The 57,671-nt window shown below is 37.5% G+C and carries 51 protein-coding genes (2 of these 51 running past the window's edge); 21 read left to right on the forward strand and 30 right to left on the reverse strand.

Going from position 1 to position 57,671, the window contains the following annotated elements:
• The 5 genes from FVB9532_RS02680 to FVB9532_RS02700 all read left to right on the forward strand — a co-directional run.
• A protein-coding gene (locus FVB9532_RS02680; RefSeq protein WP_228482238.1) for a RagB/SusD family nutrient uptake outer membrane protein crosses the window boundary here: on the forward strand, positions 1–921 show its 3' portion. It extends 561 nt beyond the left edge of the window; only the last 921 of its 1,482 coding nucleotides appear in the window; its start codon lies beyond the left edge, outside the window; it ends in the stop codon at positions 919–921.
• Between the two features lies 1 nt (position 922).
• Positions 923–2,371 carry a glycoside hydrolase family 30 protein gene (locus tag FVB9532_RS02685; protein WP_150543677.1) on the forward strand — a complete coding sequence of 483 codons (1,449 nt, stop codon included), beginning with the start codon at positions 923–925 and terminating at the stop codon, positions 2,369–2,371.
• Between the two features lie 18 nt (positions 2,372–2,389).
• Positions 2,390–4,129 carry a SusE domain-containing protein gene (locus FVB9532_RS02690; RefSeq protein WP_150543678.1) on the forward strand — a complete coding sequence of 580 codons (1,740 nt, stop codon included), beginning with the start codon at positions 2,390–2,392 and terminating at the stop codon, positions 4,127–4,129.
• Positions 4,130–4,200: 71 nt separating this feature from the next.
• On the forward strand, positions 4,201–5,640 hold the full coding sequence (locus tag FVB9532_RS02695) for a glycoside hydrolase family 30 protein (RefSeq protein ID WP_150543679.1): 1,440 nt from the start codon (positions 4,201–4,203) through the stop codon (positions 5,638–5,640).
• Between the two features lie 24 nt (positions 5,641–5,664).
• On the forward strand, positions 5,665–7,965 hold the full coding sequence (locus tag FVB9532_RS02700) for a glycoside hydrolase family 3 N-terminal domain-containing protein (protein WP_150543680.1): 2,301 nt from the start codon (positions 5,665–5,667) through the stop codon (positions 7,963–7,965).
• Between the two features lie 159 nt (positions 7,966–8,124).
• On the opposite strand, the gene FVB9532_RS02705 is transcribed toward FVB9532_RS02700, so the two are convergent.
• From FVB9532_RS02705 to FVB9532_RS02730, 6 genes are all read right to left on the reverse strand, one after another.
• Positions 8,125–8,697 carry a hypothetical protein gene (locus FVB9532_RS02705; RefSeq protein WP_150543681.1) on the reverse strand — a complete coding sequence of 191 codons (573 nt, stop codon included), beginning with the start codon at positions 8,695–8,697 and terminating at the stop codon, positions 8,125–8,127.
• Positions 8,698–8,821: 124 nt separating this feature from the next.
• Positions 8,822–9,076, reverse strand: a complete 255-nt coding sequence (locus FVB9532_RS02710) for a hypothetical protein (protein WP_194716468.1) — start codon at positions 9,074–9,076, stop codon at positions 8,822–8,824.
• Between the two features lie 146 nt (positions 9,077–9,222).
• A complete protein-coding gene (locus tag FVB9532_RS02715) occupies positions 9,223–9,522 on the reverse strand; it encodes a hypothetical protein (protein WP_150543683.1) in 300 nt (99 codons plus the stop codon).
• A 284-nt stretch (positions 9,523–9,806) separates the two neighbouring features.
• Complete coding sequence (locus tag FVB9532_RS02720) at positions 9,807–10,718, reverse strand: DUF6892 domain-containing protein (protein WP_150543684.1); 912 nt, start codon at positions 10,716–10,718, stop codon at positions 9,807–9,809.
• A 17-nt stretch (positions 10,719–10,735) separates the two neighbouring features.
• Positions 10,736–11,179 (reverse strand): SMI1/KNR4 family protein, encoded by a 444-nt coding sequence (locus tag FVB9532_RS02725; protein WP_150543685.1) that lies wholly within the window; start codon positions 11,177–11,179, stop codon positions 10,736–10,738.
• 864 nt (positions 11,180–12,043) lie between these two features.
• Positions 12,044–14,455 carry a phosphocholine-specific phospholipase C gene (locus FVB9532_RS02730; protein WP_150543686.1) on the reverse strand — a complete coding sequence of 804 codons (2,412 nt, stop codon included), beginning with the start codon at positions 14,453–14,455 and terminating at the stop codon, positions 12,044–12,046.
• A gap of 680 nt (positions 14,456–15,135) precedes the next feature.
• Between FVB9532_RS02730 and FVB9532_RS02735 the strand changes: the two genes are divergently transcribed.
• From FVB9532_RS02735 to FVB9532_RS02775, 9 genes are all read left to right on the forward strand, one after another.
• A complete protein-coding gene (locus FVB9532_RS02735) occupies positions 15,136–15,486 on the forward strand; it encodes a hypothetical protein (RefSeq protein WP_150543687.1) in 351 nt (116 codons plus the stop codon).
• A gap of 2 nt (positions 15,487–15,488) precedes the next feature.
• A complete protein-coding gene (locus FVB9532_RS02740; protein WP_150543688.1) occupies positions 15,489–16,355 on the forward strand; it encodes a hypothetical protein in 867 nt (288 codons plus the stop codon).
• Positions 16,356–17,483: an adenylosuccinate synthetase gene (locus FVB9532_RS02745; protein ID WP_150543689.1), complete on the forward strand. Its 1,128-nt coding sequence runs from the start codon at positions 16,356–16,358 to the stop codon at positions 17,481–17,483.
• Positions 17,484–17,592: 109 nt separating this feature from the next.
• A complete protein-coding gene (locus tag FVB9532_RS02750) occupies positions 17,593–18,633 on the forward strand; it encodes an SMI1/KNR4 family protein (RefSeq protein ID WP_150543690.1) in 1,041 nt (346 codons plus the stop codon).
• Between the two features lie 90 nt (positions 18,634–18,723).
• On the forward strand, positions 18,724–21,285 hold the full coding sequence (locus tag FVB9532_RS02755) for a hypothetical protein (protein WP_150543691.1): 2,562 nt from the start codon (positions 18,724–18,726) through the stop codon (positions 21,283–21,285).
• A gap of 3 nt (positions 21,286–21,288) precedes the next feature.
• Positions 21,289–21,945 (forward strand): DUF1266 domain-containing protein, encoded by a 657-nt coding sequence (locus FVB9532_RS02760; RefSeq protein WP_150543692.1) that lies wholly within the window; start codon positions 21,289–21,291, stop codon positions 21,943–21,945.
• A gap of 2 nt (positions 21,946–21,947) precedes the next feature.
• The gene (locus FVB9532_RS02765) at positions 21,948–24,191 is read left to right on the forward strand and encodes a hypothetical protein (protein WP_150543693.1); all 2,244 of its coding nucleotides are present in this window, start codon (positions 21,948–21,950) and stop codon (positions 24,189–24,191) included.
• A gap of 16 nt (positions 24,192–24,207) precedes the next feature.
• A complete protein-coding gene (locus FVB9532_RS02770) occupies positions 24,208–26,172 on the forward strand; it encodes an ATP-binding protein (protein ID WP_150543694.1) in 1,965 nt (654 codons plus the stop codon).
• Between the two features lie 5 nt (positions 26,173–26,177).
• A complete protein-coding gene (locus tag FVB9532_RS02775) occupies positions 26,178–26,816 on the forward strand; it encodes a response regulator transcription factor (RefSeq protein WP_150543695.1) in 639 nt (212 codons plus the stop codon).
• A gap of 117 nt (positions 26,817–26,933) precedes the next feature.
• Here FVB9532_RS02775 and FVB9532_RS02780 read toward each other — a convergent pair whose 3' ends face one another.
• Positions 26,934–27,869: a hypothetical protein gene (locus FVB9532_RS02780; RefSeq protein ID WP_013070923.1), complete on the reverse strand. Its 936-nt coding sequence runs from the start codon at positions 27,867–27,869 to the stop codon at positions 26,934–26,936.
• 98 nt (positions 27,870–27,967) lie between these two features.
• Here FVB9532_RS02780 and FVB9532_RS02785 point away from each other — a divergent pair, with 98 nt between their 5' ends.
• Positions 27,968–28,180 carry a response regulator transcription factor gene (locus FVB9532_RS02785; RefSeq protein ID WP_286951333.1) on the forward strand — a complete coding sequence of 71 codons (213 nt, stop codon included), beginning with the start codon at positions 27,968–27,970 and terminating at the stop codon, positions 28,178–28,180.
• Between the two features lie 109 nt (positions 28,181–28,289).
• Here the strand turns inward: FVB9532_RS02785 and FVB9532_RS02790 are convergent, their stop codons facing one another.
• Both FVB9532_RS02790 and FVB9532_RS02795 read right to left on the reverse strand, forming a co-directional pair.
• Positions 28,290–29,093: a type 1 glutamine amidotransferase domain-containing protein gene (locus FVB9532_RS02790; protein ID WP_228482239.1), complete on the reverse strand. Its 804-nt coding sequence runs from the start codon at positions 29,091–29,093 to the stop codon at positions 28,290–28,292.
• A 92-nt stretch (positions 29,094–29,185) separates the two neighbouring features.
• Positions 29,186–29,746, reverse strand: a complete 561-nt coding sequence (locus tag FVB9532_RS02795; protein ID WP_150543696.1) for a Crp/Fnr family transcriptional regulator — start codon at positions 29,744–29,746, stop codon at positions 29,186–29,188.
• A gap of 175 nt (positions 29,747–29,921) precedes the next feature.
• Between FVB9532_RS02795 and FVB9532_RS19960 the strand changes: the two genes are divergently transcribed.
• Entirely contained in the window at positions 29,922–30,053 is a 132-nt protein-coding gene (locus FVB9532_RS19960; protein WP_286951339.1) for a response regulator transcription factor, read from the forward strand.
• Between the two features lie 69 nt (positions 30,054–30,122).
• Here the strand turns inward: FVB9532_RS19960 and FVB9532_RS02805 are convergent, their stop codons facing one another.
• From FVB9532_RS02805 to FVB9532_RS02820, 4 genes are all read right to left on the reverse strand, one after another.
• Positions 30,123–30,749 carry a class IV adenylate cyclase gene (locus FVB9532_RS02805; RefSeq protein ID WP_150543697.1) on the reverse strand — a complete coding sequence of 209 codons (627 nt, stop codon included), beginning with the start codon at positions 30,747–30,749 and terminating at the stop codon, positions 30,123–30,125.
• Positions 30,750–31,268: 519 nt separating this feature from the next.
• Entirely contained in the window at positions 31,269–31,781 is a 513-nt protein-coding gene (locus tag FVB9532_RS02810; protein ID WP_150543698.1) for a DinB family protein, read from the reverse strand.
• Between the two features lie 171 nt (positions 31,782–31,952).
• Positions 31,953–32,681, reverse strand: a complete 729-nt coding sequence (locus FVB9532_RS02815; protein ID WP_150543699.1) for an SDR family NAD(P)-dependent oxidoreductase — start codon at positions 32,679–32,681, stop codon at positions 31,953–31,955.
• Positions 32,682–32,758: 77 nt separating this feature from the next.
• Complete coding sequence (locus FVB9532_RS02820; protein WP_150543700.1) at positions 32,759–33,325, reverse strand: Crp/Fnr family transcriptional regulator; 567 nt, start codon at positions 33,323–33,325, stop codon at positions 32,759–32,761.
• 139 nt (positions 33,326–33,464) lie between these two features.
• On the opposite strand from FVB9532_RS02820, the gene FVB9532_RS02825 reads away from it, so the two are divergent.
• Positions 33,465–33,680 carry a LuxR C-terminal-related transcriptional regulator gene (locus FVB9532_RS02825; protein ID WP_150543701.1) on the forward strand — a complete coding sequence of 72 codons (216 nt, stop codon included), beginning with the start codon at positions 33,465–33,467 and terminating at the stop codon, positions 33,678–33,680.
• A gap of 151 nt (positions 33,681–33,831) precedes the next feature.
• Here FVB9532_RS02825 and FVB9532_RS02830 read toward each other — a convergent pair whose 3' ends face one another.
• Positions 33,832–34,761: a magnesium transporter CorA family protein gene (locus tag FVB9532_RS02830; RefSeq protein WP_150543702.1), complete on the reverse strand. Its 930-nt coding sequence runs from the start codon at positions 34,759–34,761 to the stop codon at positions 33,832–33,834.
• 409 nt (positions 34,762–35,170) lie between these two features.
• Between FVB9532_RS02830 and FVB9532_RS02835 the strand changes: the two genes are divergently transcribed.
• Positions 35,171–35,308, forward strand: a complete 138-nt coding sequence (locus FVB9532_RS02835; RefSeq protein ID WP_317132284.1) for a LuxR C-terminal-related transcriptional regulator — start codon at positions 35,171–35,173, stop codon at positions 35,306–35,308.
• 243 nt (positions 35,309–35,551) lie between these two features.
• On the opposite strand, the gene FVB9532_RS02840 is transcribed toward FVB9532_RS02835, so the two are convergent.
• The 6 genes from FVB9532_RS02840 to FVB9532_RS02875 all read right to left on the reverse strand — a co-directional run bounded on the left by FVB9532_RS02840 (position 35,552) and on the right by FVB9532_RS02875 (position 41,725).
• A complete protein-coding gene (locus FVB9532_RS02840; protein ID WP_194716469.1) occupies positions 35,552–36,160 on the reverse strand; it encodes a DUF2711 family protein in 609 nt (202 codons plus the stop codon).
• Between the two features lie 598 nt (positions 36,161–36,758).
• The gene (locus FVB9532_RS02850; protein ID WP_150543704.1) at positions 36,759–37,490 is read right to left on the reverse strand and encodes a DUF6794 domain-containing protein; all 732 of its coding nucleotides are present in this window, start codon (positions 37,488–37,490) and stop codon (positions 36,759–36,761) included.
• A gap of 410 nt (positions 37,491–37,900) precedes the next feature.
• Positions 37,901–38,374 carry an HAD domain-containing protein gene (locus tag FVB9532_RS02855; protein ID WP_150543705.1) on the reverse strand — a complete coding sequence of 158 codons (474 nt, stop codon included), beginning with the start codon at positions 38,372–38,374 and terminating at the stop codon, positions 37,901–37,903.
• A gap of 719 nt (positions 38,375–39,093) precedes the next feature.
• On the reverse strand, positions 39,094–39,846 hold the full coding sequence (locus FVB9532_RS02865; protein ID WP_150543707.1) for a YoaK family protein: 753 nt from the start codon (positions 39,844–39,846) through the stop codon (positions 39,094–39,096).
• Positions 39,847–40,122: 276 nt separating this feature from the next.
• Positions 40,123–40,671: an HD domain-containing protein gene (locus FVB9532_RS02870; RefSeq protein WP_150543708.1), complete on the reverse strand. Its 549-nt coding sequence runs from the start codon at positions 40,669–40,671 to the stop codon at positions 40,123–40,125.
• A gap of 64 nt (positions 40,672–40,735) precedes the next feature.
• Positions 40,736–41,725, reverse strand: a complete 990-nt coding sequence (locus FVB9532_RS02875; protein WP_150543709.1) for a hypothetical protein — start codon at positions 41,723–41,725, stop codon at positions 40,736–40,738.
• 259 nt (positions 41,726–41,984) lie between these two features.
• Between FVB9532_RS02875 and FVB9532_RS02880 the strand changes: the two genes are divergently transcribed.
• On the forward strand, positions 41,985–42,380 hold the full coding sequence (locus FVB9532_RS02880; RefSeq protein WP_150543710.1) for a hypothetical protein: 396 nt from the start codon (positions 41,985–41,987) through the stop codon (positions 42,378–42,380).
• A gap of 344 nt (positions 42,381–42,724) precedes the next feature.
• On the opposite strand, the gene FVB9532_RS02885 is transcribed toward FVB9532_RS02880, so the two are convergent.
• The gene (locus FVB9532_RS02885) at positions 42,725–43,129 is read right to left on the reverse strand and encodes a hypothetical protein (RefSeq protein WP_148211672.1); all 405 of its coding nucleotides are present in this window, start codon (positions 43,127–43,129) and stop codon (positions 42,725–42,727) included.
• Between the two features lie 15 nt (positions 43,130–43,144).
• Positions 43,145–43,837, reverse strand: coding sequence for a hypothetical protein (locus FVB9532_RS02890; RefSeq protein WP_150543711.1), 693 nt, complete (start codon positions 43,835–43,837; stop codon positions 43,145–43,147).
• 331 nt (positions 43,838–44,168) lie between these two features.
• On the opposite strand from FVB9532_RS02890, the gene FVB9532_RS02895 reads away from it, so the two are divergent.
• Both FVB9532_RS02895 and FVB9532_RS02900 read left to right on the forward strand, forming a co-directional pair.
• On the forward strand, positions 44,169–46,559 hold the full coding sequence (locus FVB9532_RS02895; protein WP_150543712.1) for a WG repeat-containing protein: 2,391 nt from the start codon (positions 44,169–44,171) through the stop codon (positions 46,557–46,559).
• A 174-nt stretch (positions 46,560–46,733) separates the two neighbouring features.
• On the forward strand, positions 46,734–47,516 hold the full coding sequence (locus FVB9532_RS02900) for a hypothetical protein (protein ID WP_150543713.1): 783 nt from the start codon (positions 46,734–46,736) through the stop codon (positions 47,514–47,516).
• A 222-nt stretch (positions 47,517–47,738) separates the two neighbouring features.
• Here FVB9532_RS02900 and FVB9532_RS02905 read toward each other — a convergent pair whose 3' ends face one another.
• The 8 genes from FVB9532_RS02905 to FVB9532_RS02940 all read right to left on the reverse strand — a co-directional run.
• Complete coding sequence (locus tag FVB9532_RS02905; protein WP_194716470.1) at positions 47,739–48,104, reverse strand: hypothetical protein; 366 nt, start codon at positions 48,102–48,104, stop codon at positions 47,739–47,741.
• A gap of 48 nt (positions 48,105–48,152) precedes the next feature.
• The gene (locus FVB9532_RS02910; protein WP_150543715.1) at positions 48,153–48,566 is read right to left on the reverse strand and encodes a hypothetical protein; all 414 of its coding nucleotides are present in this window, start codon (positions 48,564–48,566) and stop codon (positions 48,153–48,155) included.
• A 114-nt stretch (positions 48,567–48,680) separates the two neighbouring features.
• On the reverse strand, positions 48,681–53,675 hold the full coding sequence (locus FVB9532_RS02915; RefSeq protein WP_150543716.1) for a DUF4132 domain-containing protein: 4,995 nt from the start codon (positions 53,673–53,675) through the stop codon (positions 48,681–48,683).
• A gap of 206 nt (positions 53,676–53,881) precedes the next feature.
• Positions 53,882–54,592, reverse strand: a complete 711-nt coding sequence (locus tag FVB9532_RS02920; protein WP_150543717.1) for a phage tail-like protein — start codon at positions 54,590–54,592, stop codon at positions 53,882–53,884.
• 770 nt (positions 54,593–55,362) lie between these two features.
• Positions 55,363–55,746 (reverse strand): DUF805 domain-containing protein, encoded by a 384-nt coding sequence (locus FVB9532_RS02925; protein ID WP_150543718.1) that lies wholly within the window; start codon positions 55,744–55,746, stop codon positions 55,363–55,365.
• 29 nt (positions 55,747–55,775) lie between these two features.
• A complete protein-coding gene (locus FVB9532_RS02930; protein ID WP_150543719.1) occupies positions 55,776–56,198 on the reverse strand; it encodes a hypothetical protein in 423 nt (140 codons plus the stop codon).
• A gap of 100 nt (positions 56,199–56,298) precedes the next feature.
• Positions 56,299–56,943: a response regulator transcription factor gene (locus tag FVB9532_RS02935; RefSeq protein WP_150543720.1), complete on the reverse strand. Its 645-nt coding sequence runs from the start codon at positions 56,941–56,943 to the stop codon at positions 56,299–56,301.
• On the reverse strand, positions 56,927–57,671 hold the 3' end of the coding sequence (locus FVB9532_RS02940; protein WP_150543721.1) for a tetratricopeptide repeat-containing sensor histidine kinase. It continues 1,190 nt past the right edge of the window; 745 of the gene's 1,935 nt are visible here — the last part of the coding sequence; its start codon lies beyond the right edge, outside the window; it ends in the stop codon at positions 56,927–56,929. The genes FVB9532_RS02935 and FVB9532_RS02940 overlap by 17 nt, the downstream gene beginning before the upstream one ends.

Genomic DNA, 57,671 nt, shown 5'->3' on the forward strand with positions numbered 1-57,671 from the left:
CTTTCAGACTTAGAAGAAGCTTTAACAAGATTACCTGATGATTATGGTACTGATGCTAGCGTTAATAAGGCGAGAGCAACAAAAGGAGCTGCCAATGCACTTTTTGCGAAAGTTTATGCACAGATGCCCAATCCAGATTATACGAAAGTAGTAGAACATGCCAATGCAGTCATCAACAGTCCTGCAGGTTATACTTTACTTTCTAATTATGAAGATTTATTTAACGGCAATAATTATAATAATGCGGAGTCAATACTAGAAATTCAATTTTTAGGAGGTGACGAAGGAAACTGGGCACCACAGATGCATTTGCCACCTTCAATTAGCGGCGATACTTGGAGAAAGTTTGTTACTCCATCGGTAGATTTAGTAGATGCTTTCGACACAGAAGGTGACAACATTCGAAAAAATGCTTCTATTCTTTTCGAAAATGTAACTTGGATAGATGAGTATTGGGGAAACACTCCTAATAGTAACATTCCTTTTGCTTATAAGTGGAAAAATGCAAGTGCTTGGAATAGCGCAGATAATGAATATTTACTTCGCTTAGCAGATATCATGTTATTAAAGGCAGAAGCGCTAAATGAGTTAGGACAAATTGCTCAGTCCGCAGAGATTGTAAATACCATTAGAGAGCGAGTAGAATTAGATCCTTTAACCGAAGAGCAAACTGCTTCTCAAAGTGCGATGAGAGACGCTATTTTAAAAGAACGTCGATTAGAACTAGCTCAAGAAGCTAAACGTTGGGACGATTTGATTAGATATGATAAAGTTATGCAAGTTATGAATAACGTAGATGATATCGATCTAAGGACGGGTCAGTCTGTAAATTACAATGTGACAGAAAAAGATTTATTACTACCTATCCCACAAGAGGAAATAGATAGAAACCCAACCCTTGAACAAAATCCTGGATATTAAAATGAAGAAGATATTAATAAATATAGTAATTGCCGCTACATTAATTGCCTGTTCAGACGACGATATTAAACGGTATCCTCCACCAACAACCGGTGGTGGCGGTAATGAAGTTGGAACGGCACAAATTTGGGTTACCAGTGGCGATGAGAGCAGGTTGCTTTCAGCACAAGATAATCTAAGTATTATCGATAATAAGGAGACATCATACCCTTCCATCACCATTAATGAAACTGAACAAATGCAGGAAATAGAAGGGTTCGGGGCAGCTTTAACCGGTTCTTCTGCTTATGTGATTAATAATTTAAGTACTGCACAAAAAAACAGTTTGCTTTCCGATTTGTTTGATGTAGAAAGTGGAGCGGGAATGAGTTATTTACGATTAACCATTGGAGCTTCAGATTTTTCCTTGGAAGATTTTACTTATGACGATATGCCGCAAGGGCAGGAGGATCCTAACCTAGATAATTTTTCTATTGCCCATGATGAAATGCATGTAATTCCCGTAGCAAATGATATTTTAAGTATTAACCCAGAAGTAAAATTTATGGGAAGTCCTTGGAGTGCTCCTGCTTGGATGAAAGATAATGAAAGTTTATACGGAGGAAAATTAGAAGAACAATGGTATGCAACCTACGCCAATTATTTTGTTGAATATATTCAAGCTTTTGAAAATCATGGAATTCCAATTGATGCGATTACTCCACAAAATGAACCTCTACATACTTCAGGTTATCCAACCATGCGTATGGAAGCTCAGGAGCAAGCTAACTTTATAAAAAATGCATTAGGACCTGCTTTTGAAGGAGCAAATATTTCAACAAAAATTATTGCTTACGATCATAATTTTGATGAAGCAGGTTACCCAATGACCGTCTTAGGCGATGGAGAAGCTAATCCTTACGTCTCAGGCAGTGCATTTCACGCTTATGCCGGAGATGTTAGTGCGATGTCACAAGTTCACAATGCTTACCCAGACAAAGGACTTTATTTTACGGAAATTTCCGGAGGAGAATGGAGTACCGATTTTTCCAGCAATCTAAGATGGTATGTTCAGAATATTTTAATGGGTTCTACCAAAAACTGGTCTAAAAACGCTTTGTTTTGGAATTTGGCCCTCAATGAAAATCATGGACCTACCAATAATGGTTGCCAAGATTGTAGAGGAGTGGTTACCATTAATTCTTCAGGAGAAATAGAAAAAAATGAAGAATACTATGCGATAGCTCATTTTTCAAAATTTGTAAGACCGGGTGCACATCGAATTGGCTCTTCAAATTTTGATGATAATTCAGGCTTAGACGGTATTGCTTTTCAGAATCCTGATGGGAGTAAAGCATTAATAGTACTTAATGAAACTCCAACCTCAAAGACATTTTCTGTGATTATGGGAGAGAATAGATTTGATTATACCCTTTCTTCAGAAAGTGTAGCCACCATCACGTGGGAATAAAACTAAAAATTTAGAAAGATGAAAAAATATTATAGCTATATACTTATTTGTTTATCGGTTTTCGGGCTATTGAGCTGTGAAAATGATGATAACTTAGACCCTATTGGGAATTGGGAATTGTCCCAACCCGAATTAATTTCACCAGAAGAAGGAGAAGAACTATTGCTTCAGGAAGATCGGGCTAATGAAAAATTTTATTTTGAATGGCAAGAAGCTGTTTCTACTGCAGGGTTTCAGGTTCGTTACGAACTTCAGATCGATACCTTAGGTAGCGAAGATCATGATTCACCGATCATCAGTGTGAAATCTGATAATAACGGAAAAGCAACTTCAGCAAGCATTCAGGCTTCAGATTTAGATTTAGCGTTATCCTACGCTGGTTATCCAGCTAATGAATCTTCAGAATTAGAATGGACGGTGGTAGCGATTTGTCAAGATACTAAAACGTATGCTACGAGAACCTTAAGTGTCACTCGATTTGAAAATGAATACGTTCCTAATCAATTGTTTATAGCTGGAAGTGCTACAGAAGTAGGGAATGATATTTCAGCAGCGATTCCTATGCGTCATTTACAAAATGCATCAGGAGCGTCCACTTCTATTTTTGAAGCTTATACTTCTTTAGAAGCAGGGCAAACTTTTAGTATATATAGTCGCCAAGAATTGCCAGCACATATCTATGGAGGTGAAGAAGGAGTTATCGAGAAGAACGGAACCCCGATTGCAGTAGAAGAAAGCGGAGAATATAGAATTACCGTAAACTTAAACGATAATACCTATTCGCTTTGGAAAATAGAGCATTGGAGTATCGTAGGAAGCGTTATTCCAAATGCTTGGGATGGTGACGAACCTTTGGAATATATGGGTAATGGTGTTTGGGAAACAACGATCTTTTTAACCGTACCAAATGGAGAATCAACCGGAGCTTTTGTTTTCAGGGCTAACCAAGATTGGGGATATTTATTGAAGCGAATTCAGGGAACTTCCAATGAACTTTATATGGAGTCTCAAGCCGGCGAGGCAGGAATAAACATCGAAGATATTCCGTTGAATAATTCTGGAGAATTTACCGTTACCTTAGATTTATCTGGCGATACCTACACTTATAATTTAGAAAGTAATTTAAGTGCTCCTTCAGAAACCCCTTCAAGTTTGTTTTTATTAGAAAATGGAACTTCGATTGCTCAATTCTCTTTAGAGGGTGATACGTTCACTTCAGCATACCTTCCATTACAAGCCGGAGTAAGTTATTCCCTAAATAGTGCGGAAGATGGTACGGGTACTTCTTATTTCACCTCGAATATCATTGGCGCTACCGATAGCCCTGATGGAGATAGTGTTGCTGCCGGAATGTCCTTTGTAGAAGGGCCAGGTGAGTTTAGCGTAGATCATGATCAGGCGTATAAACTGACTTTTAATTTTGCAACAGGAAGTGGAAGTTGGCAATATTACAACCTTAAACTTTTCCATTGGGATCCAAGTAATTGGGATGGACGTAATGAATTTGCAATGACTTATGTGCATCCTATGCAATTCACAACTACCCAAAATTTAGAAGCAGGATACAACCTAAAATTTAATTCGCCTTGGGACGTACAGTTTGGTACTCCTGAAGGTGGTGATAATTCGGTGATGAGTGGAGCGTTAGTAAATGGTGGTGGCGATTTAAACCCTATCACGCAATCAGGAAGCTATCAAGCTAATATCACTGTAGATTCTACCTACTCCAATGCAACTTTTGAAATTATAGCCGAATAAAAATTAATTCCTTAAACTTTCCTAAGCAGATGACTTTAGCCAATCATCTGCTTAGGTATTTTACATCAACAATGAAAAAAATACTTCAACAATATACAGGAGTAGCTTTAGGATTTTTACTAATGGCCAGTATGCATTCTTGTAAAGATTCTAAAACAATTTCCTCAAAAGAAAAAAACAGACCCGTAGGTAAGGTTTATGTTACAACGCTCGATCAATCCCAATTATTAGCCGAAAGTGAACTTTATCAAACCCAAAGTAAAAGTTCAGAACAATTACCGGTCATCCAAATTAATCCAGGGAAAACCTATCAGGAAATGGATGGCTTTGGGTATACCTTAACCGGCGGTAGCGCGATGCATATCCACAAAATGAAGGATGATGCACGTCACGCTTTATTAAAAGAATTATTTGGAAGAGATGCTAGTAGTATTGGAGTGAGCTATTTACGTATAAGTATCGGCGCTTCAGATTTAGACGCAGCACCATTTTCCTATGATGATTTAGCAGAAGGTGAAACCGATAAAAACCTCGAGCATTTTTCTTTAGCAAACGATACCCTTCATTTAATTCCGGTGCTAAAAGAAATTATTAAAATTCAGCCGAATATTAAAATTTTAGGTTCGCCTTGGTCGCCACCAACATGGATGAAAACCAATAACGATACCCGCGGTGGAAGCTTAAAAGAAGAATTTTACGATAGTTATGCCAGGTATTTTGTAAAATATATTGAAGCTATGAAGGCTGAAGGGATTACTATTGATGCAATTACGGTACAAAACGAACCTTTACATCCCGGTAACAATCCGAGTTTGTTAATGGAAGCCGAACAGCAAAAAGAATTTGTAAAAAATCATTTAGGACCAGTTTTCGAAGAAAATAATATCAACACCAAGATTATTGTTTATGACCATAATGCCGATCGTCCCGATTACCCTATCACGATTTTAAACGATTCTGTGGCTGCAAAATACATTGATGGTGCTGCTTTTCATTTATACGGTGGTGAAGTTGATGCCATTTCTAAAGTACACGAAGCACACCCCGATAAAAATTTGTATTTCACCGAACAATGGGTAGGAGCTCCCGGTGATTTTGCCAAAGAAATGAATTGGCATACCGAAAATTTAATTATTGGGGCTACCAGAAACTGGTGTAAAACAGTTTTGGAGTGGAACCTTGCTGCCGACGAAAATCAAGAGCCCCATACCGATCGGGGTGGTTGTGATCGTTGTTTAGGCGCTATCACTATTAAAGGTGATAACGTTATAAGAGAACCGGCATATTATATTATAGCTCAGGCTTCAAAATTTGTAACTCCGGGCTCTGTAAGAATAGAATCGAATCTACTCAAAGATTTACCAAATGTAGCTTTTAGTACTCCTAAAGGTAAGATTGTAGTGATTGTACAGAATAAAAATAAAAAAGAACAATCCTTTCTGCTTCAATTAGAAAAAGAAACGCTCGAAGTGAAATTACCGGCACAATCCGTTGGTACATATGTCATTTAAAAATCCCCAAAAACTATAAACTTTATGAAATTAAATTCATTATTGCTAGGAGTATTTTTATGCCTTGTAAATTTAGTCCAAGCACAACTAAACAGCACCGCTCACGATGAAGAAATTGAGTCGTTAATCGATAAGATGACCATCGAAGAAAAAGTAGGGCAGATGACCCAAATTACCTTAGATGTCATCACTAAAGGAGAAGATATTTATTCCAGTTACGAACCTTTTGAATTAGATCAAGATTCGTTAAATAAAGCTTTGGTCGATTATCATATTGGTTCAGTTTTAAATACTGCTAATAACCGTGCCCTCAAACCACAAAAATGGTATTCCTTAATTAGTCAGATTCAAGAAACAGCCTTAAAAGATCGGTTAGAAATTCCCGTGTTATACGGAGTAGATATGATTCACGGTGCCACCTATACCGTGGGCGCAACCATGTTTCCACAGCAAATAGGGCAGGCTGCTACCAGAAATCGGGATTTAGTAAGAAGAGGCGCAGAAGTTACTGCTTACGAAACTAGAGCCAGTAGTATTTCGTGGAATTTTTCTCCGGTATTAGATTTAGGAATGGATCCTCGATTTCCAAGAATTTGGGAATCGTTTGGAGAAGATCCTTATTTAATTTCAGAATTAGGTGTAGAAATGATCAATGGTTATGAGGGGGAAGATAATGACCTTTCAAATCCTGAACACGTAGCTAGTTCACTGAAGCATTTTCTAGGCTATCACGCAGCCACTTCAGGAAAAGATAGAACACCTTCTTACATTCCAACTTCAGCCTTACGCGAATATCATCTACCGGCATTTAAAGCAGCGGTTGAAGCAGGAGCACATACGGTGATGGTGAACAGTGGTATTATTAACGGAATTCCGGTACACGCTAATAAAAACTTATTGACTGGTTTGCTGAAAAATGAATTAAACTTTAAAGGAATAGTGGTAACCGATTGGGCAGATATTGAAAATTTAAATCGCCGAGATCGAATTGCTAAAGACGATAAAGAAGCAGTGATGATGGCGATAAATGCCGGAATCGATATGTCGATGGTTCCTTACAAATACGAAGTTTTTTACAATAATTTGGTAGAATTGGTGAACGAAGGAAAAGTAAAAGAAGAACGAATTAATGATGCGGTACGAAGAATTTTACGTGTAAAATTTGCATTGAATTTATTTGAGCATCCTACCACAAATCCTAAAGATTATCCTGAATTTGGTAGTGAAGCATTTGAAAAAGCAGCTTACCATACCGCAGCAGAATCGATTACCTTATTAAAAAACGAAGAAAATATTCTCCCTTTAAAAAAGAATACCAAGATTTTAGTCACTGGACCTAATGCTAATACTATGCGAACTTTAAATGGAGCGTGGACGTATTCTTGGCAAGGTGAAAAAACTCCTGAGTATGCGCAGGAATATAACACGATTTTCGAAGCGCTTCAGCAAAAAGGAAAGAAAAACAATATTACCTATGTTCCCGGAGTTAGTTATAAAATGGACGGAAAATACTATGAGCAAGCTCCAGATCAGTTAGAAAAAGCGGTTGCAGAAGCTAAAAAAGCAGATGTAGTTATTTTATGTTTAGGAGAAAATACCTATACCGAAAAACCCGGAGACCTCAATGATTTATACTTAAACGAACATCAGATAGCATTAGCCAAAAAAGTAGCTGCTACTGGAACTCCTGTAATTTTAGTGTTGAATGAAGGCCGACCACGAATTATTAGCCAGATTGAACCAGCTATGCAAGCGGTAGTGCAAACCTATTTGCCAGGAAATTTTGGGGGCGATGCGCTAGCCGATATTTTATATGGTGAGGTAAACCCTTCCGGGAAGTTGCCTTATACCTACCCACGCTATCCCAATGCTACAATTGGTTATATCCATAAACCTTCCGAAGAGCAAAAGAAAGCCGAAGGGGTTTATAATTATGAAGCCGATTACAATCCACAATACCGGTTTGGTGATGGCTTAAGCTATACCACTTTTGACTATTCCGATTTAAAAATCAATAAAACCGAAATTGGAGTAGGAGAGGATTTGGAAATTTCTGTTAAAGTGACGAATACAGGGAATCGTAAAGGGAAAGAAGTGGTAGAGCTTTATACCTCAGATTTGTATGCCAGCAAAATCACACCCGATGTAAAACGCTTACGAAGGTTTACCAAAATAGAATTAGCCCCTAAAGAATCCAAAACCATCAACTTTATAATTTCTACCGATGATTTAAAATATGCCGATAACAATGGCGAGAGTATTTTGGAACCCGGAGAATTCAAAATTTTAGTTAAAGATTTAGAAGAAAGCTTTTTTGTAAAATAAACTAGCTTTATTGTCTGCTTTCATAAACCTGTCTGAAAAAGTATATTTTTCAGTCAGGTTTACTTTTTAGTATACTTCAACTGTTGCATTTCCTCTTGAATCAAGAATTTCGATTGCTTCAATTTTTTGAATTTTCATAATTAAGTCAACAGTTTTATGTTATTTATTTCGCTTTATAGCAAAAATCAAAGTCGAATTTGGCAATAATTTGATTGATTTTCGGGTTTTGCTTTTATAGCTATTCTTTAATTCAATTTCTTTATTTATTCGAATTATAAGATATTCAGTACTCTTTTCAGGTTCATAAGAGTATTCAAGTCCGTTTATGATTAAGTCACAGGCTCCATCAATTAAAGACAATTCATAGAACTCACCTTTAAAATCTATTCCGAATGAGTTAGCAGAACCATAAGTTTGATATTTTATTTCCGTTTTTCCACTTGTTGTTTTTCCTATATAATTTTTATAACTCAAGTCATATACTTCATATTCATCTTTTTCAATTTCCAGCTTAGCATAGCTTCCTTGAAAATCTAGAAGTGATTTTTGGTTGTCAGAATCTTTTACAATCAAAATTCCGTTTACGGTTCCATTAAAATTTCCGGATTCTAAATCTTGAAAAATAGATTTAAATCCATTCCCATCAATTGCGTACTCCGGATATTGCTGTGCAAAACATTGCAAAGAGATAAAAGCTAAAAGCGGTGCAAGTAATATTCGTAATTGTATCATAACGATCAGTTAAGGACTAAATTAGCAATTATTTTCGTTTAGTACAGATTTTAGCAATTCCGATTGGATTATGATGTAGTCGAATCTGCGTTAATTGCGGTTATAAATTGATGGCAAACCGTTTTTATAATCCTACATAATCAGTTTCTTTGATTTCTAATTTGCCAAGTGGGTTATTATTTATTTTAATTGAATACCAAACTCTCCATTGATTATTAGTATCAGGGACAGTTAAGTCCGAAGTCAAATAAATATTGTTTCCGATAATGCTGTCAATTTCAGATAAAAGAAGATTACATTCGGTATAAAATTCGGGAATCAGTGATTTTGAAAAATCACTTCTGTCAATTTGCTTTTTGTCAACAATTGAGTCAATCAAAAGTTTTAAATAAGTTACCACTTTGTGAGAATGGTTTAAATAAGCTTTTTCTTCATTTTGAGCTAAATTCTTAACAATTGAACTATTTTTAAAATTATAAGTTGATAATTAAGCAATTATTTTTACACCGCATTGGCTGTAGGGTTTTATTCAATTTCGATAATTATTTTAGTCTTCCAACCAATACCTCCTTCTTTATGTTTTGTTAAAAACTCTTCCATTTTTCGTTTAGACTTTAGCACTTTTTTAAAGTCCGCGTTTTCAATATCAATTTCCTTTAAAGAATTTACTTGTTTTCTTATTTCAGCATCAGACCAAGTTCCAATACCAAAGTGTAATTCCGCTGTGTCTTTCTCTTTTATATTAAAAACTATCGAATCAGCATTTTTGTTTTCAATGTAATTCAAATCATAATTTGTGATAGTAGTATCTATTTTGAATTTCACTTTTAGTTCTGAATCTGCATTATTTATAAATTCAATAGAATGAGGTGGGTCACAACTCAAAAAAAAAAATAATTCCTAAAAGTCCGATATTTTTTAATTGAAGTTTTCTCATTTCACATTGCAGCCGATAATTACATAAACATACAAAATGTACCTTTATATCCATCTTAAAATCACTACTAAACTAACCGATTTTTAATTGATTTAAAAATATAAAGAAAACTAGGTCACAGGCTATAAGGTTTATTTTTAGCTGTTTTATCTTATTCAACAGGTTCAATAACTCAAAGCCATTCCGCTTCAATACCTAATTTTTCAAAATCATCTACAATATGATCTTTGGCGTAACACAAGGTTACTTTTTTCAAGTTGGGAAAGTGATGGGCATCTGCTACGCTTTCGATATCCCAATACGCTACATCGCCACCCGAGAACGGTATTAAATTCATATAGATATCGTTACCGCCATCTTGGTAGAGCTCAGTAAGTTTAGGGGCTAAACGTTGAGGAACCGGGAAATCTTTAAAGTATTGCGTTACTTCTGCAATGGGTTCATAGCCTTCTTCATCTATATCAATAGCTCTTTGGGGATACCATTTTGCAAATTCGTGTACATCAAACTTGGGAGTCAAGAGCCCTTGCGTATACATCAATTCTTCAATTACCGAAAGTTTAAATCCAAAATCTGTAAATGTGATGAGCGCTTCATCAGGAATGGGAATTACATATTTATCTTTGGGTATGCCTGCCGAACGATCGTAAGCTTCGTACTGACTCACTTCAATGGCTTTAATAGCATCAGCATCAGCATCTGCATCAAACCAGGCACTTATCGTATTTAAAACCAAGGCGCCCGAAGTATCTCCGTCAAAGAGTTTGACCCGTTTTTCGGGGTGTTGATGATAGTAGCTGGCAATAGCTTCATCTTCAAAACTAAAGCTTCCAGCGAAGGTTTGGGAAGGACTAAATTGATAATTCTCAGCTTCAAAGGTAATGCTAAGGGCATAGATTAGATGTGCTTCTTTAGAATAACCTAAGATACCCAGTTTGTCCCAGGTGTATACACCGCCTTTTTTGCCTTTAAAATGACGCGGTTTCTCTGCGAATATATTTTCCAACGCAGCTAAAGAGATTGGGAATGATACGGGCTTGTTATTGATGCTAAAACCAGTTGCAGTCAGCTGTATATCGATCATAATAAAGTTTTAAAAGTTTATAACCCAATTTGATGGTTTAAGAATTGTTCAAACGAGGCTGAGATTTTAGTCACTTCGCCGCCATCGTGCTCATACGCCCATACCGAAAAATCAGCTTCCGGATCCAGATAGAGGTAGTCTCCGTTTTCATGACCAATTACAAAACCTCTGGCCACCCGATCTAGTTTTACCGGACCACAATGTGCCGATTGCGCATAAAGCTCTGCTATATTTTCGCCCGCTACGTGCGTGTAAAGCTTTAAACATTCATAATTCGCAGCTTCACCAACTCCCTTCATCGTCCAGCGTTTTAACAAGGCTGCTTGTCCCATCATCGTCCAGGTACGGGCATCATCGTGTTCGCTAGTTTCAATTTGAGTGCCTTCCGGATTTTCATCGAGAAATTGAAGGTAGCTACCGGGTAATTCTTGCTGAAAGGTTTCGCTAAAAGCTAATGACATAATCTCATAGAGTATTTAAAAGTTCGGTTACAAAGTTGCACACCTTTTAAGGGAATAAGCTAACCGTTTTCAGGGATATTGAATTTTAGGAGAATTCGAATTCAAGGAAAACCAAAATAGAATTATGTTTGGAGTACGTGCTAAAATTTATATTGCAAGAGGAATAAAAAACAGATATATAAAAAGTGTATTAGAAGACTAAATTGATGTATTTTTTTAAAGTTTGATATTATAATCTGTATAATTGGAGTAAAAGAAACAATTCGACTCTAGATATACCAGTTTTTTTTTTGCAAACAATTTGCAAACACCTCTTTTTTTAACTTAATTAAACTCATTCTCAATCTATTTGTCAAATTTTGAATCCATTTATTTTGATTTCACATGGTTTAATCGTTAGTTCTATCTCTTTATCATTGAAATTGTCAAACTTTGTTTTTAAGGTGTGTTTTAATTCGATTAAATATATTCAAACATATTGAGGCTAAAATCAAATCATAGGTAGAATAATACAAACAGCCACCTGTAGCTCTGGATTTTCTTTTCTGAATTGTGGAGAGGTATAATATTCTCACATAAATGGATGAGCCGGATGGTTGAGACCACCAAAACCGGAGAATTTGAACTATTCAATAATTGGTGTTTGTGATTTGAAGTTCTGACTTTTGTGTGGTGTTGGAGGCTGCTCAATTTTATCCGGAGAAGGTGGTATACTAATTCCGGCGTTTCCAAAAGAGAGGGAAGTTGGTCGGAATTTTACACGTTGTGCGAAGCAATCGGTCCTGAAATTCAAAACCTCCGGGATCCCTGGAGGTTTTGCACTCTGATTATCAAGGTCATGTTTTAAATTTCAATGTAATACGATCAGATCACACCTCCCATCAATGGATCTGTAGTGCTTACTTTGCCATTTTCAACATGACCGGCAAATCGTTGCTCAAATGAAGGATATCCTTCTATGGTAATACTGTGATCATACCATCCGGCACTGCTTGCTACGTTCAGGGAAAATGTTTTGGTATTTTTCTTAAGATTGAACTGGAATGCCTCCCTTTTATAGGCATTATCCACAATGGTTATCTGCAATTTTTCATTGGTCGGGTTCTGGATTGTCCATTGCAGTTCAGTAGTGGAACCAATTTGATGGACAGCTATCTCGAGGTCTGAAAGCTCACCCATGCTTCCTTTGAACTCCCTATAAAAACCATTGGGGGCATATGCCTTTAAATGATAGTCATTGGAAGCCTGCTTTACGGGATACGAAAGTTTCTCTCCTTCGGTGACCGTGAAATCATAACAAGATCTTTTTGCATTGTTCACCAAAGCTTTAAGGTCATAGACCTGAAATGGAGCCGCTATCTTTTTGGTTCTGGACAGTCCCGCATGACACCTTATCATCAATTCCACTGCCTTGGTATCCTTTTGGGTTTTACAGTTCAATGACAAATTATAGGGTATGGCACAGGCAGGTTTGGTGCCTTTTTCCTGTTCTGGCACTCTTTCCAGTAGTTTGTTGGATTTTTGAAGATTTCGAACATCAGAATCGCTCAACATTATATAATCGCTGGGGAGTTGCTTTTCTTTTGCCATATAGATTTGTTCGATATATTCATTTCTATCAACTCTAAGACCATCTTTTGGAGGTATATCATCGGCTGCTCTGAATATTGAGGTAAGATTTCCACATACCGCTCTTCTCCAGGTCCCAATATTTTCCTCAATGACTTTTTTGCCAGTTTTCTTTTCTATAAAATGTTCCAAGAACTGTAAAGATGATGTATGATCGAACACTTCGCTGTTCACGAACCCGCCTTTTGACCATGGGGAAGCTACGACCATAGGAACCCTAAAACCAAGCCCAAGATTGTCCTTTCCTTCCACAAACTCTTCTTCTGTTGGAATATTTGTGGTGGCCCCGGTTGCATCGTCCCCCTGTTTTGGGGCCACAAAAGGTGGAATATGATCAAAATACCCGTCATTTTCATCATAGGTGACAATGAAAATGGTTTTTTTCCATTGTTCGGGGTTCTTGGTCAAGATATCCAAGGCTTCTGATACGTACCAAGCTCCGAACCAAGGTGATCCAGGGTGATCGGAAAACGCGCAGGGAGCCACCAACCAAGACACGGTGGGTAAAGTACCCTTGTTGACATCTTCCCTGAACTGATGAAGCACATCACCCTTAGGGACATTCACTGTTTTGCCCTCAAATTCCAAGGTTTCCAATTCTCGGTAATCATTGGTTCTATTATTGGTGATAAATGCTTTATGGTGAATCGCTTTTTCATGCTCGCTCAACTTTTCAAAGTTGGCTTCGCTGTACGTGTCAAGGTCATTTTTCAACTTGTCGATTTCCCCAAGGATCTCCTCCAACTCTTTACCTTCCAGCTTTCCAGATGCATGCAACTCCATCAGTTTTTTTAGCTCCTGTTGCATAAACTTGCGATGTTCTGGGTGAAAACGGACATTATATTGCTTTATGAATTCCAGGTCGTTATCGGTGAAATTGGCCAGCCAATAGCCTTCTTCCTCTGTGAAACCCGTGGGAATGCTCAACTCATTTTGATACACGCCCCAAGAGATTCCAGCTTTTTCCAAGCGTTCCGGATATGTTTTCCAACTTACATTTTTAAAATCGATCATACCATTATCGATATGTGCCTTGGATGCAGGGTTGTGTGCATCTTCACGAACCGTTCCTGCCCAAAAATAATTTCGGTTTGGACTGGTTCCTGTCAACGTGGAACAAAAATTTTGGTCGCATACAGTGAAGGCATCTGCAAGGGCGTAGTAAAATGGAAGATCTGCCCTGTCGTAAAACCCCATGGTAAGAGGTAGGGCAGCATAATCTAGGTTGCCAGATTTCTTGGCCTCGAGCCATTTGTCCATTTTTCCCCCGTTACGTGCTGCAACCATATCCTTCCAACCGTGGGGAAGAGATCCCATCCAAGTGGATTTTGTGTTTTTTATGTCTAAATGGAACGGCAGGGCAGTTTCGCCCAAGGAGTTACGTTGATACCAAACAGGTAGTCCTGTTGGTAGATCAATGGCCCTAGGGTCATTAAAACCCCGGACCCCCTTTAAACTCCCGTAGCAATGATCAAAGGATCTATTCTCCTGCATCAAAAAAACAATATGCTCTGCATTCAAATAAGTGGTTCCTGGATCAGGACTGATTGCCATTGCTCTGGCAATGGATTGTGGCACTGTCCCTGTAATTGCTGTAGCCCCTGCTAAAAGAGATGCTTTTTTTATAAAAGACCTTCTTGATTCCATTGTGTAAGTAGTTGGATTGATTATTCCAGGAATAAATGTAAGCCGAAGTCCATATTACTTCTGTTACTTAAACATTAAGCTTATGGAAATACTTGGCAACCTGAAGTATTTTTTGTGAGCTTCGTCAAAGCTACAAAACAATTGTAATACATAGTTTATCATTTGATTGTCCCCGCTTGTGCGCAATTGTATCGCGTGCCTACTTATAACCAACGGGCATGTTAAAATCTTAAGGCCCTAACCCGATAGCGCAGACTTGAGGTCCGTGCCCAGTCCTCCCCACTGCGCAAAATCTCCTGACTTTGAGCGAGCTATTTCCCCTTGCACGACATAGAACATTTGTAAAGCCTAATCTAGTACTGAGCGTAGCCGAGTGGCTAAAAGGATGAGCTCAAATCAAACCAGCTTTTTTGACGAAACTTTTACAATGTCAAGTTTTGAGTTTAAAGTAAGAACAGGAACCGCAAATGAAAGGAGGTGCTACTACTTCTTTTGTGACTAAAACACAACGTCAAATAAAACAAAGTGCGTGTGATACAACCGTTAAATACAACATATACTTATTGATGCCTATACGTATAAATTACAAATACAGTGATTAAACCCTTAACTGAAAATTCCCCGGATTCAGGGATAATAATTCGCAAATTGAATAGTTAACTTTGTAAGAAATCACAACTATGGAAGATCATAAACAACACGCCGCTTTTTTAGACTCTTTAAAGCGCAACCACGATAAAATACGAGACGACCGCGCTCATGCTATTGCAGAAGATGCACAGTTGATGTACAAACGGGAAACCGAAGATTTGGCCCTGTTTTTAAAGCGCTTAAAGCGCGAACAAGAGAATATGCTTGATATGAGCCCTACAGATGCCAATAGTCTGGTATTAGCTTCAGATTTTGATGCTAAGAATTATGTTGCTAAAGACCTAGAAATGGCGGTTAAAATAAGAAACTTAGAAATCAAATTAGAACTGGCCAAGAAGCGCTACGCGTATTTATTTGGTGGTAAAATAGAAGAACTATAATTATGGGAGGAGGAAGATTTAGTAACGAAGCTTACGAACAGTTAAGAAGATCTAAAGGATATCAAAACAAGTCTCGCGAAGAGATATTTACCGCAAGAAGCATCGATCCGGAAATGGATCCTGCCCAAGCACTTGTACGCGAATCTAGAGATTCTGAAGAGCATCCGGAGTCCCTTTCTATTATCGTAGGTTTAGATGTGACCGGCAGTATGGGCTTTGTGCCTGAGCTTATTGTAAAAGAAGCCTTGCCAGACCTTATCGGTTCACTTATGGAAGCCGGGATAGCGCATCCCCAAGTATTGTTTATGGGACTGGGCGATTTTGTTTACGATAGTGCCCCGTTGCAAGTAGGTCAATTTGAGTCTTCGGCAGAATTGTTAGACCGCTGGTTAACCCGTGTATATCTAGAAGGCGGCGGTGGCGGTAACAATCAGGAAGGCTATAACCTGGCACATCTCTTTGCAGCCCGACATACCGCAATAGACTGTTGGGAAAAAAGAAAGCAAAAAGGTTTTTTATTTACGATAGGGGACGAGCCTGTATTTAAAGACCTTCCGGCAGAAATTATTCGTAAATACACCTGTACCAACGAAGCTGCAAGCATGAGTACAGAAGCGATTATAAAAGAAGCACAAGAAAAATACAACGTGTATCACATTCATTTAGAGCATAATGAATGGTCTAAAAAGGATATACGAAAAGGAAACTGGAACGAATTGCTGGGGGAAAACTTTATCGAGTTATCTGATTATAAACGCGTAGCCAAGCGTATTGCTGAAGTGGTGATTCAAAATCATTTGCCTGCTGCAACATCTTCAGGAAACACCAGTTCGTCGCATTCAGATATTGATGTAGAAAATATGCTATAAATGCCAAAGTGCAGCATAGTTATAGATTTAGGTTTTGGCGATGCCGGAAAAGGGGCGACCACCCATTTTCTGGCATCACAACAACCTGAAGAAAGTTTGGTGGTTCGCTTTTCAGGAGGGCATCAGGTGGGGCATACCGTAACTACCAGAGAGCTTGAACATACCTTTAGTAATTTTGGGTCAGGAACCCTGCAGGGAGTTCCTACTTATTATAGCGCGCATACGACGCTTTTTCCACCGGCCATTTTGCAAGAAGGGAATTACCTAAAAGCCTACCAGCCCAAGTTGTATGTGCATCCATTGGCTAAGATCACCACCATCTATGATATTGCCTATAATCGCGTTGTAGAAAAACAGCAAGGTCATGGCTCTTGCGGTTTAGGTTTTGGGGCAACTATAGCCCGGGATCGGGATGAGGTTTATTTCTATGCGAACGATTTACAATTTCCGTGGGTAATTCAGCAGCGCTTACAGAGTATTCAGAACTTTTACCAAAGCAAAATAGCGCAGCAACCTCAAGCCGTTCAAGAGTATTATGCAGACGAATTGCAGCACTATGACGAAGCGTATTTTATAGAAAGCTGCCTTAACATCAAGTCTTTTTACGAGATCGCACAATTAGCGCAGCTAGCAGACACCTATCAACATTTTATTTTTGAAGGCAGTCAGGGTATTTTGCTAGATACCCAACACGGTTTTCATCCGCATACCACCTGGAGTGCAACCACTTCTAAAAACGCTATTGAGCTTATTTTAACTGAACTGAGCGATGCCCAGATCACTATGTATTACGTGACCCGTTGTTACCAAACCCGGCACGGCAACGGCCCGATGAGCAGTACAACTCCCGTAACCTTAATAAATAACGCTCATGAAGCCAATGTAACCAATGAGTTTCAGGGGGAGTTTAGAACGCGCGCTTTAGATCCAGACTTGCTCAATTATGCATTGAGTTGTGATGCCATTCATCAGCAAGACCTATCCCTCACCAAAAATTTAGTCGTCACCTGTTTAGATCAGTTGCCAGATTTTTCCGTAGAACATTTACTGGAGCAACTTTCCATTTCGTTTACCAAAGTCTACGGCAGTTTTGGACCTCGTCTGGAACATATAAAAATACTCAAGTAGTATTTCTTCAAACGCTTTTGGTACTTCCTAATTTTCAAAATCACCCTTTTCAGGGATACATGGCAAGCCATTCTCCAATACCTTCGTTTTCTTAAAAAATGAAGCTATTATGAACAGTACAATTGCCTATAACGAGGACATACATCACAAGAAATGGGAGGATTTTTATTTTGAACCCATTAGCATAACCACGCTTCCTGAGCTTACAGATCCTGAAAGTTATAAGAACAGTTTTACCTTTAGAGATGCCCTATTAACGGCCTTTGAAAAGCTCTCTGGCAAAAAAGTTTTAAAACTGTTGCTAATTACGCCCGATCTGAACACCAATGCTCATTTTTACGGTGTTGCTTATTTAGAAGGTAAAGAAATACACACCGCAACCATTCAGCAGACCGCAATTTTTAAGCAGTGGTATGCTTGTATCAACGATGATGAGGAAGATCTGGCCAAGCCAAAATTATTCAACTTTTCAAGCAATAGCTATAGTTACAGCCCAATTACTATCCAAAAGCACGGGCAGATTTTTGAAGCAACGGGAGAATTTATCGCCGATGCGATTCCGAATGCATTTATTGCAGAACAATTAGCCCAAGAAAAAGCCGATTTTATACAGCCTTTTATTCAGTTAGCGGCCGATTATGATTTTGAAGCAATAAAAGCAAATTTTGAAAAACTGGTTGCCAAAAACGCGTGGAAGGTGATTCCCCCAGCCGATAATCAAAAGCTTTATGCCGAATTTGAAGCAGAAGCGGGTTTTGCAGTTCCACAGCTGCTTAAAGATTTTTTAAGCCTTCACAACGGCATTGAAAACACCCGTTTTTTAAGCGCAGCATCTATGCTAAAAGAGTGGAGAGACTGGCAAAGCGTATATACCGAATGGACGCAAGAAGAATTGTTAGATACCTACAGCACCAATGAAGGGAAGACGTTGTTGATGTACACCACACCTTATTGGATTCCGTTTTTCGATTTGTACAACGGTAATTTTATCGCTTTAGATTTTGCACCTACAGAAAAGGGAATTCCTGGACAGGTCATACGCTTTGGTGCCGATCAGGAAATTGGATATCAGGAAGCCGAAAGTTTAAATGCTTTTTTAGAAGAACTATTGGATTCTGAGGAATTTGAAGAGTTTGAAGACGAGTACTAAGCCTGCTTAACCGATCGAATTCAATAAAAAACAGGTATCGACTTTCGCAACTTAGCCGGTGTGAACTCTAAATAAAACAAACTTAAAATCGTGGATGATAATTTGAATAACGCGAGTGCTTCAGCACTCTTTAACGATCGAATTTTACCCAAGCTGGATCTTTCAGATTTAGAAACTGCCGAGCAGCAAGCTTTGCTGCAGGTGCTGCAATTGATGAATGCCGAAGATTCCCCTTCTTATTTAGAACTAAAAGAAAATCTGGGAAATCAAGCTATAACTCCTGACTTTTCAGCAGCTTTATCCCAACAGATTTATCAGCATCCTGAAATTTATGCCGATGAAGCTCAGGGGTTTGATTGGGTAGCTTCTTGGCTTCCTTTACTGAAAAACGGATTTTTCCCAGATGAACAGCATACCGAAAAACTTCTTGAATTTCTTTATTTTGGATTGGCATTTTTACAGTCAGAAAAAATTTCTGAAGAAAGGCAAGCACAGGTTTTTGAAGTCTTGTCGGTATTGATTCATAGTCAATCTGAAGCTTCCTTACCGGTAGCGCGTTTTTTACTCCATCGCGCTTTTGATCTTCGCGATTACCAGACGTCGCATTTTTTAGTGCAACAGTGTTTAAGCTTCAAATTATTGACCGAAACCTATTTTGCCAAAGACGAGAACGAGGTTTTACAGGAATTCCCATTTAGAATTAACGCCATTTTTGTTGAACATTTTTATACAGGCAGTTGGGAGTTGCTCCTGGAAAGTATACATCAGGTTTTACCGGTAAGTATACCAGGTAAACCGGGAGCTTACGAAGTTTTAAAACCTTGGTTAAGCGAAGAGTTGGCGTCGTTTTATGCAGCAAATGAGGATTGGGCCATACACGCCCATCAACGCTTGGTAGAGCGCGTACTTTTTACAGAAGATGAAAGTTTTGAGTATCTGAATCTTCACACCGCAGCGGGGAAATACCCGTTGATTACTGCGTTTGCCGAGAAAGAATGGGACGAAAGTGACGTGTTGCTGTTCAGTTTAAAAGATAAAAACATTCCTTTAGCACAAACAGAAGCGGGCTTTTACAAACTGCAAGATTGGTTATTGGCCAATAAGGGAACCAATTTTAACCGGGAGGCTTTTGATAATTACGGGAAAGCCGTTTTCGCAGTAAATAGTGCCCGTGAATTGCCGGTAAAGTCAATTTCACTCTGGTTTGAGATGTGTAATGCTGCTCAAAAGAATTTGCGACAAAAAGCCTATTTCAACGAGGTGTTTTCGCATTTGCTTACTGACTGGCAAACCAAAAAAATGCCCGTAATGAGCAAAGACGGGAATGCGTTTCAAGTCACCGGGATGTATGTGCTTACTCATGTGTTGGGTGAGCTTACTTCCCTTAAAGATGGGTTGCCTGCCTATCAAGCTTCAGGCTTGGCAGATCCATTAAATCAGTTTTTACTGCTTTGTCTTTACGATTTCCGCAGCAATTTAAAAGAACAGATCAGTGAAGAACGTAACGCTGTTTTATACGATTATCTAATAAGCATAGCCTATTCTGCAAGAGAAACAAAACCCTATTTACGAGAAACCGGAGTACAGCTTTGTGTTGAAATTTTAACGACAGTTTATAAGCATACCCAAACCTTTGCCCAAGTGAATGAGATTGCATCATTAAAGAATCTTCACAGCAGCGTTGTAGCCCAATGCGAGGATTTTGCAAAATTTCACTACGTAAATGATGAAACCGACTTGACGCCACAAATCATCCAAAATTGGTATTTGTTTTTAAATGAGTATTACTACAGCCTGGGGAAAGAGTTTTTATGGGTAGATGCGGTATTGAAATCTCAGGGAGCGCGTTTAGCAGCTTATTTTAATGCAGAAGAGAAGGGGAGTTTTCCTGATGAGATACTGTATAGACTGTATAAATTTTTAAAAATGTGCAGTAAAGGTTCTGATTCTTATTCTGAATTGGGCAGCATAGGTTCAGCCATAGCGACGCATATTAGTCATGTGCTACACGACTTAAAACCCGAGAAGTTGTCTAAAAATGTGGTGAAAATTTTATACGACTACATCAACGGTCCAGAGATTAATGCCTTCCATCAAATGCAATTAGAAAATGAGATTCTTCCGTTCTACGCCTATTATTTTCAAGAAGAAAAAACCACCAAAACACTAAGTGAGGAGGAAGACGCAGCACTAGAAGAAGAACGAATTGATGATGACGTCGAAGAAGAAGAAACAGCAAAAGAACCAGCAGCTATCGCATTCGATTCTGAAACGCCACTGAGTAAAGAAGTTTTAGAGCAGGTGATTGTAGGGCTTTCCAACTACCAAAACTCCGGAATAGCGAGCAGTGTTTACCAGACATTTCTAGCGAAAAATAAGGCTGAACTAAAAGCCTTGTTAGAAGAAGATACCGCACTTAAAATGAACATGTATCAGGTATTGTACCTATTGATTATCGACCTGGAAGCCGCTCCCGGGAGTGCTTATGAAGCTTATGGAAATCTGGGTAGAAGCCTTTTTGTGACGCTGGTCAAAGGTTCTTCTATGGCATTAAGCTATACACAAGGGCTGGAAATGATGGCGGCCTCTGGTGCATATCCCGAAAAACTCACCCAGGCTTTACAACACGTAGTGACCGATTTAAACGCATAACCGATGAATACAGAAGAAATCACACCCCAAATCCAGAAGCAATTGAACTTTTCGGCTTTGCTTTTAAAAAAACATTCCAATGAAGTAGATCTAGAAAGTTGGTTTGGCTTCAACCCGATGAACGAGTGGCACATTAAATCTGCAAAACGCCTGCTCAAGTATTACGGCATCCATTCAGGCTTGCACCTGCGCAGTGCGCTGTTTGAATATGAAACGGGGATGAGAGTTTCTGCTCCTTTTGAAAAGTTAGCAGCGAGCTTGCGTCTGGATACCACCAGCAGTTTTGAAACCAAATACAACGCACTGAACAATGTAACCCAAGAGCATCAATACACGCTTGCTTGGAAATATAGATTCAGCCTAAAAGATCAAAAACTAAAAGGCTATGAACTTGCGAAATATGTGTTCTTAATGCGCTTGGGAGGGATTTTGAATTATATGGAATTCGAGGAGATTAGCTTACGCTTAAGTGATGTAGAAGCCCTTCTTAAAAACACATTTGATAGCTGGGGAGCCTTTCACCGCAATGTGTGTATTGGAGATGAATTTATAAACGGACGCGGCGAGCAGGATTTAAGCTCCTATCCCGGAATATTAACCCTTTGGGAATGTTACCAGCGTATGCACATCAACTATCCCCACTGGTTTAAAGAATGGTAATTATGGAATTGACACGAGAAGAAGTACTTAAACATATTACAGCGGCCGAAGAAGCCTATACCCAGCGACTCCATCATCAATTAGAATCGCATATTGTGGTGATTCAAGAGAATTTTGATGCGTTAGGAGCACAGGATCAAGCCATTTGTATTCGGTTTTATCGGTTGTATATGCGCTTTCTAACGCTTTTTGAAGCGGTAGATGTAGCCACGATGCAAACCTACCTGGAAGCCTTGGAAAATGAAGGCGTGGTAGAAGCTTCAGATTATGAATTGATCTGCAGTTTTTACCATAAATGTCCGCAAGAATTGTATGAAAAAGCACTGATGGCGTATTCGTATAACGAAACTTTACACCTTCATTATGCTTTAAAATTGAAGCACGAACAGCGTTTTGAAGAAGCTGTAGAAGTGCTTAAATACGTTTTAGAATGTTATCCGGGCGCTACCGAAGTGCGTTTCTTGTTATGGGAAATCGAACAGGAATATTTAGATGAATTATGCCATACTGAACAAGAGGTTGACGCAACAGCGCTACTTGATTTGGCTTCAGCTACACACAATACAACTGTATTAAAAGGCTTGGAACTGGACCCGCGATTATCAAAAGCAGAAGGCTACCACGTTCAAATTCAATTGGCGATTTGGCAAAACAGATCGGTAGCGGTTCGGGACCAATGGCGAGCGGAGTGGAAGTTTGTAGAATTGGCAACTAAAACCCGCAACCTACTGGCCGATTATGCCAAAGCCTTTATGATGTATGATATGGTTGCAGAAGTGTTGTCATTTCCCGAAGCTCCCGAGTTTCCGGCCGAAGATTTTAACGACTTTTCAGACTATAGCGACTATATGCAAGCCCTTACCCATGCAGGTTGGCAACGGGCACAGCATCACTATTTACTCATAGGGAAGTCCTGTTATTTCTATTCTAAAGACTTGAAGAAAATGGCATATTGCCTGCAACAAGGCTTAGAACTGCATCCTAAAAATCCGTTACTGTTAGAATTGAAGGGAAAATTCTTCTTCTTTCAAGCCGAATATCCACAAGCGGCAGAAGCCTTTAATGAGGCCTTTAGACAAGGCCTTTCGGCCACCGATTATTTACAAACTATGATGGATTTGAATGATCGGGTAAATGATCCTAAGGCTATTTTACAGGTGGTGAATCAGTTTCATCAGCGGCATTTTCCCAATGCTAAAAGCACGTGTTTTAGAGGAATAGCATTGCTCAAACTGGGGCTGGTAGCAGAAGCCTTAAGCGTTTTTAATGAAGGGATTGAAGATTATCAGCAGTCAGCATTTCACGCCTGGATGTACTACTGGCGCGCGGTGATTCATCGTAAAAATAAGAACTACGAGCTTTTCTTTCAGGACATCGAACGCGAAGTGCAATTTTACGAATTGGGAAGCAGCGATTACTGCAATTCCATGAACCTGAGTATGGAAGTGCTTTTTGAAATGGGCGATTATGAAAAATGCTACCAGTATGCCTGTTATTGCCACGAGCAAGGTCGATTAGATCCAGAACTTTATCCCGTATTTCAGTGGTTGTGTTTTTATGATTTTAAAGAAAATCCCGAGGGGCTTCGTCCCGCCTCAGAAGGTGATTTGGTTCCCGATCCCGAGACGTATATTGATTACCGAAACAATGGCTTGGTGTATTGGATCATAGGAAACGAGGCCGCAGCAGCAAAGTCTCTGGTAGTTGCAGCCCAAAATTCACCCGATGCAGGCGTCTATTATAAGTTGGCGTTTAGCGCTTCACGAGAAGCTTTAGATGATCACCAACTGAGCCTGGACATTTATGAGGAAATAAAAGCTCAGGTTCCCGAAGCCCGAATCTGGGAAGTAGATCATCCCTATCCCGCGTTACTGAGTGCCGCCAAGCATCATGAACAAGCGACAGCAGCCTGTTTAAATTTAATAGCTTCTTATCCTTACCGCGCTTTTTTCGATTATCCTCGAGATATTAATTACCTTGCGCAAGCTCTTAAAAAAAGTGCCCAAGGAGCAGAAAATATGACCGATTTTATAAGATATAGTGCGATGCTCTTAAGCACAGAAAATCCAGAGGAAAACCATTTAAAAGAGCAGCATCAAATGGTGAAAGACTTTTTTAAAGATCAACTCTTTTTAAGGCACAACCTTCTGGAAGCTGCCTCTCGTTTTGAACAGCCTTTAGAAGCAGTAGAGGCTCAGGATTTAGCGCATTTAAAATCCCGTTTAATAGCCACATATTTCTCCTGATGCCCAACCTGTTGTAATGCTAAAAATTCTAACATACCGGTTTGTCCTTGTGCTTGGTTGTCTGGTACTCACTCAGGGAATTTTAGGGCAAGAAGTCCCTACTCCTAAAATAGATTCCCTGGCTACTCTTTATCGGGAATATTTAAATACCCAACCCGAGCGGGCCCAAAAAGCCGCTACCCAATGGCTTAAGCTTGCTCAGACCAAGCAGTTAAGCCTTCAAGAGGCACGGGCACATTACGCATTGGGGAACCTGGGAAACATCACGGGAGATTACAAGAGCACGGTATTTCACGCGCAGCAAACTATTAAGCTCTTAACGAAGAATAAGGTAGAAAATGGACTCGCAGCGTGTTACAACCTGTTGGCTTTGGGGTATAAAAACCTGGGTGACTACCCTAAGGCCATGGATGGCTTTGTCAAATGCTTAAGCTATGCTGAAGCTCAAAACGATGAGCAACAGGAAGCCAACGCATACCAAAATATAGCTACCCTTTACGTATTGCAAAACGATTATATAAAAGCTTCAGAAAGTTTAGACCGGGCAGCTCATTTGTATCGGGAATTAAAAGACGATGATGGGGTGCTAACCACCTTGTTCAATTTTGCTAATATTTTAAAAGAAAAAGGCAAATTTGACGAAGCCCGAAAGCATTACCAGACGGTATTAAATTACCGGGAGCGTGAGGGAAATAAAGCGGTTATAGCCTATGTTCATATGAACCTTTCGCAGATGCTTGTGGAAGAAAAACGCTATGCCGAAGCGGTGGTTTCCTTAAAAAAAACGCTGCGGCTTTTAAAAGAACTTCAGTTTCAGTCAGATATCGCTATTGTATTGAATGACTTGGGACTTTCTGAAAGCAAACTGGGCAACACGCAGGAAGCCATTGATTATTTTGAGCAGGCATTAAAAATCGGGGAAGCACAATCATTGCTTCAGTACAATGCAGAAATCTATAAAAACCTGTCCCAGCTCTATCAGGATCAGGGAGCTTATAAACAAGCCCTTGAGAATTACGACAAAGGGGTAAAACTTACCACAACACAAAACTCGCTGGATAAAGAAAAGTACGTGGCCAAACTGCAGGAACGCTACGAAACGCAGTTAAAAGAAACCCGCATTAAACTTCTGGAAAATGAGCAAAAGCTTAGCGAGGCCGAATTGCAAAAGACCGCACTGAAGTTAAAACGCCAGCGTATTGTACGTAATGCATTTATTGCCGGTTTTGTTTTGGTCTTGATTACCTTGATCCTGCTGCGCCTCTTTTACATCCAGCGGCTGCGTGTTCAAAAAGAGTTGAGCTCACAGCAGGAAGAAAATGCGAGACAGCGTATCAACCAAATGATCAAAGATCATAAGCTTTCTGTAATAGAGCGGTATCAGGAAGGGCAGGAGGAAGAGCGTTCCCGGCTCGCGCGTGAGATTCACGACGGTATAGGTAGCGATCTGGCCGGTATAAAAATCGCTTTGGAGCATTATTTAGAAGGAGCTGCAGAACAACCCAAGGCAAAACGTTTATTAGAAGCGATTAGTAATGCCTGTATGGATGTACGCGGACTGTCACATCAACTGCATCCGTTGCCGTTTTCAAAAATAGGCTTTAGTAGTTTTCTCAATGATTTTATTGAACAGATCACTCAAAAAACCGAATTGACCATCCAAACTTTTTTCTTTCCGGAAGAAGAAATTGATGAATTGCCCGATGCGCTACTGGCCGATGCGTATCGTATTGTACAAGAATTGATCAACAATATCCTGAAACACGCCGAAGCTACCCGGGCAGAAGTACAGCTCACCAAACACCAAGACCATCTTAATATTGTGATTAACGATAACGGAAAAGGCTTTCAGAAAACCAAAAAACAAGGAATTGGACTCCGCAACATCCGCGAGCGCTTACAAAAAGTAAACGGAAGTTTAGATATAGACAGCGGCTCGGGAAGCGGAACGTCTATAACCCTTGATATACCTCTAAATTAAAACTATTGAAAAAGATAAACATCATTATCGCAGACGATCACCTTATGTTTTTAGAAGGCATTAATACCATTTTACAGGATATGCCTGAAATTGATGAAATACATTTGGCCACAGAGGGTAAACAAGTCTTGCGTTTGCTGAAGCAGTTTGAAATTGATTTGATTATCAGTGACATCAGTATGCCCAAAATGGATGGGATAGAACTGCTTAAAGCAATTAAAAAGAACCATAGCGAGATCAAAATAATTATGTTGAGTATGCTCGACAATCACCGTACGGTGCATAAAGTGATTCAGAAAGGCGCACACGGATTTGTACCCAAGTTTACCAGTAAAGAAGAACTGCAAAAAGCGGTGCGCACGGTGCTGGGTGGAGAGCAATACTTTTCAGACCTCATCAAACAGCGGTATATGGAGAGTGTTTTTGAACGTAAGAAGTATAAAAACATCGAGCTTTCTCCGCGGGAAAAAGAAGTATTAAAGCTGTTGGGAGAGGAGCTCACTTCTAAAGAAATTTCAGAACAGCTCTTTATTTCAGTCAACACGGTAGAAACCCACCGTAAAAACATCCTGTTAAAAACCGGCGCAAAAACCACCACCGGAGCGGTAAAATATGCTATCGAATCGGGCTTGTTTGATGATTAGGGGCTAGGTGTTGGGTGGTTTGGCAATTAATTTTGTAATACACAATGAACTGAACTTTAAAGAACTGGACTAGGGCTTTTCATAGGATGCATTGTTGTACACTGGCTTTTTTGTCTCTTATTCTAAATTTTTTCCTAATAAGCCTAAAAGTCCAACTGATAAGGCATACACAAAATAAGCATCCTCTTTACTTGGAATAGGCAGAACCTCATAATTGTTACCATCTGTGTCTTTGTCGTGAATGAACTTTGAGGTAAATTCAAAAAATTGCCAAATCCCATCGTAAAGATTTTGAATTCCTTTTTCGCTGTGTTGCAATTCAGTCATTTTTTTATTCAGTTCCTCACGAAACTCTTTGTGTCCTTTTTTCTTATCTCCAATTTTAATGTTCTCAAAAAACTTTCTCGCAAAGAGCATCGTTTTCTGCCAATCTCCAGAACGGATACTTAATTCCATATCTGTCACATTTTTCCTTAACAGCTCAAATAATTTGTTCCAAAAATCTGGTACTTCGCTATTGGGAACCTTTAGCTCAACAAGCATAAATTTTCCAATTCCCAATTTTTCTGAAAATTTATTTATCCATTCGCTTTGTTCGATGCTTACATTGGAATATTCTCTTGCGATTTTGATTTTGATAAAATCCTCAAACCTGTTGTCTGAAATGTCTTTTGTCAAGCTCATACTTTTAATTACCAAATCAAGAGAAAAATTAATTGACTTATCGGAAGTTTTGTCTCTTTGGTTTTCGATGCTTTCTATAGCGATTTGTGTCAGTTGAGCACTTAATTGGACAAATCTGCGATGCGGTCTGTTTTCTTTTCTGGATTGTTCTTTTTCATCCTTTGATAAAAGTCGCAACCCATAATCATAATCGGAATTGATTTGGTGTTCACTTATCAATGCAAGCACTCGATTATTACTTCCAATTAATTTACCAGTAACGGAAATAGGAATTTCGAGAGAGTAATCAAATTCAAGGTCGATTGAACATATTAAAGTTGGATTGATTGATAAGTCGTCAACTTTGATTTTAGGATTATTTACTCTCATTAATTACGTTGTGTTTTTTAGCTTGTGGGTAACGTACGTATAACACAACCAAAGTTGTGTTCTATCTATTTTATAAAATACTAATCTAACTATTTTTTTTGATCTTAAAAAACATCGAGCTTGCTCCGCGGGAAAAAGAAGTATTAAAGCTGTTGGGAGAGGGGCTGACTTCTAACCAAATTTCAGAACAGCTTTTTAGTTCAGTCAACACGGTAGAAACACACCGTAAAAACATCCTTTTAAAAACGGGCGCAAAAACCACCACCGGAGCGGTAAAATATGCTATCGAATCGGGCTTGTTTGATGATTAGGGGGTAAGTGTTGGGTGGTTTGGTAATTAATTTTGTAAATACACAATAAACTGAACTTTAAAGAACTGGACTAGGGCTTTTCATAGGATATGTTGTTGTGTGCTGGCTATTATTCAGTCGTAACTACATTTAACTGTTTAATTTCATTTAGTGTCGCCTCTCCAACTCCTGCAGCAGATTGCGGATTTTGTCCAGTTACCAATCGTTGGTCAACTGTTACGTGTTTTTGCCAAAGTCCAGATTTTTCAAAAATCGCTCCTCTTTCTATAAGTTTATTTTCGAGTAAAAACGGAACAACATTTTCCAATTTTACGGCTACTTCTTCTTCATTGGTAAAAGCATTTACTTTTTTACCGTCCACCAAATATTTTCCATTGCTCAATTTGATATTAACAAGTCCAGCGGGTCCGTGGCAAACGGCACTCACAACGCCATTGTTTTCGTAAATCTGACGTGCGATTTCAGCGATTGCCTCATTATCCGCAAAATCCCACATTGTACCGTGTCCGCCTGCATAATGAATCGCAACATATTCTTTTGGATTGACTTCGGATGGTTTAAGTGTATTTTCAACTTTGTTTCGATAAGCCGTATTATCCCAAAATTTCTTATTGATTGCATCGTCCATATTGAAACCGTCCACAGGTGCCTTTCCACCTTTTGGGCTTACAAAATCAATTTCGTATCCTGCGGAATGAAGTACCTCCCAAGGATGCGAAACTTCACTTAAATAGTATCCTGTTTTTGTGCCTGTGCTACCTTTTTGGTCGTGGCTTGTTACCACGAATAGAATCTTTTTTTCCATTTTATTTTGATTATTTGTTTGTGCGGTCGTTTGAATACAAGCGGTAAAAATGGTACAACCGACAATAACCATTACACCTGCTGAAATTGTTTTGATAAATGCTCTCATATGCTTTGTATTTAATGATGTTACAAAGTTGAAGAACCTTTGCAGATTGGCACAGGATGTAAATCACGGATTTTTTGTGAGGTAGGTCACACTTAAGAAAGTCGGCTTAAAGTTTCCCTTGAAACACCGAGATAGGAAGCCAAAATGGTTTTGGGTACACGTTGCAATAAAGTTGGATAAAGTTCCATTAACTGTTCGTATCGTCCTTTGGCATCTTTGTCGAGTAGTGAAAGGATTCTGCGCTGAAGTGCCACATAACCAAAATTGGATTTAATTCTAAAGAAATGTTCAATTTTTTGAAGTTCAGAACATAGCTTTTCTCGGTTTTCCAATGAAAGACAAAGTATTTCGCAGTCCTCAAGGCAATCTATATTTATTGTTGCCTTTTCTTTTTTGAAATGCGCTTGATAGTCGGTAACCCACCAATTTTCCATTGCAAATTGTAAAATATGTTCTTTGCCCTCGTCATTGGTATAGTAGGCTTTTAGCAAACCTTTAATGACATAATGGTCATTAAGAACTTCATTGTTCTCTTGAACTAAAAATTGGTGCTTTTTAAGCTTCTTTTTTCTGAAATGTGAGAGGATGTAATCGAATTCATCATCCGAAACTGGCGTTATTTCCTCAATATGTTTTCTTAACTCAATGCTCAATTTCAGTTCGTTTTTTCAGCTTGCACACAACGTACGTATAACACTACAAAAGTTATTATATCTATTTTATAAAATACTAATCTAACTATTTTTGATGATCTTAAAAAACACCGAGCTTGCTCCACGGTAAAAAGAAGTATTAAAGCTGTTGGGAGCGGAGCTCACTTCTAAATAAATTTCAGAACAGCTTTTTAGTTCAGTCAACACGGTAGAAACCCACCGTAAAAACATCCTTTTAAAAACCGGTGCAAAAACCACCACCGGAGCGGTAAAATATGCTATCGAATCGGGCTTGTTTGATGATTAGGGGGTAAGTGTTGGGTGGTTTGGCAATTAATTTTGTAAATACACAATAAACTGAACTTTAAAGAACTGACTAGGGATTTTCATAGGATGCATTGTTGTACACTGGCTTTGTTTTCTCCAAAATTAAATCGCTGTATGAAACTGATATTAAATCTGATTCCGATAGTTTAAATAACTCCATATAAAATTCGCATTGATTTAATAAATCTTCTTTACTCTTATTTTTATTAACATCAGTTGCTTCAATTTCTATAAATGTTCCTAAATCCTTTACAGTGTCAAGTTGAAATTTTACATTATCTATGAAATATATTTCTCTTTTTTTATCTACGATTGTTAGAATTCCATTTGATATAGTTAATAACTGTTTAAGAGAAGAATTCGGTTCTGAACAGTAAATTATATAATCCGATTTTTTTGGACCTTTTTTGTCTTGTCTTTTGTAGAAAATGAGTTTATTTTCAATATTTGCTTCCCTTAATTTTAATCTACCTTCATTGGTTTTAAAGTATGTGTCAATTTGATGGTCAATACCTTTAAAATCCGCACTTTTAGATTGTAATATTTTTCTTATTTCTGAATTGTTATTTGACTTAGCTTTTATTTCTATATTCAAATTACCCATTTTGTTTCCGGTTTTTTTTAGCTTGTTGCCAACGTACGTGGAGGCTGTATAAAAAGGATCAAAAATCGTCATTCTGAATTTAATTCAGAATCTCATCCTGCTAATGATAAATTTAGTAGGAGAACCTGAAACACGTTTAGGTTGACAAAAATTTTTAGACAGCCTCATCTATTTTATAAAATACTAATCTAACTATTTTTGATGATCTTTAAAAACATCGAGCTTGCTCCGCGGTAAAAAGAAGTATTAAAGCTGTTGGGAGCGGAGCTGAGTTCCAAAGAAATTTCAGAACAGTTTTTTAGTTCAGTTGGTAGATTGGATGTATATCGTAAAATACTTTTAAAAACGGGTGAAAAGTTGGACAGGGATGCTCGGCTTATATTTAAAGATTACAAAGACCTTAAATCAGGAGTATAAGTCCATTCTAAAGAGACTTTATCTATCTGATTTAGAGATTGTATAAGACAAAAAAACCGCTTAAAAGCGGTTTAAATAAGTGAGATTTTCTAAGAATTAGAGGCTTGTGCCACGACTACCGGTGTTGTGCAACGTACTTTCTCCGATGTTAATTTCAATCCCGATTTTTTTTCATTATTTCCACCAACCATTTCGCTTTCTAATATACATTATTTGTCCTGTATGATATGCTGTATGGGCGGTCATATTCGCAATTTCAACATTCCACTCACTTATTTGTTCGTCAGTTGCGTTTTCAGTCAGTTTTTCCCATTCAGTTTGAATACTATCTAATTTTCTTGTCGCATTTTCCCAATCTTGTCCGTTGTTCTTTTTGAAGGTTTCTTTATTGTCGCCTTTAAATTCTGCAACTTTTTCTCCTTTAAAAGCTTTCAGATTCATTTCATTCCAGAAAATTAAATGAGAAACTAATTCTCCAATCGAGTGATTTTCCGTGCTGTCTTTCCAATTCGATTGTTCAAGAGTAATTCCTTCGATTGCTTTTTTTGTCGGCACAAACCACTCCTGATTTGTGTGGGTGTTTTTCAATTGTTCAACGAGTAATGATTTTACATTCGGTTTATTATTTTTCTCTGAACAACCTAAAATTATGAGTCCTAAACAGACTATTGTAAATATTCCTTTCATTGGTTTTTGGGTATGTTGCACAACGGTTAGTATATGAAAAGTAGCAGATTTATAGCCACTAATTTTCAGTGTAAAACAAAGATAGCAGAAAAGGAATAAACTAAGTGTTTAGCTCTTTTCTGCTATTTTTTATATACATTGTTAGCGGTTCGTTATTATTCTTTTTTTTTATTACCAGTTAATTTCCTCCGTTTTAGGATTTGTTTCTTCACTAAAGAATTTTCCTGTTGGCCCATTTTGGTCAATTGTAGCATACTTTACAACTCTTCTAGCTGCTGTTTCCGCTTCTCCGCCATTTCCAAACGTGAAATCTGTAGCAGTTAATCCTGGACAAACAGCATTTACTTTAAAATTTGTATCACGAAGTTCGTAAGCTAAATGAATCGTGTACATATTTAAAGCGGCTTTAGAAGCTGCATAAACGGCATATTTAGCATAGTTGTAAGCTGGCCAGTTTGGGTCACTTTGTAAGGCAAGAGAACCGACACTTGTACTTAAATTTACAATTCGAGGTTCTTCGGATTTTTTAAGTAAATCGATAAATGCTTGGGTAACCCTTGATGTTCCTATTACATTGACATTAAATGCCGCTTGAAATTCTGCTGGTGTGGCTTCTAAAGCGGTGTATGGATCATTTCCTCCATTGATACCCGCATTGTTTATTAAGATATCTAAAACATCAATTTTTTCACTAGCTGTTTTAACTGAATTGTCATCTGTTACGTCAATTTGAATGCACTCAACATTGGCTAAACCTTCTGCTTTCAATTTATCAACAGCGGAAGCACCATTTTGGATACTTCTGCTACCGAGATAAACGTAATACCCTTTTTGCAATAATAATTTAGCTGTGGCAAAGCCAATTCCTTTGTTGGCTCCTGTGATTAATACTTTCTTCATTTTATTTCTTTTTTAATGATGATGCAAAGTTCTATCGATTAAAAAAGAGTTGTTTTACCAAATGGTAAAAAGCAATTTTAGCTGATGTTTTTTCTGATTCTACTTAAAGATTGTTGCGTTACACCTAAGTAAGATGCTATATATGTTAAAGGAATGCGATTAACTAATGAGGGATAGTTTTCTATAAACTCCAAATAACGTGTTGTAGCATCTTGAGAAATTACTGGATTTTTTCTAGATTTTTGATACATACAAATTTGAACCATTTTACTTTTAATAGCGTCCCATCCCACAATAATGTTTGAAAGTTCTTCCCAAGCTTGCCTTGAAAAAACAATAAGCTTACAATCGGTACAAGCCTGTAGGTAATCGGAAGAAATGGCGTTAGCTTCAAAATTCACATAATCACACATTATACTTTTTTCTTGAATAAAACAACGTGTTATTTCTTCTCCTTTATTATTATAATAACAACCTCTAAAAATACCCTCTACTATGAATGCAACTTGTTTTGGTGTTTTACCTGCTTCTGAAAAATACTCATCTTTTCTGAGCTCTAATTCAGTTACTTTTTTTTCAATCAGTTTAATTTGTTGCGAATTCAAAATTCCAAATTGTAAAATATATTCTATCAGTTTTTTCATTATTGCAAGTTGGGGAAATTTGAGTTTGCTTAATTTATCATTTGGTTAAAAGTGTCGGTTTTAATGACCGCTAACGTACGTATAACACCACAAGTTGTGTTCTATCTATTTTATAAAATACTAATCTAACTATTTTTTTATGATCTTAAAAAGCATCGAGCTTGCTCCGCGGGAAAAAGAAGTATTAAAGCTGTTGGGAGCGGAGCTCACTTCTAAAGAGATTTCAGAACAGCTTTTTAGTTCAGTTAGTAGATTGGACGTACATCGTAAAATACTTTTAAAAACGGGTGAAAAGTTGGACAGGGATGCTCGGCTTATATTTAAAGATTACAAAGACCTTAAATCAGGAATATAAGTCCATTCTAAAGAGACTTTATCTAGCTAATTTAGAGATTGTATAAGACAAAAAAACCGCTTAAAAGCGGTTTAAATGAATGTGTTTTTAACTAGTTAAAGGCTTGTGCAACGACTACCGATGTTAGCCACTGGGCTTTGTTTATTAGTCATTAAAGCCATTGTCTTCTTCGAAATAAAATTACTCCCAAGATCGATAAAATCAACGAACCTAAAATTATTGAAGGCATTGCCCATAATGAATCTTCCATAAAATTTGGAACGTTCATCCCAAACATACTTGCTATCAAAGTCGGTATCATTAATATAATCGAAATAAGTGTCAATTGCTTCATTACAACATTCAAATTGTTAGATATTACCGAAGCAAAAGCATCCATCATTCCACTTTGAATGTCCGAATAAATCTGTGCCATTTCACGTGCTTGTTTATTTTCAATGAATGCGTCTTCCAACAAGTCTTCGTTGATTTGGGTGGTTATCTTTTTTGAATTACGAAGTTTTGCCAAAACAATTTCATTTGCTTTAATTGAAGTAATAAAATAAACCAAACACTTTTCCATTTTCAATAATTTATTCAATTCCTTGTTTTTAATTGATTTTTCAAGGTCTTGTTCAATCATTGAAGTCATTTGATTTATTTGTTTTAAGAAACGCAGATATAAATTTCCCGAACGAAGAAATAGTCGAAGTATAAAATTAATACTGTCGGTAATTTCTTTGTATTGGTCTCGAAATGGAGACGGTTGTCTGATTGGCAACACTTCATTGTCTTGCAAACACAAAGTTAGAGTGAAGCTTCTTGTTATAAAAATACCTAATGGAATAGTATGAAATGGAACTCCATTGTTTCTAACTTCGACTGGAATGCGTAGAATTATCAAAGTCCAGTCATCATCAAATTCAATACGTGGTCGTTCGTCTTGGTCTAAAATGTCATTTATCAGGTCAGTTGGCAATCCATAATCAATTCTAAGTTGATTAATTTCGCCTGATGTAGGATTTGTTACATTAATCCAACAACTTTTTTGTGGTTCGTTGATTTCAACATAGCCACCGAATGTTTTGAAAATTTTAATCATGATGATGTCTCCTTACATTTTATTCTGCAAGGAAACACGAAGCCCTTACAGAATTGTTAATACTTTAATTTACTAGGATACGGGCCTTCGTCCATTGTCATTTTTTTAATTTTTCGATTGCAAAAGTAATTCTATTTTTGAATAGATTATCTTTCTTTGCAGGATTTTTTTCAGCCTTGTGGCTAACGTACGTGAGGCTGTATAGAAAAGGTCAAAAATCGTCATTCTGAATTTAATTCAGAATCTCATCCTGCTAATGATCAATTTAGTAGGAGAACCTGAAACACGTTCAGGTTGACGAAAATCATCTTTTTAGACAGCCTCATCTATTTTATAAAATACTAATCTAACTATTTTTGATGATCTTAAAAACATCGAGCTTGCTCCGCGTTAAAAAGGAGTATTAAAGCTGTTGGGAGCGGAGCTGAGTTCCAAAGAAATTTCAGAACAGTTTTTTAGTTCAGTCAATACGGTAGAAACACACCGTAAAAACATCCTTTTAAAAACCGTTGAAAAGTTGGGCAGGGATGCTTGGCTTGTATTTTAGACTAAAAACAACCCCGCTAGTAGCATTTAAAGCGTTGCTAACCTATGTGAACTTCCCAAGTGTATCAAGGGTATAAAACTAGAAAACCGCTTAAAAGCGGTTTAGATAAATAGGTTTTTATAGAAATCACGGACTTGTTCAACGGTTACCGGTGTTAACACGTTTTTATTCCATAGTTCTTTTCCACCAAGGTTTTCTTTCGGCTGTTATATTTGAATTCAGAATATTATTTATTTCTCCTTTTTACCAATCCCACAAATGAGTGGTTTTTTCATCTGCAATAAATCCTTCAAAGTGGTTTTCTATATATTCAATTTTGTTTTTATCAACTGCCACTAAACAGAAATAACTATCCCATTCGATTGTGAATAGAATTTCTCGGTCAGATGAGTAAATATAATAGTCTTTATAATCTATTTTGTCAATAAATTCATATTCCGAAAGCTTTGTCAAATCAAGTTCAACTGTGTTCTCAAAGAATTCGTCTACTATTATGATTATATCTTTATTGAAGTTCTTAAACGCTTGGTAAATCTTTTTTTTTGTAAACAAGTCGAATCCGCCTTCTGATGGGTGCCAAATTTTCTCTAAATCTGTATAATCATTTAAGGTTTTTAGTAAATCTTGTCGTTCAAGTTTCTTTTTATAGGCTCCAATAGATGTTTTTAAGGCTCTATTCAATTCTATGCTATCGGATAGCTCTGTATTAGAAACGATTTCTTTCCATTTGATTAGAACTCCATTTTCATAAATCTCTTTTTCTTTCGGATAATCTTTGTTTGAAGTGAAAATTTCTACGTTCTCAAGTTTAAGCGATTTTAATTCTTTCGTTTCCGCTTTTGCTTGCTCCACATTTATTTTTTCAGATGCTTTAAAAGATTTCGATTTAGTTTCATTTTCTATTCGGAAAAATGGCAAGAATGCTACATAAACTGAATCGTAAAATTCCGAGAAGTGTTCCTTCAATGGAGTCTCTTCCTCTGGATATATTTTATTTTCTGTGAATATGCTCATTTCTAATGCACGCCTACGTACTTATAACACAACAATTTATGTTATATCTATTTTATAAAATACTAATCTAACTATTTTTGATGATCTTAAAAAACATCGAGCTTGCTCCGCTTTAAAAAGACGTATTAAAGCTGTTGGGAGCGGAGCTGACTTCTAAAGAAATTTCAGGACAATTTTTTAGTTTAGTCAATACGGTAGAAACACACTGTAAAAACATCTTTTTAAAAACCGGTGAAAAGTAGGGCAGGGATGCTTGGCTTGTATTTAAAGATTACAAAGTCCTTAAATCATGAATATAAGTCCATTCTAAAGAGACTTTATCTATCTAATTTAGAGATCGTATAAGACAAAAAAACGCTTAAAAGCGGTTTAAATGAATGCGCTTTTTAACTAGTTAAGAGGGGTGTGCAACGGTTACCGGTGTTGCCAGTAGTTTTTATTCTATTTTCCAAGCAGTTGAAAGTCCAAAATCGAATTCATCTCCAACATTCACCTCTCTCATCATAATTTCTGTTTCGGAATGATTTTTGCTTAAAATTTTCACTTTAAAAAACACATTTGTTTCATTATTAATATTGTATATGTCAGTAATTATTCCACTAATAGAAAGGTCTTTGGATTCATTAAATTCCCATTTCAAAGTTCCATTTCCACAAGGATAATCTACAACACTGTTATTCTCGCTAACTGGCATTTTTATATTTATTGAGTCTCCAACTTTAAAACTGTTATAAATCTCAACCGCTTTGATTTTTTGATTTTTTTCACAGTCAATTATAGGTCTCCAATATTCCACAAATTTATCAACTTGAGCTTGTAATCCTATATCTTGATTATTCAGATACCTATGATAAGAAGTCAGAATTATGGATGACATATCATCGTAGTGATGGATTCCAATTGAGTCGAAAAATTTAGTTAGATTTTCTGATTGTTCATTATGTCTCAATAGGTTATTTCTCAAATGCATTCCAATTCCGAAATGGTAATTTCTCGGTGTTGTAGAATCATTTTCTGAAATGTTCTTAAACGTCTCAATTTCTTTTGCATCCCAGTTTTTATCTAGGTATTCAAATGAGAATTTCAATTCTTTCGGAATCCTTTCTTGTCCATTACAAGAGAGTAATGAGAAAGACAAAAGTAAGATTGACAAATATCTAATGTTCATATGGATTTGCGTTTTCTCAAATTACTGACAACGTACGTATAACAGAACAAAAGTTGTGTTCTATCTATTTTATAAAGTACTAATCTAACTATTTTTAATGATCTTAAAAAACATCGAGCTTGCTCCGCGGTAAAAGGGAGTATTAAAGCTGTTGGGAGCGGAGCTGACTTAGAAAGAAATTTCAGAACAGTTTTTTAGTTTAGTTAGTAGATTGGACCTACATCGTAAAATACTTTTAAAAACCGGTGCAAAAACCACCACCGGAGCGGTGGAGTAGTTATTGAATCGGGTTTGTTTGGGGATTTAGAATACTATATATTCTGTGGTTAAAATGAGTTAAACATAAAAAAAAACGACTTTAGTTCGTAACCAAAGTCGCTGTTGTTTTATAAATCGTTTTGAATGCATCTTTATGGAGCTAATTCATAATTCCAATTTTTAATCTTAGCTATCGCTTCATCGGCTAAATAATCGGTTAAGCCTACAGAACCACTCGTTTGTATTAACCTATCTTTTAAAAATTTTGGTAATGCATTTAGAGACTTGTCATCATCTATTATTATAAAGTTATCCTTTAAATGTTTAGCATTAAACCAATGAATTAGTTCCTCTCTTCTATTTAAATGCTTTGTATTCTTTGGAAGTCTAGTTATGTTATTAACATTGATATTTCTTCGCTTAAAAATAGTATTCCATTCTTTTAAAGTATACTTATACTTGTGAGAAGTAGTCAATACAATGTCTGCATTTGAAGTAGAAATAATTCTATCAAGTGATCTAACGGCCTTTGGACTAAATTCCGGAAAACCATCTTCTAATAGTTCCGGTCTTTTCCAAGAGTTAGCAGGAACCATTACTCCGTCTATATCTAAGTATAAAAACATTTTACAAATTTAATCAATTATTTTGTCATTTCAATTATTTTTTCTAAAGGGATATTATTGAATTCGGCATCTAATTCATTTAAACGCCTAATTTTATATTCAGTATCCCATTCTTCCTCAACAAATTCAACATCTTTCCAATCATATTCAATTGTTGCGCTTGTCTTCGATGATTGGGCTTTATCGAGTTTAATTTTTGCTAATACTTACATATCTATGATGACCATCAATTATTAATGTGTCGCATACTTTGATATCGTCAAATTTTATTCCATTTATCATTTTTTTATAAATTCTATTGATTATTGGAAGACAAAGTTTCTTATGAGTTGATATTAAAGTATTGTCAGATTCTTCAATTGCTTTTAAAATCAATTTTTGATCTATATTTCTCATTTTTTATTCCCAAAGTATTGATTAATAATTAGATAAATCAAATATTTGAATGTTCGTAATTATTTTTAAAATGAGAACTAATCTAGCAGATTTTTAATTGATTTAAAAGATAGATGTATGAAATTCAGGAGTTTTTGAGCCTAAAACGTATAAATACATCCTTTTAAAAACCGGTAGGAAACCACTATCAGGTCTGTGAAGTTTGTTATCGAATCGGGGTAATTTGATAGATAACGGTCTCGATTATGAGTAGGGGTGTTGTTTAGCACTTTTAGAAATGTTGCGCTAAGCTTATTAAAGGCTAGGCGAGCCCAAGTAATTACTTAATGGCTATGGTGTGCCATTTTTCGTTGTTTATATTTTCTCTTCGTAGCTATTAATTTATACCTCATATCATCATAGAATAAACTTATTACTAAAATGACCACTCCTAAAATAAGCGTGTTTAATCTCAAGTCAAGTCTTGAGTAAAGAAATCCGCCGATTATTCCGCCAAGGAAAAAGAAGCAAATTATATACATGCGAAGTTTTATAGTCGCTTTAATTTTTTCTCTATGGGGATGATATTCAGGAAAGAAAAGTTGTGATAATTCAATTCCTAAATCTGTGAACAGTCCTGTTAAGTGGGTTGTTCTTACGACAGCATTTGAAATTTTTGTCACAAAGGAGTTTTGATGTCCCATTGCAAAAAGCAACAGACAGACAATGAGATCAGGGTATTTTAGTTCACCGGTATTGCTTATGATCGCAATTGATGATAAAATGAGACATTCAATTAGTGTGGGTAAAACAAAAACATTCAGTTTTTTATTTTCTTTCAGTTTTTCGATTAGGAAACTTGATGAAAAAGAACCAAAAAGGAATGAAAAAATATACAAAAAATAAACTGTCCCTTTCCAAAATTCAAAATTGGAAACATCATTCATAAAGAGTGCAAAATGACCTGTCACGTTTGTAGTCAGTTGCTTAAATTCTAAAAAGCCGGTAACATTTACAATTCCAGAAACAAAAGACAAAATCGAGGCCAGCCGTAGGTTATGTTTTAATGTTCTACTCTTCCCTTGGTGTCTAAACATGTTATTTGCATTTCGTTCGTTTTATCAAATTCTACACACAACCTATGTCATAACCCAACACGTTGTGTTCCCCCCATTTTAGTTCAAGTACTAAGCTAACCGATTTTTTTTAATCTTAAGAGAAATAGGCATCCAGTTTGGTATAGATTTCAGTAAATGTGTGCCAAAACCAGCTCAGGCTAGCTTCTTTATTCGTGCTAAGAAACTCCATATTTAACCGTTTCTCTTACTCGATAATCGAGATTTAAATGTTTCGCAGGCCTGCCCCGACGTCGTTTACTCCTCCAATAGCTTATTGGCTTTTTGATATGCTGCTATTTTTGTGATCAACCTTTTATGCAGGTATTCGTTTTTGTTTTGAAGTGTCAAGGCTATCTGTTGAGCCTCTTTGCAATACTGGGTAATCTTGTCTTTACTCCAATGTTTGGGCGGACTTTGTAAGTTGGTAATTCTGTCTGCTATTTTAACCAGTCCCACTTCTTTTTGAAGCGCATTTATTCTGGTTAAGCTGTCCGTCATTCTTTCGGTTTTGGATAGCAGAGTATCGTCCTTGGTCAATGCCTGAACAGCTTCAGCGATGGGTTCACCAAATTCAGTTTTCAGTTCTTTAAAATCGGCGGATGTATCTTCAAGGGTATCGTGTAGCACAGCGACTTGAATGGCAAAACCAATATCAAAATTTGGGTCAGTACTGTAGGCGACAAAGACTTCCATCGCCACATTAGAGATGTGCAGCAGGTAGTTGGCATTTGTTCCCGGGACTGTTTGTGCACTGTGCTTTTCTCCGGCAAACTTTATAGCTTTTTGATAGAATTCCTGTATCATCGTCGTTTAATTTTTAGTAGGCGTTGTACGTGCTGCATCAGACGTTTTCAGTTGGTTTAGTGAACTACCAATGGGTAGGAAACGGCAGCTGCGCTTCTATACCTTCCCAATAGGCTTCAAAAGAGTCTGGATGGGCAATGGGAGTGAGTTCAGTGCGGATAATGTGATGCGTTTCAGGATTGAAATACTGAAAAATAACCGCTGTAACCGGTGCCATCGAACGCTTAACAAGCGTATCATCAGCTTCAGATGCATCACTTAAAAACTGAATCCAAACAGCTTCTTTAAAAGTGTCTGTATTTACATACACCTTACTTGCCGGGTGCATTTGGTATTGGTGATCGAGTTGCTTTAAATAATGGGTTGTTTCTTGTTCAATGCTTTTTTCGATCAATTTATAATCTTCTGCTTGCGTATTCAGACTCAAAGAAGTCAGTTTCCAGTCCTCATTTTCTTCAGAAGTGGTTTTGGCTTGTAAAACAGCAGTAGAGTAGGGAGGTGTTTGTAGGTTGAATTCAAAATAATTGGAACTCAACAAATCACTTTTGTTGGTGTTCATCCTTGCGATTAAGGCGGTAAGCGTTTCTTTGAGAAACTCTGGAGTAGGCGTGTTTTTAAACTGAAGTTGCGCGCTATAGTAGTCAAAGTCTAATGCTATGCCTTGCTTTTTTAAAGCAGCAATCATACGTTGTTTGATGCGGAAATTGGCTTCCACTTCGTTGTACTGTTCCTGAATGGATTGTGTTTGAAAGCCCCCCTGCTTAAGCGAATCTTTTTCGTTCATCAATTTAGCGTCAAAATGCAAACCAAACCGAATTTCGGGCGTTTGCTCATCAAAAATTTCCACACTAAACATATTGGGGTTCATATTCCCTTCATTCCAAAACCGGGTTAGATTGGTAAAGCCTAATGCTTGTTGGGTATGTTTTTTTAAATAGCGGTCAAGTGTTTTCGCAGCTTTGTCTTTACTCATCCCGCCAAACAGGCGCGCACACGAGCTTAGACCACCCAGGATCACAAGGATTAGCATACCTATATAAATACTCGTTTTCATCTGTTACTCGTTTTTGATTGTATAAGCTACACTTCAACTAAGCCTAGTGCAGGTAGGCATTGTCTAAATCATCCTATCGGTTGGCTTGCAACTTCCGGTAATAGACAGTGTATTCAATCATGTTTAGATAAACTAATCTAAAGCATAATTCAGGGAACACCCTCACGGAATTCCGTGAGATTTTACATTCATTAAAACAGGTCATTTTTCCCATTAGCTTAACCTATACATTTGAAGTATTAATTACAATTAAAAAATTATGGGATTACAAGAAAAGAAAACTGCAAAAGCAATTGAAGATCAATATCTAGCAGATTACCAAAAAGAAATTAACGAGATTGTAGGGAAAGAAGTTCCGGTAACTATCAACTGGGACACTTTTGAACTAGACTTTATGAAGTTTGTACCTAGCGTGTGTTTGCAACGTCTTACCGATGCTTTTAAAGAAGTGTGTGCAGATGATATGGGGAAAGAAGCGGTGCAGGAAACCATCAATTCTGTAGCGGTTTATTGTATACCTAATGAAGGCGCAGAAGAGAAGAAAGAATTGAAAATAGCAGACGGTGTATTTTCGCTTACTGCCTGTTGGGGTGGTCATCACAGCGGTTATTTTCCTGATATTGCTATTAAAGAATACTTAGAAAATAATCTATAATCGCCTAAAGTTAGGAGTTTATATAAAAAACGGAAAGCTGCATCCAGCTTTCCGTTTTTTTGTGATTAAAAGTAAGGTTCGTGACCTCTAATTTGTAATAATTGCTATGCGGGTCAGTCCAGGCGAGAGCCGGTGAGTACGGCTTGATCTGGAATCTTATACTGTGATAAAAAACAAAGTCTTGAGGATGCGAACCTGAAACAAGCCCGCCTGGCAGACAGGCTGGATCCAGGTTCTCCTACTGATATAATGAGTTTGATGGAGATTCTGAATTAAATTCAGAATGACGGTTTAGTCACTTTTTAGACAGTCTCTGTTGGTTTTTTGGAAGTATGGAGAAGTAACTAGTTCATCTGTACTTGATTGATGGTAACCTCTTTTAGCTGTGCGGCAAAATAGCCGTTTTGTTGATAGCCGCTATTTTCGGTAAACGATTGGCTATAGCTATTTAGAATAGACTGTTTAAAATGAATGCTTAAGCTGGGAGCTTTTTCATTTTTAAAGAAAATGTGTACCACACCAGACCACGTACCGGGGTGGTTGGCGATCCATTCTAAAAACAGTTCGTCTGGTTCTTCCCGATTGCAGCCCGAAGCGTGCACATCTATTCGTTTTTCAGATTCATCAGCTATAGGGTAAGCAGCAGAAATGCTATAATCAAATTGCTGTAAGAGGTATTGCTGTTGGGTATGTTCATCTTTGTTTAAAAGAAGTTCGATACGGTCTATAACGGTATTTGGTGACATCATCAGTAGGGGTTAAGGTTATAAATTCTTTTCGATTGCGTTTTGAAGTTCGGTTTTATTCAACACGCTTTTCCAGCCTTTTTCCAGATTGAAAGTAATGCGAAGCATGCTATCGCTTAATTCAATCGTATTAGCCTTTGCAAATTCAAACTCAATAGCTTCAACAGTTTCAGAAAATGCTTCTTTTGCCAGGTTGTTTTCGGCAAGGATAACGAGCGTTTCTTGTAGTAAATCAATCGCTTTTTTAGCGTAGTATTTTTGGGTATCACTTGGGTTTTCTCCCGCATTAAACACGATGCTCAACGTTTTTCCCAGCGGTTCCTTAAGTGCTACACCAGCAGCTTTTAGTTCTTTTTTAAGCTGAAGCTGTGTGGGCACCTCTTCTGGTCTGGGCGTAAACGGTATTTTACCATCAGATAGCAGATGTACGTAATCTTTTACGTTTTGCAACATAATACACGAAATACTATGAAAACTTACATATTGCAAATCGGCCTCATTATCGTACCAATTTCCAATTAACACCACCCCTTTATCGCGATCGTAATTTATAAAGTAACCCGAAATGGTACCCTCTGTATTGCTAAAGCTAATCTTTGGCATATTTGGGTTCTCCTGTTTGCGCTCATGGTCTGCAACTTCCTGAAGTATTTCTAAAACTTCATTCGTCTCTAAAACAGGTAACTGCAACATGGTCTTAAAATTCATCATTTTATCGTTTTAATTTAATTACAAATTTGGAGGTTAATGAGCAGGATTTTATACCTGTATTCCGTGAAATTTAAGATTCACGCTTGGGGATTTTTGAATACACGCGCTTCTTAAAAAATTCACAAACCCTGAAAACCGGGGGTATTTAGTTTTAGAAAATCAGTTCTTTTGGGCTCGAGTTGCACTTGAAAAAAAAAGCGGTCCTGTGTTGGCCGTAACTATTAAAATCGACCAAGAGCAACAAGGAACCATCGCGATGATGCTAAACGCCTGATTGCTTGTTTTGTGTACGATTTGTAGTACCCATGCTAGAAAGAAAAAGAATAAACAAATGAAAATCATCCCCAATCTTAATTACTCCATTTTAGGACTTGCTGCCCTATTGTTTTTAAATGCGTGTGATAGTGCCAAAAGCGTATCCCGTCAATCGATGAGTGCTGCTAAAACGCCTATTGATACGGTAAGCTTCGATAAAAGCTCTCGTTTTTTTCAAGGCATAGCACGGGTAGAAAAAGACAGCAGTACCTTTTTTATCAACACCAATGGAAAACGCGTGTTTAAAAATTTGATACACGAATTTCAGCCAATAGACAGCGTTTCTCCTACGAATAACGGAATGCTAAGCGTATACAAGAATGAGAAAAAACTCATGCGCATTGTACAGCTTGATAACAGAAACTATGGCATGCTGAATGATTCAGCTGAATGGGTATTGCAACCGGAGTATGATACCATCGCATTGCTGTATGATCGTTATTTAAAACTGGAAAAAGAAGGAAAAACAACCTATGCCGATACCTGGGGCAACCTAATAGTTCCCTTTGAATTTGATGATGTTCAAATACTAGGTCCCCGCTATTTTAATGTAAAAAAGGATGAAAAATGGGGTGTTTATGATGCTGAACACAACAAGGTGATCATCCCTTTTGAATACGATGATTTTGATTACTGCAGCGGTTGTGGCAAAAAGCCCGATTATTTTTATGCTGAAAAAAATGGAAAATGGGGCGTTATCAATCTCAAGAATGAAGTGTTGGTGCCTTTTAACTATCAACACATCCATTCAAATATGCGAAGTGATGAGTGGGTTGCCGCATTTAGAAAAGAAGGAAAAAACGTCATTATAAATATTCCGCAGCAAAAAGAATTTGCCGCTCCTGAGTATGATAGCTTTCAGATTGAAAACGGACATTTAATCGCCGCAAAAACCATAGATGATCACCGTTATTATGGGGTGATTAACCGCAAGGGAGAAGAAGTCATTCCTTTTGAATATTCAGGAATTTATAATTCGTATTCAAGCTTTCAATCGGGGCCTTATTTTTCGATTAAAAAAGATGAAAAATTTGGAATTATAGATACGTTGGGCAATGTTATAATTCCGCCAAGTTATAAAAGCCAATTACGCGTGCAAGGTCATTATTTCATCAGTAGAGAAAACCGCAAAGTTGGCGTGCTTGATCGGGAGAATACAGAAGTATTGCCTCCTAGGTATGATGAGATTATCATGACTGAAATGAAAACTGCCAACAATAAAACGGAATCTATTTTTAAGCTAACCGCCAATGAAAAATATGGGTTTTACATTCCCAAAACCGGTAAGCGTATTCGCCCGACCTATGATAAGATCCATTTTTTAAGCAATGGGCAGCGTACGCCTTATGTTTCCAGAGCTGAAAGTAAAGGGTTAATCAGCTTAGAGAAAGACGGAAAGACTAAACTTTACAATCTAAATACCCATACTATGATTGCTGATAATTATGTTGATCTTAAATTTCTGCCACATCAAAAAATGCTTGTAAGTAAAGAGGATTATGGTGATCAAGGCCTTTATGATTTAAAAGAAGATACGTTAATCCTACCGATAAACTATAAATCTATTCAGGTTTTTGAAGAACAACCCCAGCTTATAAAAGTGGTAAAAGATGTAGGGAATTATCAAACCCAGGCAGGTCTTATGGATGAGGAAGGTAAAGAAGTACTTCCAGTACATTATGCGGAAATCGAAGCATTGGATGCCGCTACGTTTTTACTGCACGAGAGAGACAGCTTGTATTACAGCTATTCGGTTAAAGCTCATAAAAAAGAAAAGCTTCCGTTTACAAACGTCCTTTTAAATGACAGCACTTCTTTATTGAGCGTTCAAAAAAACGGGAAAATGTATCTGTATGATTATAAGCGAAAACAGCTTTTGCTTAACGAGGGATATTCGGAAATTCAACAATTGAAAAATGGAAATTTTATCCTATTTCAAAAAGACAGCACCGATCAATTGAAATTTGGGTATGCCAATGCAGCAGGAGAACTTATGGTTCCGGTAATTTACGATACCAAAGCAACCCTGTTTTACCCAATTCTTGAATTCGAGCACTATCTTCTGTTGTTAAAAGAAGATAAAGCTACCGGGAAAATGCTAGAGGGGTTTGCATCTCTTGAAGGAAAAATTCTAGTTCCTCCTCATTTTGATAAGGTGTATCCTGAAGAAAGCGGAAATGGCTTTTTAACCATAAAGAATAACCGCTACGGCGTTATTACTGCTGATGGAAGAGAGCTATTAAAACCCTTGTATGTCATTGGGATTTACGACCGTTTCAATAGTCGTACCCAAGAAATGAGCTTTAAGTTTCCCGTACCTTTTGAACGCGAAGGCGTCTGGCAGTTTATGAGGGAAGACGGAACCAAAGTACCTATAAAAGCCCAGGATTTGATATTGTTTCACTAGAAATACTGCTTAAAACGCTGCTTGTTTTGAATGTTCTATACCCACAACGAAGCTTGCCGTTTCTAAAGATGTTCACCTTAAAAGCCCTAAAATCACTGAAAACAGGGTGGTTTTTTAGGCCAAAAATTGAGTTCTTTGGCCGTATCAATTACCCTAAACTAAAACGACTAAAACATGCTAGTTAAACAGCTTAAACGTACCATACTCATTTCCCTAATTTGCTACAGTGCCTTTACCCATGCACAAACTACAGAGGATAAACAATTAGATAAATACCACGGTTTCTTTAAGAGTGCTGATACAGATGCTCCTGTGATCTTAGGAATGAATGCTAAAAGAAAGCAATTTGTAGTTAAAAAGCCAGCTGCTGAAACAGACGCGGTCAATTATTTTCAGGGTACATTTACGGTGAAAAACGATACGGCTTATGCAACCACAACTGCAGATCAGGATGCAATAAAGCTTTACGGAAGCCATGCTGATGCTGTTGCTGATGAACAGCTGTTGATTTACTTTAGAAAGCTTGACCCTAAACGCATACGCGTAAAAACGGGTAAAGATTTTGATGCCTCTACTTTTATTGCTTCTGAAAAGTTTAAAACAGAAAGCGATAGTGTTTATTCTTTGCAGGTAAAGAAAGGTGATACTTTGTGGATAGCTATAGCTATTGGTGAACAAGAAGGGCATAGCTATAGCTTTTCGCTTCATGATACCCCTTACAATCAGCTATTAGTACAACCCAATTATGCTCAGGTAATAACTTGGGTTGAAAAACCGATTTACATCAACGATGAAGATGAAATTCATTCACTTTTTGATGGGGGAATGCGTTTAAAACGCGCTGCACGAGCGCGTATGTATCCATCGCTACCCATGATACCTTCTAATCCTCGATTTAAAGGAACCCGCTACTTCCCAATAAATCGGGAACAGCTTTTTAAACTCCCAAAAGAATAGCAAATTAACTAGCTGTTACCACTAATGAGATGCCGTCACGAACATGCCCGTCCGGCAGGCGGGCTTGTTTGAGGGGCTTATCTTGAATGATTTGCTCTTAAGTATACTATAAAATTCCAGATTAAGTTTGTCTCTCAGGTTGGTAGGTTTAGAATTGCAAAACTACCAGTAGTACACATTGCAGATAATCAACGATACAATCACCTACAGATTTTGTGGTATTCAATAGTGCGTGAACACCATATCTAAGATTTTTAATGCTTGATTTTTTTCATCTAAAGTATAGGTTCCTTTCCCGGAAACCGGAATGGCGGTAAGAGCATGCATGCTGCTTGTATGCGGTTCTTCCAGATGTACATCAAAAGAGAATTCGGCATTTTTAAACGCAAAGGTTTTGTTGGCCGCATTGATGGTAATCGCTTCCGCAGCCAATTTTACCTGCCAAATACTTGGCGCATAATTCCCCAGCTCTTTTTCTACGAGCAATTTAGACCAGCAGCTGTGCATCGTGCATATTAAGTGAGCTAATTCTTTTTGCATCTTAGTAGAAGATGGGTCTGATCTAAAAGTTTTAGTTGTGCTTGGCATCATCAATCTTTATGATCAGGAATTTTTAAGGATTCAACACGTTGTAGCTTACCAATAGGTACCTACCAAAAAGGTCATGCGTATAAAGGCAACGACACTTTGGGAAGTAAGCTGTAGGGGTGCTTGCAGATCGGTAACTTCTTCATCATCGATAAAGACCAGGAATAAACCGTCTTTAAAGGCAATGCGTACATTATCGATGGCTTCTTGTTCATCAGCCAAATTTTTATTGGCTAAGTCGCCAAAGTCTACTTTTCCGCTTGTAGCCTGGTCTTGAATTTCTGACGGACTTAAAAAGCCAATTACATTTACTGCTAAGCGTTTGTTATTAAAGGCTGCTACCTGATTTTTTACACAAGCGATAAGTAAGTCTTCTAAGGTTTGTGGGGTTTCTGCCAGGGTGAAGGGTACATTTTTCACCTTTTTCTTCCCCAATCTTTTTAATTGTAACGTGAGTTGCATAGTGAACGTGACTTTTGCGTTAGCGATTGTCGTGAAAAGCCCACAGTGCGCGAGCACGCGGACTTGTAACAGAAAGCGCGCCCCACGGGAGTGGGGAACGCCCTCATGCTACTATTAATTATTGATTTGTGCCAAAATGGTAGGGTCTTGTATTTTATGATCTTCGGCCAGGAGTTTCATTTTAGAAATAAGCTCGGCGGTTTTAGGATCATCATCTACAAAGGGTAAAAATAGACGGCCCCGATGCTGACTGTGTACGGGCAGGATAGAAAGTGCCAATCCGTTTTTACTTACCTGTGCACTGCCTAAGTGAATGCTGTATTCACCGAGTTTTCCCTGGATTAAAATATGGCGGTTTTTAACGCTGATGTTCTCAAGTTTAAACAGTCTCGCAGATTCTTGGGCCAGTGCTGCACGCATTTGCATCGTACTGTGGCTGGCTTCAGGATCTACACCGCCTACGTGGGCGACGCTCACCACTAAGTCTATATCGCGCATAATTTCGCTAAAGACTACCGGTGGGATTTCGCTAAGCGGAATGGGCTTATAGTCGGTTAACGCATGAAAACACACTTCTTCTAGTGTAGGTGCTTCTACATCTGAAGGGGAAAACCAATCGGCCATCGCATACATCGTAGCCATAAATCCGCGTTGATGATAGACTTTTTGCAAGCCTTCGTCCCGGTTAACCGTCCAGCCCCGGCTGCGCAATAAAGCTGCGGTTTTGTTAGGCTGAATTTGATGCCCTTCGTAGCGTTTAGATCGGTATCCGGTTTCCCGTTCTTCTTGGGTGATCACATACAACTCCCTAAATACTTGTTTAAAAGGCTGTACGATGCGTTCGGCAAAAAGGTGTTTCTGGTATAAATCCCATTCTACAGTTTGAAAAAGATGAGCAGGGTGGGCAATAACCAAGACCTCTTCTTTGGCTAACTGGTGTGTTTTTCCGGCTACGTTGGTTAGGGTGCCGTTTTTATAAAAACCGCTGATTTCTTTTTCTGGAGCAAACAAGACCAATTGGTGAAGCATTGCTTTTACAATAGGATGCTGCATAAGCTTCTGTATTTCTGCAGCGGTAAATGGGTCTTCATTAAGCATCGCATTTTCTAAGGATAAACGCGTTCTTTTGTATTGTTGCGTTAAATACGCTTTATGCTCTTTTAGTTGAATAACCGATTTTTCTTTGCGGTACTTTACCGGGATTGATTTTAAGGGTTTTCCGGCTTTGGTTACCTGAATACTTGCTTTACCTAAGGTGTTAATGACCAGTTTTAATTGGGTTTCATCAAGGGTTAGGGTAGCATTTTCCATAATTTCCTGGGTTGCTTTGGCTTCCATCGCCCAACTGAAACGTACGCGGTCTTGATAGCCAGCGTTTCTGGATAGGTTGTCTAAAGCAATTGTCACAGCTAGATTTTCACTTTCTTGGCGCTGCGCTCCAAATTGTTTACTTTCTTTTAAAAACTGCTGCAAGAGGTTGTAGCGCTTTAATAAATCTTTTTCGGGGACGGTTTTACTAAGCGGAATTAAGCCCAGAGCCCGAACGTAATCTTTATCGCGTTTTTCTTTGATTTTTTTAAGGGTTTCGGTGATTTTTACTTCGCCCAACATCACACTGGAATATAATTTTACCTGACGGTGACCGTTTCCATCAGAAATATATTTGGCCGCATCGTGTAAAATTTTCCAATTTGATTTTCCTAGATTTTTATAGACTTTATTGAACCAATCGATATCAATAGCGCCGATGGCAAAATCTGATTTTGGAATGTTGGAATACCGGGAAATGATGGTTTCTTTTTCACTGCTCATATAGTCTGAAACGTGCGCCTGAAACCACCAAACGGCATCTTCTAACTTTTCTAATCCCAGATATTCGCCTACATAACCAGCCCATTGTGTGGCGTAGCACGCCAATTCGATTAAGCGTTTTTTGGGAATTTTGGCTTCGTCAGCAAGCGCTACAAAATCGGCATAACTCTCTGATTCACCGGGAATGCTTTTTCTAAGTATGGCACTGAATTTTGATTTTTTACTGTCGTTATAATAGCTATACCCGCGTTCAAAAGATTCTTTGCCTAAGCGTTGTAAAATTTCAAATACGTAATGGGTGCCCGGTACTGTTTGTATATGCCCGATATAATCTGAAGCTTCTGTGGCTAAATCGCCGCGTTCTAATTCGACTTGCAGGAGATTGGTTTTAAGGGGAGCAAATACGTGTGGCGGAATTGGATTTTTAGGAATTCTACCGCTGCGCATGCGGTAATTGAAGCCACCGTCTATAATGGACATCAATTCTCCGGAATATAGTGCCTGAAACAAGAGATCATCCTCATTGATCAGCTTGTTTTGATACAACTTAATGGTTACCTCGATCTTGGGAGCAGGCATGTCCCTGGCATTTTTAACTTTTTCTGCTGCGACTTCCTGAAGTTGCGAAACCGGGTTAGGATGCCCCAGGTATTGAGCGGTTAAGTACAGGTGCAAATCCCAAAACTTTTTTAGTTGATCCAGGCTGGCATTCTCTAGTTCATCTTCATCCAGGCCTCCTATAAATTGCGAAGCTATACTCGTCCAATTGGAAGATTGTATGGAATAGTCATTTTGCTTAAAGCCTATTTTTTTATGCTTTTCGGGAAAATTAGCAATTATATCTTCTAAGAGATCTAATTTGAAATTGATGAAATTAGCCTGGTCTTGGTAAACTTTGAAGAGCCTTTTTAGAACTTTTAAGTACACTTGATTTTTTCCATAATACGAACGTGGATTATGCTCTATGGCTAATGCTTCGAGATTGGGAATGTATTGTTTGCCAAACGGAATAAGCGTACTGTAGTAACTGTACGGGTTATTGGCATTGGCTATAAAACGAATAGCCATATACATTTCATAATCGTTTAGTTGGCTATGTTCATACCATTCTATCCAAAGCTTGGCTAAGGGGAGGTTATGCAATTCTTCTAAAGGGGTAGGGTCTTCTAATTCTTTAATGTCGTGAATGCCCTGTCCTAATAATTGGGTAGTGGTTTCTCCCTGATAGCCTTCTCGCTCGTATTCATAATTGCGCTGCTCATGGATGCGTTTAATCAAATTATTTACGGCTTCACTAATTTTTTTAGGGTTGATAAAAGCGCTTAACTTATTGCTTTTTCCTGCGGAACTTACAATACCCAGCTTATCGAAAAAGTTGATCTTGGTTTGAAATTTGGGTTGGGGGGTATATAGCGGACTCAGGTTGCTGTAGTCTACAGCACCAAAACCAGTACTAAAGGTATTTGCGTGTTCAGACTTGGTGAATTTGTCCAGGAAGACTTGTTCATTTTTGGAGTGTTTGGGACGCGCTTTGTAGCGTTCTATTTGTTGGTTGATAAACTCGGGATATTGATCATCGTTATCTAAAATCGATAAAATTTCGAGTCCCGCTAAACGCTGATTTACATTTTTAGCTTCTATTAAATGAAGGGTAGTGGTCTGTAAAATGGGTTCAGGTTGATGGACCACCAATTCTATTAAAGCCGAACGTAAGGTTTTACTTTTACGACTTAGTAATTCTTCAGCAAGCGTCAGGTCTTCTTCATAGAGCGGCATCACATAAAAGAGTTGAATACCGGTAGCCATTACGGTTTCATTTCGGTTTTTAATGGCTTGATGCGCTAAGTTTCGTTTCCAGGAACCGCGTTCGTAATCGTAATCGGCTTGCGGTTGTGGGGCACTTTTTTTACCCCAATAATAGCGATGACTGTTGGGAAACACTTTACGAATGTAATTTTCTCTATATACCGAGGGAAGCTGATCGATATCATCAGCGAGCAGGGCTAATTGTTCCTGGTTAGCCTGATTGATAAGAAAATTGAAAAACGATTCTGAAGTAGGCTGAAAGTCAAACCACGAAAATATTTTTCCTGATTTTTGTGCTTTTCCGTTTTCAATAGCTTGAGCAACTTCATATACGCGTTGAAAAAGGTCGGTATCCAATTCGATTTGGGGTAAATTTAAAATCACCCAATGATCGATAGCCGGATCTTTACCCAGCTCTTTTTTAAAATAGTCAACAATAGAGGTGTTGGTCCTGCCGGTTTGCGATACAAAATAAAGCGCTGCTAGTTTGGTGTCTCTATTTTCTGTTTGATATACCCGATTTAAAGCTTTTTGATTGGCCAAATCTACATCTATAATCCCTACAGCCCAGAGTGCTACATACACTTCTATATTATCTCTGCTGTTAAGGAGTTCGTCAACTTTATCGCTATTATGAATTAAGCTTTGGGCAAGCTGTAGGATTCGATTCACCGTAGCTTTTTTAGGCGCTTCCCAATTAAAACCAAACCATACATTTACAGCCCTTACCACACTGCTAAAACGGGCCAGGTCATTTTCTAAAATAAGATTGATAATGTATTTAAGCGCTCCTAAATGGGTCTCATCTAAGCTTTCTAAAATAGTTTGTCGCAAGCCTTCTTGCCGTTGCGCTGCAAGGAGTAAGTTGCCTACCAGTTCCCAGTTTTTTTGTGCTGGGGTAAGCAATAGGCCCTTGATAAGATCGTGACTAACACCACCTATCTCGTCTTCGCCCTGAATGATATCAACTACCACTTCAGCTACCAGTTTTGGTTTTTGGGTGAAGATAGAAGCAAAGAAGTAGCTGTTTCCGCGATCGTAATAGGTGCTGTATTGCAATTGCTCTTGAAGTGGTAAGCTGCCCATTCCTAAACGGCTCAGGCTTAAAAAGCGTCTAAAGATGTTGATTTTTTTAGTGAGCAGCTGGAAGCTGGCTTTCGATCTAAATGCTTTTCTAGCATAACCTTCCTGATAGGGAAGGGAGTCGATAAGCTGCCACATCATACCTAAATAGGGTGCTTGAATTTCTCCAAACAAAAACACACCCAATTGCATGCCTTCTTTGCTAGACCAAGGATTCATCGTTTCTGGTGCTGCAAAACTGGCTGTTAAATCAGAAGCCGTATAGTAATTGTATTGGTCTTTTTTGAGTTGAGTAAGTACCCAACCCAGTTTTTGATACGGTGCTGAAAATTGATGGAAATCTTCTTTTTTTAGATCAGCTTTTTTAAATCTGGAAATGTATTTATGAGCTTGTTCGGTAGGTATCATAATCGATGATCTTTAGAATCGCGTTTAATTTTCTGCAAGATACCTAGCTTATGGCTTTATTTACTCCCTGTTTATGGGGATATTTTTAGGGAAGGCGTTAAATCGTATGAACAAGCGATAGCCTTACCCAAACCAAACAGCATTGAAGCTATTTAAAACGAAGCATTGATTTGTTGTTTGGAGAAGTAGCGGGTGGGGTATCCCTGCTATTTTATTTTTACGATACTGAGATCTACAAACCGGATAGGGGCAGTTTGAACTGAGGTTGCATCACTATCCCTATTAAGCACGTATTCAACCTCAATCACATCATTAGCATTTGATTGAAAGCTTAGAACTCCACTAGTTCCCCAATAATCATTACTGGATAAATTAACTTGCCCTCTTACTAAATAACCAATTAATGCACCATTTCTTTTGACAGAAAGGACATATTTTCTATTTCCGCTTCTTAAATTGCTAGTTGATAAACCTGCTTTAATGGAGTATATACCATCTTTTAAAGTTTTGATTTTTCCGATACTTATTACTTCATAATAATCACTATCATTATAGGTAAGGTAGGTATCGTCAACAGGAAGATGATAATAATCATCATCACCTAATGTAAGGTTTCCATTTTGCCCTCTGTTAAATAAAATAGTAGGTAAGCTTCCATTAAATAATAACCATTCGGTTCCGTTGAAAGTAAAAAGGCTATTCTTTGTTGTATTATAAACCATAGCCCCTTGCAAAGGTGTGGGGATGGCTTGCATTTGTGTGTCTGTCATTCGGGGAGGAACAAATGCTCCTGAAGTACTATTAATTTCAAAAGCAGAACCATCATCTGGAGTAGTTGTTCCAATTGCTACTTGTGCTGAAACTGAGAAACTAACTAAAGAAATAAAAAAGATTAGTATAGCTTTTATTTTATTCATAAGTATAAAATTAATTTCAAGAATATGGTTCTAATTACAGAAAAAATTATTCATTTTTAAAAGTTTTCTTTTTATCAGTATAAAAAACGGATAAACTGTTTTTTATTTTATTCTTATCACCTCAGTATTATTAAATAAAAGAGCTGTACGGTTAGCTTTTTTAAGTTGTTAGATTTCTTGGACGAAATATCATTATAAGATACTATTGAGGCTGAAGGTATAGAAATCTTGAAAGGTGTTGTAAGTTCCAAGCATATTGAATATGCCTCGAAATTAAATATAAAAAGTATATTAAAAAGTTGAAAATCTCTTCCTTTAGCAAGAGTTTCCAAAATTGAAGTAGCGTTATTTGGGACAACAATTCTGTTTGGCTAGACAGATCTGAGTAAGTAGTTAAATTGTATGGAGTACAGTAAATATGACTGATGAAATGCTAAATGAATATTTGAACATCACCGTCGAGATTCAAATGATAATTATAATTTTATATTGGAAAAGTAAAAATGGTGCTTTAGTTCTGAGTATTAATAAAACGCTGCACTTATAATGAAGAGTTGTTTAGTAAGGTTTGTAAAAATCCAAATACCTATTTTATAGTAGCTAATTTGCTTAGGCAAAAGGCTAAATTCATTAATTTTTTCAGACGGCATGATAAACTAACAGTCCAAAGATAATCCAAATTATGCCCCATATACTTAGGGGCATAATCAGGATTATTTTATTTTTCTTACAATCTATAAAATCATAAGAACTATTGCTCTAGCCAGCTTTTAAATATCTTGTACTATAAATTCTTGCTTTGGATTTGGCCCGTATTCATTGGTTTGCGGATCACTATCGGTAATTAATAAGACTAACATCCATATGGGACCTACCAATGGAATACAGCCTACTAATAACATCCAACCACTTTTGCCAATATCATGCATTCGCCTTACAGACACCGCAAGGGATGGAAGTAGAGAAGCTAACATATATAAAACATAAATACTAATAAAAGCCGGAGCTTCTAACCACTTGCCCAATCCAAAACTCAAGATCATACAACCTATAGAAAATAGGGCGTTGATTAGACCAAACATAAAATACTCTTTTCTTCTTGCTCTGCCTTTAAAATCCAAATATTGACGAAACACTTTTAAATACCATTTCATAACTTATATTTTAATTTAATTTAATTTAATTATACTGTAAATAGAAAGGAAGCTGTAATGATCCATATTCCTGAAATCACTCCTAGAATTCCAAGTTTTCCCTGAAGGGGAACAAGCTTTTCTCTTATTTTTCTGCTTTTCTGTTGGTAATCTGGTGCGTTTTTAGAGAGCATTTTACTTATTAGCGGGAAGCCTAAAAGAAAACCAAGCGTAGCTTCCACGATACTCCCAATAAGTAACGTAAACCACCAGATAGGAGCACTACCTAAAAGATTTAAACTAAGAAGACTGGAAATAATTCCCCATATCCCGAAAATTGAAAAAACCAGTCCGATCCATCCTTGGTATGGCTCTACCTTATCCAGTAATTCTTTGGCATTGGGTTTCTTTGAGAGAATTAAGGATGGCACAGCAATAATGCTGAGGAGGATTAATGAAATTCCATAAATCATAATACTATTGTTTAAAGATTAACTGATGACAAATATCTACTGTAAGCTTCGTCTATATTAGCCTGAAAGCAGTGAAATCCTTATCCCTGAAAACAAGGGGTTAAATCATCTTATGTTCTATGGCGTAGCGGGTTAATCCCGCTAAATTGCGTACTTCTAGTTTGTTAATTAGGTTTTTACGATAGCTTTCAATCGTGTGTTTACTTAAAAATAGGATATCTGCTATTTCCTGAGTGGTATGTTCTTTAGCAATTAATTGCAATACTTCTTTTTCTCTTTGGGTTAGCCTGACTTCTGAAGTCTTTCTACTATTGGTCATAGCTTGAACTAATATAGATTGAATATGAGTGGAAAAGTAATTTTCTCCTGCAAGTATCTGTCTGATGGCCTTTAGTAGTTCTTTTTGTTCGGCATTTTTAGAAAGGTAACCATTCACCTCATTTTCAGTTAAGGTTTTAATTTTGGCGCCGTCTTCGAGCATACTGATCACTAAGGTTTTAATTCCGAAGAACTCTTTTTTGATATTCTTATTAAGTGCAATACCGTCCATTCCTGGCATATTAATATCTGTAATAAGTAAATCAATTTGCTCATTTTGATTGATTTTCAAATATTTTAAAACTTCTTCACCATTAGACGTGGTGTGTACGATATTCAAATCGTCTTCATGTTCTAAAATGCTTCGAAGGCCGTCCACAAACATTTTATGGTCATCGGCAATAATGATATTATAGACTGTTTTCATTGTTTTTTATTACTGCTTCCTTTATTGGAATATGAATACTTATTACTGTTCCTTTACCAGGATTGCTGTCGATAGATAAACTCCCTTGAAGTTCATCTATTCTACTTTTTAGGTTTTTTAATCCTATTCCTTCTGAATTATTTGGCAAAAATCCTATCCCGTCATCTTCATACATTAGGGAAAGGCTACTTTCTTCAGGAATATAATTTAATTGAATCATCACTTGATTGGCCTTTGCATGTTTATAAGCATTAGTGGTTAACTCTTTAATCATATTAAATAAAGCAACCTGAAGTTTTTTAGATAGTTGATTAATAGCCTCTTCTGGATAGGCATTAAAATAATAGCTTTGATTTTCAGGCTCATTAAATTGATCCATGTAATTCTGAACGATGGGTACAAAAGCCTGCTCTTTAAATTCTTTAGGTAATAAACTATGGGAAATTTCCCTTACCTGACTATAGGTACTGTCCAGCTGTTTTTTTACACTAATAGCAGTTTCCGTAGTTAAATCAAGCTTATTCATTTGAAGTTTAATCGCTGCAAGATTTCCGCCAATACTGTCGTGAAGTTCTTGGGCAATACGCTCACGCTCTTTTGTCTGTATTTTTAGGGAAGTTCTGGCCAGTTTTAACTCCTGTTCTTGTTGCAAGCTTTGCATCTCTTTACGGTTTAAATCTTCCTGTTGCCTGTTGAGTTCACTTTGTGCCTGTAATTTTTGGTAGTAT

This window comes from Mesonia oceanica (genome assembly GCF_902499555.1).
Taxonomy (GTDB): domain Bacteria; phylum Bacteroidota; class Bacteroidia; order Flavobacteriales; family Flavobacteriaceae; genus Mesonia; species Mesonia oceanica.

Coding starts and splice junctions, on each gene's coding strand:
- FVB9532_RS02685 (WP_150543677.1), top strand. CDS start 923: ATGAAGAAGATATTAATAAATATAGTAATTGCCGCTACATTAATTGCC.
- FVB9532_RS02815 (WP_150543699.1), bottom strand. CDS start 32,681: ATGAAGAAAGTATTAATCACAGGAGCCAACAAAGGAATTGGCTTTGCC.
- FVB9532_RS02770 (WP_150543694.1), top strand. CDS start 24,208: ATGCTAAAAATTCTAACATACCGGTTTGTCCTTGTGCTTGGTTGTCTG.
- FVB9532_RS02705 (WP_150543681.1), bottom strand. CDS start 8,697: ATGATACAATTACGAATATTACTTGCACCGCTTTTAGCTTTTATCTCT.
- FVB9532_RS02875 (WP_150543709.1), bottom strand. CDS start 41,725: ATGAAAACGAGTATTTATATAGGTATGCTAATCCTTGTGATCCTGGGT.
- FVB9532_RS02920 (WP_150543717.1), bottom strand. CDS start 54,592: ATGAATAAAATAAAAGCTATACTAATCTTTTTTATTTCTTTAGTTAGT.
- FVB9532_RS02730 (WP_150543686.1), bottom strand. CDS start 14,455: ATGGAATCAAGAAGGTCTTTTATAAAAAAAGCATCTCTTTTAGCAGGG.
- FVB9532_RS02820 (WP_150543700.1), bottom strand. CDS start 33,325: ATGAAAAAACTGATAGAATATATTTTACAATTTGGAATTTTGAATTCG.
- FVB9532_RS02850 (WP_150543704.1), bottom strand. CDS start 37,490: ATGAACATTAGATATTTGTCAATCTTACTTTTGTCTTTCTCATTACTC.
- FVB9532_RS02870 (WP_150543708.1), bottom strand. CDS start 40,671: ATGATACAGGAATTCTATCAAAAAGCTATAAAGTTTGCCGGAGAAAAG.
- FVB9532_RS02895 (WP_150543712.1), top strand. CDS start 44,169: ATGAAAATCATCCCCAATCTTAATTACTCCATTTTAGGACTTGCTGCC.
- FVB9532_RS02695 (WP_150543679.1), top strand. CDS start 4,201: ATGAAAAAAATACTTCAACAATATACAGGAGTAGCTTTAGGATTTTTA.
- FVB9532_RS02735 (WP_150543687.1), top strand. CDS start 15,136: ATGGAAGATCATAAACAACACGCCGCTTTTTTAGACTCTTTAAAGCGC.
- FVB9532_RS02855 (WP_150543705.1), bottom strand. CDS start 38,374: ATGTTTTTATACTTAGATATAGACGGAGTAATGGTTCCTGCTAACTCT.
- FVB9532_RS02720 (WP_150543684.1), bottom strand. CDS start 10,718: ATGATCGATATACAGCTGACTGCAACTGGTTTTAGCATCAATAACAAG.
- FVB9532_RS02810 (WP_150543698.1), bottom strand. CDS start 31,781: ATGAAAGGAATATTTACAATAGTCTGTTTAGGACTCATAATTTTAGGT.
- FVB9532_RS02880 (WP_150543710.1), top strand. CDS start 41,985: ATGGGATTACAAGAAAAGAAAACTGCAAAAGCAATTGAAGATCAATAT.
- FVB9532_RS02830 (WP_150543702.1), bottom strand. CDS start 34,761: ATGATTAAAATTTTCAAAACATTCGGTGGCTATGTTGAAATCAACGAA.
- FVB9532_RS02725 (WP_150543685.1), bottom strand. CDS start 11,179: ATGTCATTAGCTTTTAGCGAAACCTTTCAGCAAGAATTACCCGGTAGC.
- FVB9532_RS02910 (WP_150543715.1), bottom strand. CDS start 48,566: ATGCAACTCACGTTACAATTAAAAAGATTGGGGAAGAAAAAGGTGAAA.
- FVB9532_RS02780 (WP_013070923.1), bottom strand. CDS start 27,869: ATGAGAGTAAATAATCCTAAAATCAAAGTTGACGACTTATCAATCAAT.
- FVB9532_RS02745 (WP_150543689.1), top strand. CDS start 16,356: ATGCCAAAGTGCAGCATAGTTATAGATTTAGGTTTTGGCGATGCCGGA.
- FVB9532_RS02790 (WP_228482239.1), bottom strand. CDS start 29,093: ATGAGAGCATTTATCAAAACAATTTCAGCAGGTGTAATGGTTATTGTC.
- FVB9532_RS02760 (WP_150543692.1), top strand. CDS start 21,289: ATGAATACAGAAGAAATCACACCCCAAATCCAGAAGCAATTGAACTTT.
- FVB9532_RS02915 (WP_150543716.1), bottom strand. CDS start 53,675: ATGATACCTACCGAACAAGCTCATAAATACATTTCCAGATTTAAAAAA.
- FVB9532_RS02740 (WP_150543688.1), top strand. CDS start 15,489: ATGGGAGGAGGAAGATTTAGTAACGAAGCTTACGAACAGTTAAGAAGA.
- FVB9532_RS02805 (WP_150543697.1), bottom strand. CDS start 30,749: ATGACGATTTTTGATCCTTTTTATACAGCCTCCACGTACGTTGGCAAC.
- FVB9532_RS02900 (WP_150543713.1), top strand. CDS start 46,734: ATGCTAGTTAAACAGCTTAAACGTACCATACTCATTTCCCTAATTTGC.
- FVB9532_RS02930 (WP_150543719.1), bottom strand. CDS start 56,198: ATGATTTATGGAATTTCATTAATCCTCCTCAGCATTATTGCTGTGCCA.
- FVB9532_RS02935 (WP_150543720.1), bottom strand. CDS start 56,943: ATGAAAACAGTCTATAATATCATTATTGCCGATGACCATAAAATGTTT.
- FVB9532_RS02905 (WP_194716470.1), bottom strand. CDS start 48,104: ATGCCAAGCACAACTAAAACTTTTAGATCAGACCCATCTTCTACTAAG.
- FVB9532_RS02750 (WP_150543690.1), top strand. CDS start 17,593: ATGAACAGTACAATTGCCTATAACGAGGACATACATCACAAGAAATGG.
- FVB9532_RS02890 (WP_150543711.1), bottom strand. CDS start 43,837: ATGATGAATTTTAAGACCATGTTGCAGTTACCTGTTTTAGAGACGAAT.
- FVB9532_RS02700 (WP_150543680.1), top strand. CDS start 5,665: ATGAAATTAAATTCATTATTGCTAGGAGTATTTTTATGCCTTGTAAAT.
- FVB9532_RS02865 (WP_150543707.1), bottom strand. CDS start 39,846: ATGTTTAGACACCAAGGGAAGAGTAGAACATTAAAACATAACCTACGG.
- FVB9532_RS02925 (WP_150543718.1), bottom strand. CDS start 55,746: ATGAAATGGTATTTAAAAGTGTTTCGTCAATATTTGGATTTTAAAGGC.
- FVB9532_RS02885 (WP_148211672.1), bottom strand. CDS start 43,129: ATGATGTCACCAAATACCGTTATAGACCGTATCGAACTTCTTTTAAAC.
- FVB9532_RS02825 (WP_150543701.1), top strand. CDS start 33,465: ATGATCTTAAAAAGCATCGAGCTTGCTCCGCGGGAAAAAGAAGTATTA.
- FVB9532_RS02690 (WP_150543678.1), top strand. CDS start 2,390: ATGAAAAAATATTATAGCTATATACTTATTTGTTTATCGGTTTTCGGG.
- FVB9532_RS02765 (WP_150543693.1), top strand. CDS start 21,948: ATGGAATTGACACGAGAAGAAGTACTTAAACATATTACAGCGGCCGAA.